Origin of the sequence: Lentzea aerocolonigenes (assembly GCF_000974445.1) — a bacterium.
In the GTDB taxonomy this organism is placed as follows: domain Bacteria; phylum Actinomycetota; class Actinomycetes; order Mycobacteriales; family Pseudonocardiaceae; genus Lentzea; species Lentzea aerocolonigenes.
Window position 1 is genome coordinate 55660 of record NZ_BBOJ01000009.1, and the last position, 57671, is coordinate 113330.

40 protein-coding genes and 1 pseudogene (2 of these 41 only partly in view) are annotated in these 57671 nt (G+C 70.4%); 20 read left to right on the plus strand and 21 right to left on the minus strand.

Annotated features, from left to right (window positions below; genetic code table 11):
• On the plus strand, positions 1 to 3497 hold the 3' portion of the coding sequence (gene cobN / locus AOM45_RS18540; RefSeq protein WP_030466434.1) for a cobaltochelatase subunit CobN. It extends 67 nt beyond the left edge of the window; only the last 3497 of its 3564 coding nucleotides appear in the window; the start codon falls outside the window, past its left edge; it ends in the stop codon at positions 3495 to 3497.
• Positions 3498 to 3581: 84 nt separating this feature from the next.
• Here the strand turns inward: cobN and AOM45_RS18545 are convergent, their stop codons facing one another.
• The gene (locus AOM45_RS18545; protein WP_030466433.1) at positions 3582 to 4232 is read right to left on the minus strand and encodes a helix-turn-helix transcriptional regulator; all 651 of its coding nucleotides are present in this window, start codon (positions 4230 to 4232) and stop codon (positions 3582 to 3584) included.
• A gap of 79 nt (positions 4233 to 4311) precedes the next feature.
• On the opposite strand from AOM45_RS18545, the gene AOM45_RS18550 reads away from it, so the two are divergent.
• Entirely contained in the window at positions 4312 to 4689 is a 378-nt protein-coding gene (locus AOM45_RS18550) for a DoxX family membrane protein (RefSeq protein WP_030466432.1), read from the plus strand.
• Complete coding sequence (gene folE / locus AOM45_RS18555; RefSeq protein ID WP_030466431.1) at positions 4686 to 5243, plus strand: GTP cyclohydrolase I FolE; 558 nt, start codon at positions 4686 to 4688, stop codon at positions 5241 to 5243. The genes AOM45_RS18550 and folE overlap by 4 nt, the downstream gene beginning before the upstream one ends.
• Here the strand turns inward: folE and lgt are convergent.
• The 3 genes from lgt to AOM45_RS18570 are packed head-to-tail and all read right to left on the minus strand — an operon-like array spanning position 5224 to position 9179.
• Entirely contained in the window at positions 5224 to 6096 is an 873-nt protein-coding gene (gene lgt / locus AOM45_RS18560) for a prolipoprotein diacylglyceryl transferase (protein WP_081901940.1), read from the minus strand. The genes folE and lgt overlap by 20 nt on opposite strands.
• A gap of 42 nt (positions 6097 to 6138) precedes the next feature.
• Positions 6139 to 6642, minus strand: coding sequence for an EF-hand domain-containing protein (locus tag AOM45_RS18565; RefSeq protein ID WP_030466429.1), 504 nt, complete (start codon positions 6640 to 6642; stop codon positions 6139 to 6141).
• A 35-nt stretch (positions 6643 to 6677) separates the two neighbouring features.
• Complete coding sequence (locus AOM45_RS18570; RefSeq protein ID WP_162185619.1) at positions 6678 to 9179, minus strand: LuxR C-terminal-related transcriptional regulator; 2502 nt, start codon at positions 9177 to 9179, stop codon at positions 6678 to 6680.
• A 282-nt stretch (positions 9180 to 9461) separates the two neighbouring features.
• On the opposite strand from AOM45_RS18570, the gene AOM45_RS18575 reads away from it, so the two are divergent.
• Positions 9462 to 12086 carry a helix-turn-helix transcriptional regulator gene (locus AOM45_RS18575; protein WP_156093686.1) on the plus strand — a complete coding sequence of 875 codons (2625 nt, stop codon included), beginning with the start codon at positions 9462 to 9464 and terminating at the stop codon, positions 12084 to 12086.
• Here the strand turns inward: AOM45_RS18575 and AOM45_RS18580 are convergent.
• The 3 genes from AOM45_RS18580 to AOM45_RS18590 form a co-directional block, all read right to left on the minus strand.
• Positions 12040 to 12411, minus strand: coding sequence for a LapA family protein (locus tag AOM45_RS18580; RefSeq protein ID WP_051782965.1), 372 nt, complete (start codon positions 12409 to 12411; stop codon positions 12040 to 12042). The genes AOM45_RS18575 and AOM45_RS18580 overlap by 47 nt on opposite strands.
• 49 nt (positions 12412 to 12460) lie before the next feature.
• Positions 12461 to 12817, minus strand: coding sequence for a DUF742 domain-containing protein (locus AOM45_RS18585; protein WP_030466425.1), 357 nt, complete (start codon positions 12815 to 12817; stop codon positions 12461 to 12463).
• Positions 12818 to 13033: 216 nt separating this feature from the next.
• Complete coding sequence (locus AOM45_RS18590) at positions 13034 to 13957, minus strand: anti-sigma factor RsbA family regulatory protein (protein ID WP_030466424.1); 924 nt, start codon at positions 13955 to 13957, stop codon at positions 13034 to 13036.
• A gap of 102 nt (positions 13958 to 14059) precedes the next feature.
• Between AOM45_RS18590 and AOM45_RS18595 the strand changes: the two genes are divergently transcribed.
• Positions 14060 to 14881, plus strand: a complete 822-nt coding sequence (locus AOM45_RS18595; RefSeq protein WP_030466423.1) for a MerR family transcriptional regulator — start codon at positions 14060 to 14062, stop codon at positions 14879 to 14881.
• On the opposite strand, the gene AOM45_RS18600 is transcribed toward AOM45_RS18595, so the two are convergent.
• From AOM45_RS18600 to AOM45_RS18645, 10 genes are all read right to left on the minus strand, one after another.
• Positions 14868 to 15992 carry an MFS transporter gene (locus AOM45_RS18600; protein WP_236703737.1) on the minus strand — a complete coding sequence of 375 codons (1125 nt, stop codon included), beginning with the start codon at positions 15990 to 15992 and terminating at the stop codon, positions 14868 to 14870. The two genes, AOM45_RS18595 and AOM45_RS18600, sit on opposite strands and share 14 nt — an antisense overlap.
• 146 nt (positions 15993 to 16138) lie before the next feature.
• Complete coding sequence (locus AOM45_RS18605; protein WP_030466421.1) at positions 16139 to 16771, minus strand: GTP pyrophosphokinase; 633 nt, start codon at positions 16769 to 16771, stop codon at positions 16139 to 16141.
• Between the two features lie 61 nt (positions 16772 to 16832).
• Entirely contained in the window at positions 16833 to 18794 is a 1962-nt protein-coding gene (locus tag AOM45_RS18610; protein WP_030466420.1) for a DUF4231 domain-containing protein, read from the minus strand.
• Positions 18791 to 19861: a TRAFAC clade GTPase domain-containing protein gene (locus tag AOM45_RS18615; protein ID WP_030466419.1), complete on the minus strand. Its 1071-nt coding sequence runs from the start codon at positions 19859 to 19861 to the stop codon at positions 18791 to 18793. The genes AOM45_RS18610 and AOM45_RS18615 overlap by 4 nt, the downstream gene beginning before the upstream one ends.
• Complete coding sequence (locus AOM45_RS18620; protein ID WP_030466418.1) at positions 19862 to 20812, minus strand: protein kinase family protein; 951 nt, start codon at positions 20810 to 20812, stop codon at positions 19862 to 19864. It abuts the gene before it with no gap.
• Positions 20809 to 22950, minus strand: a complete 2142-nt coding sequence (locus AOM45_RS18625; RefSeq protein ID WP_059362576.1) for a hypothetical protein — start codon at positions 22948 to 22950, stop codon at positions 20809 to 20811. The genes AOM45_RS18620 and AOM45_RS18625 overlap by 4 nt, the downstream gene beginning before the upstream one ends.
• A complete protein-coding gene (locus tag AOM45_RS18630; protein ID WP_030466416.1) occupies positions 22935 to 26090 on the minus strand; it encodes a tubulin-like doman-containing protein in 3156 nt (1051 codons plus the stop codon). Before AOM45_RS18630 ends, AOM45_RS18625 begins: the two co-directional genes overlap by 16 nt.
• A gap of 15 nt (positions 26091 to 26105) precedes the next feature.
• On the minus strand, positions 26106 to 28331 hold the full coding sequence (locus tag AOM45_RS18635; protein WP_051782963.1) for a VWA domain-containing protein: 2226 nt from the start codon (positions 28329 to 28331) through the stop codon (positions 26106 to 26108).
• A gap of 323 nt (positions 28332 to 28654) precedes the next feature.
• Positions 28655 to 29626, minus strand: coding sequence for a D-cysteine desulfhydrase family protein (locus tag AOM45_RS18640; RefSeq protein ID WP_030466414.1), 972 nt, complete (start codon positions 29624 to 29626; stop codon positions 28655 to 28657).
• Between the two features lie 15 nt (positions 29627 to 29641).
• Positions 29642 to 30172 carry an NUDIX domain-containing protein gene (locus tag AOM45_RS18645; RefSeq protein ID WP_051782962.1) on the minus strand — a complete coding sequence of 177 codons (531 nt, stop codon included), beginning with the start codon at positions 30170 to 30172 and terminating at the stop codon, positions 29642 to 29644.
• A gap of 177 nt (positions 30173 to 30349) precedes the next feature.
• On the opposite strand from AOM45_RS18645, the gene AOM45_RS18650 reads away from it, so the two are divergent.
• Entirely contained in the window at positions 30350 to 30697 is a 348-nt protein-coding gene (locus AOM45_RS18650; protein WP_059362579.1) for a hypothetical protein, read from the plus strand.
• Between the two features lie 72 nt (positions 30698 to 30769).
• Complete coding sequence (locus AOM45_RS18655; RefSeq protein WP_030466411.1) at positions 30770 to 31771, plus strand: hypothetical protein; 1002 nt, start codon at positions 30770 to 30772, stop codon at positions 31769 to 31771.
• On the opposite strand, the gene AOM45_RS18660 is transcribed toward AOM45_RS18655, so the two are convergent.
• Positions 31768 to 35832, minus strand: a complete 4065-nt coding sequence (locus tag AOM45_RS18660; protein ID WP_030466410.1) for an nSTAND1 domain-containing NTPase — start codon at positions 35830 to 35832, stop codon at positions 31768 to 31770. The genes AOM45_RS18655 and AOM45_RS18660 overlap by 4 nt on opposite strands.
• On the minus strand, positions 35814 to 37205 hold the full coding sequence (locus AOM45_RS18665; protein ID WP_063756990.1) for an IucA/IucC family protein: 1392 nt from the start codon (positions 37203 to 37205) through the stop codon (positions 35814 to 35816). The genes AOM45_RS18660 and AOM45_RS18665 overlap by 19 nt, the downstream gene beginning before the upstream one ends.
• 23 nt (positions 37206 to 37228) lie before the next feature.
• On the opposite strand from AOM45_RS18665, the gene AOM45_RS18670 reads away from it, so the two are divergent.
• Entirely contained in the window at positions 37229 to 38662 is a 1434-nt protein-coding gene (locus AOM45_RS18670; protein ID WP_201780011.1) for an IucA/IucC family protein, read from the plus strand.
• Here the strand turns inward: AOM45_RS18670 and AOM45_RS18675 are convergent.
• Together AOM45_RS18675 and AOM45_RS18680 are read right to left on the minus strand one after the other, a co-directional pair.
• The gene (locus AOM45_RS18675) at positions 38659 to 39489 is read right to left on the minus strand and encodes a phosphoenolpyruvate hydrolase family protein (protein WP_030466407.1); all 831 of its coding nucleotides are present in this window, start codon (positions 39487 to 39489) and stop codon (positions 38659 to 38661) included. The two genes, AOM45_RS18670 and AOM45_RS18675, sit on opposite strands and share 4 nt — an antisense overlap.
• A 2-nt stretch (positions 39490 to 39491) precedes the next feature.
• A complete protein-coding gene (locus AOM45_RS18680; RefSeq protein WP_030466406.1) occupies positions 39492 to 40328 on the minus strand; it encodes an NAD(P)-dependent oxidoreductase in 837 nt (278 codons plus the stop codon).
• A gap of 319 nt (positions 40329 to 40647) precedes the next feature.
• Between AOM45_RS18680 and AOM45_RS18685 the strand changes: the two genes are divergently transcribed.
• From AOM45_RS18685 to AOM45_RS18740, 12 genes and pseudogenes are all read left to right on the plus strand, one after another.
• Entirely contained in the window at positions 40648 to 42363 is a 1716-nt protein-coding gene (locus AOM45_RS18685; protein WP_236703738.1) for a non-ribosomal peptide synthetase, read from the plus strand.
• Between the two features lie 89 nt (positions 42364 to 42452).
• A complete protein-coding gene (locus AOM45_RS18690) occupies positions 42453 to 46661 on the plus strand; it encodes a non-ribosomal peptide synthetase (protein WP_035909534.1) in 4209 nt (1402 codons plus the stop codon).
• 2 nt (positions 46662 to 46663) lie between these two features.
• Positions 46664 to 46963 (plus strand): phosphopantetheine-binding protein, encoded by a 300-nt coding sequence (locus AOM45_RS18695; RefSeq protein ID WP_063756985.1) that lies wholly within the window; start codon positions 46664 to 46666, stop codon positions 46961 to 46963.
• 2 nt (positions 46964 to 46965) lie between these two features.
• The gene (locus AOM45_RS18700) at positions 46966 to 50304 is read left to right on the plus strand and encodes a thioester reductase domain-containing protein (protein ID WP_030466402.1); all 3339 of its coding nucleotides are present in this window, start codon (positions 46966 to 46968) and stop codon (positions 50302 to 50304) included.
• A 2-nt stretch (positions 50305 to 50306) separates the two neighbouring features.
• Positions 50307 to 51152: a 3-hydroxyacyl-CoA dehydrogenase family protein gene (locus AOM45_RS18705; RefSeq protein ID WP_308202537.1), complete on the plus strand. Its 846-nt coding sequence runs from the start codon at positions 50307 to 50309 to the stop codon at positions 51150 to 51152.
• On the plus strand, positions 51149 to 51406 hold the full coding sequence (locus AOM45_RS18710) for an acyl carrier protein (protein WP_030466400.1): 258 nt from the start codon (positions 51149 to 51151) through the stop codon (positions 51404 to 51406). Before AOM45_RS18705 ends, AOM45_RS18710 begins: the two co-directional genes overlap by 4 nt.
• Positions 51399 to 52499 carry an acyl-CoA dehydrogenase family protein gene (locus tag AOM45_RS18715; protein ID WP_030466399.1) on the plus strand — a complete coding sequence of 367 codons (1101 nt, stop codon included), beginning with the start codon at positions 51399 to 51401 and terminating at the stop codon, positions 52497 to 52499. The genes AOM45_RS18710 and AOM45_RS18715 overlap by 8 nt, the downstream gene beginning before the upstream one ends.
• Positions 52496 to 53449: a 3-oxoacyl-ACP synthase gene (locus AOM45_RS18720; protein WP_030466398.1), complete on the plus strand. Its 954-nt coding sequence runs from the start codon at positions 52496 to 52498 to the stop codon at positions 53447 to 53449. The genes AOM45_RS18715 and AOM45_RS18720 overlap by 4 nt, the downstream gene beginning before the upstream one ends.
• A 2-nt stretch (positions 53450 to 53451) precedes the next feature.
• Positions 53452 to 54498: pseudogene (locus AOM45_RS53800) on the plus strand (HAD-IIIC family phosphatase); the annotation flags it as partial.
• Positions 54475 to 56019, plus strand: a complete 1545-nt coding sequence (locus AOM45_RS53805; RefSeq protein WP_030466397.1) for an amino acid adenylation domain-containing protein — start codon at positions 54475 to 54477, stop codon at positions 56017 to 56019. The pseudogene AOM45_RS53800 and the gene AOM45_RS53805, both read left to right, overlap by 24 nt.
• 4 nt (positions 56020 to 56023) lie before the next feature.
• The gene (locus tag AOM45_RS18735; protein WP_030466396.1) at positions 56024 to 57265 is read left to right on the plus strand and encodes an MFS transporter; all 1242 of its coding nucleotides are present in this window, start codon (positions 56024 to 56026) and stop codon (positions 57263 to 57265) included.
• Positions 57266 to 57278: 13 nt separating this feature from the next.
• On the plus strand, positions 57279 to 57671 hold the beginning of the coding sequence (locus tag AOM45_RS18740) for a phosphoenolpyruvate carboxykinase (ATP) (RefSeq protein WP_030466395.1). Its footprint extends 531 nt past the window's final position; 393 of the gene's 924 nt are visible here — the first part of the coding sequence; the start codon lies at positions 57279 to 57281; its stop codon lies beyond the right edge, outside the window.

Below are 57671 nucleotides of genomic sequence, written 5' to 3' on the forward strand. Positions count from 1 at the left end.
GGCTCGGCAACCCGGCGCGCACCACCGTGGACGACCTTCCCGGGCTGACCCAGGACGTCGAGCTCGTGCTCGTGCGCATCCTCGGCGGGCGCCGGATGTGGGAGGAGGGGCTCGACTGGCTGCTGGCCAGCGGGCTGCCGGTGGTCGTGCTCGGCGGTGAGCAGCAGCCCGACGCGGCACTGATGGAGCTGTCGACGGTGCCCGGCGGCGTGTGTGCCGAGGCGCACCTCTACCTCGCGCACGGCGGTCCGGCGAACCTGGCCGAGCTGCACAAGTTCCTGTCCGACACCGTCCTGCTGACCGGGCACGGCTTCGCGGCGCCCACGGCCACGCCCACGTGGGGTGTGCTGGAGCGGGAGACGACCGGAGAAGGCCCCACGGTCGCGGTGCTCTACTACCGCGCGCACCACGTCGCCGGGAACACCGCGTTCGTGCACGCGTTGTGCGACGCGATCGAGGCCAAGGGCGGCAGGCCGCTGCCCGTCTACTGCTCGTCGCTGCGCACCGCCGAGCCCGAGCTGCTGGACACGCTGCGCCAGGCCGACGCGCTGGTCGTCACGGTGCTCGCGGCCGGTGGCACGAATCCCGCCAAGGCGTCCGCCGGTGGTGACGACGACGCGTGGGACGTCGGCGCGCTGGCCGCGCTGGACGTGCCGATCCTGCAAGGACTTTGCCTCACCTCCAGCCGTGAGTCGTGGGACTCCAACGACGACGGACTGTCTCCTTTGGACACCGCGACCCAGGTCGCGATCCCCGAGTTCGACGGCCGGATCATCACGGTTCCGTTCTCCTTCAAGGAGATCGACCAGGACGGACTCACGGTCTACGTCGCCGATCCGGAACGGGCGCTGCGTGTCGCGGGCATCGCGGTCCGGCACGGGAAGCTGCGCCACATCCCCGTCGGTGAGCGCAAGATCGCCGTGATGCTGTCGGCGTACCCGACGAAGCACTCGCGCATCGGCAACGCGGTCGGGCTCGACACACCCGCGTCCACGGTCCGGCTGCTCAAGGCGATGCAGGAGCACGGTTACGACATCGGCGACGCGCTGCCCGGTGTCGAAGAGCTCGACGGCGATGCGTTGATCCACGCGCTGATCGCCGCCGGTGGCCAGGACGCGGACTGGCTGACGCAGGAGCAGTTCGAGAGCAACCCCGTGCGCATCGCGGCCGCCGACTACCGGGAGTTCTACGAGACGCTGCCGGAGGACTTCCGCGAGTCGATGCAGGAGCACTGGGGCGAGGCGCCCGGTGAGCTCTTCGTCGACCGCAGCAGGTCCAAGGACGGCGAGATCGTGCTGGCCGCGTTGCGGTCCAACAACGTCGTCGTGATCGTGCAGCCGCCGCGCGGGTTCGGCGAGAACCCGATCGCGATCTACCACGACCCCGACCTGCCGCCGTCGCACCACTACCTCGCGGCGTACCGGTGGATCGAGTCCGAGTTCGGCGCGGACGCCGTGGTGCACGTCGGCAAGCACGGCAACCTGGAGTGGTTGCCGGGCAAGACCGTCGGCATGTCGGCGTCCTGCGGCACGGACGCGGCGCTCGGCGACCTGCCGCTGGTCTACCCGTTCCTCGTCAACGACCCCGGAGAGGGCACGCAGGCCAAGCGGCGCGCGCACGCCACGCTGGTCGACCACCTGGTGCCGCCGATGGCGCGCGCCGACAGCTACGGCGACATCGCGCGGCTGGAGCAGCTGCTCGACGAGTACGGCTCGATCTCCGCGATGGACCCGGCGAAGCTGCCGGCGATCCGCGCGCAGATCTGGACGTTGATCCAGGCCGCGAAGCTCGACCACGACCTCGGCCTGGACGACCGGCCGCACGACGCGGAGTTCGACGAGTTCCTGCTGCACGTCGACGGCTGGCTGTGCGAGGTCAAGGACGTCCAGATCCGCGACGGCCTGCACGTCCTGGGTGAGGCGCCGACCGGTTCAGTGCGGGTCAACCTCGTGCTCGCGATGCTCCAGGCGCGGCAGATGTGGGGCGGCCAGGTCGCCGCGCTGCCCGGCCTGCGGGAAGCGCTCGGGCTCGTCGGCACGGCCCGTGAAGACGTTGACGCCGTTGAGGAACAGGCGCGCGCCCTCGTCCAGGCGATGGAGGACGCGGGCTGGGATCCCGACGTCTCGAAGACCCTGCACGAGTCCGTGGACGTGCAGAAGATCCTTGAATTCGCAGCTCTGGAAGTGGTGCCGCGGCTCGCCCGCACCACGGACGAGATGACCAACGTCCTGCACGCGCTGGACGGCGGCTACATCCCGGCCGGGCCGTCCGGTTCGCCGTTGCGCGGCCTGGTGAACGTGCTGCCGACGGGTCGCAACTTCTACTCCGTCGACCCGAAGGCCGTCCCGTCTCGCCTCGCGTGGGAGACCGGCCAGGCGATGGCGGACTCGCTGCTCGCCCGGTACCGCGAGGAGAACGACGGCGAGTGGCCGCCGTCGGTGGGCCTGTCGGTCTGGGGCACGTCCGCGATGCGCACGGCCGGTGACGACATCGCCGAGGTCTTCGCGCTGATGGGCGTGCGGCCGGTGTGGGACGACCAGTCCCGCCGCGTCACCGGGCTCGAGGTCATTGCGCTGGAGGAGCTGGACCGGCCGCGCATCGACGTCACGGTCCGGATCTCGGGCTTCTTCCGGGACGCCTTCCCCCACGTCGTGTCCCTTTTGGACGATGCCGTGCAGCTGGTGGCCGGCCTGGACGAGCCGGCGGAGCAGAACTTCGTGCGGGCGCACATGCTCTCCGACCTCGAAGAGCACGGCGACCAGCGCCGGGCGACCCTGCGGATCTTCGGGTCGAAGCCGGGCGCGTACGGCGCGGGCGTGCTGCCGTTGATCGACAGCCGCAACTGGCGCGACTCGTCGGACATCGCCGAGGTCTACGCGGTGTGGGGCGGGTACGCGTACGGCCGCGGCGTCGAGGGCATCTCCGCGCGTGAGGACATGGAGTCGGCGTACCGGCGGATCGCGGTGGCGGCCAAGAACATCGACACCCGCGAGCACGACATCGCCGACTCGGACGACTACTTCCAGTACCACGGCGGCATGGTCACGATGGTGAAGGCGTTGACCGGCAAGGCCCCCGCGGCGTACGTCGGAGACAGCACGCGGCCGGAAGCGGTCCGGACCCGCACTCTCACCGAGGAGACCTCGCGGATCTTCCGCGCCCGCGTGGTCAACCCGCGCTGGGTCGGAGCGATGCGCAACCACGGGTACAAGGGCGCGTTCGAGCTCCAGGCCACGGTCGAGTACCTGTTCGGCTACGACGCCACGACCGGTGTCGTCGCGGACTGGATGTACGAGAAGCTGACCGAGACCTACGTGCTCGACCCGGAGACCCGCAAGTTCCTCCAGACGTCGAACCCGTGGGCGCTGCACGGCATCGCCGAACGCCTCCTGGAGGCCGCCGACCGCAAGATGTGGGAGCACCCGGAGCCGTCCACTCTCGACGCTCTCCGCGCCGCCTACCTCGAAACCGAGGGCGACCTGGAAGACGGCGCCTAACCAGGTAACCCGTTCGGTCTAACGTTGAAAGACACGCGGGGCCCCCGCGTACCGCCAAAAGGTACGCGGGGGCCCCGCGTGTCGTCAGGAAACACGATCGAGGCGGACGCAGCAGTGGGTTGGTGACGGAGAGAGATGAGGGGTGTGGGTTTGTGAGGCGATCCCGTCCAGCAGGCCGCTGATCAGGCAGAGGTTCATCCCGCACACCAGTTCCGTGTGCCGTTGGGCCAGGCTGTGGAACGGGCAGTTGCCCAGCAGGACCGTCGTGCCGTCCTGCTGCGGCTCGAACCCGAGGCCCTCCAACGCCTGCACGACGTCGCCGCCCGCCTTCGTGGCCAGATCGGACCCCCACTCGTACGCGCGCCGGTTCAGGATCTCGCGCGGCGGCTCGCCCGTGGTCTGGGCTTCGAGCAGCGAGTCCGTCAGCAGGTGGCTCGCCGCCTCGTACCGCCGGTCGGGCAGCGACACCTCGATCTGCTCCTCCGACCGCCGATAGAGCTTCGCCGGCCGTCCCGCACCGGGTCCGGTGCGCCCCGACCGCCGCTCGTGGACCACGTCCAGCAGTCCCATCTCGACCAGCTTGTCGAGGTGGAACGCGGCTGTCGTGCGGGCGAGTCCGACGGCCTCGGAAGCCTCGTCCTTGCTGATGGGCGCGGTCTGGCGCACCACGAAGTCGTAGAGCTTGCGCCGGTTCGGCTCGTCGAGAGCCGCGACGGCGGCGACGTGGTCGGCCATCTCTAAAACCCACTTCTGTTGACTAAATTACTTCGACGGTTCTAACGTTAGCGCAAGTTGTCGTTAGAAGGAGGAAGTCATGGCAGTCCTGACGCGCACGGATCCCGCGACCCAGGCGTTCGTGCTGTTGCGCACGGTGTTCACGGCGGCGCCGATCCTGTTCGGGCTGGACAAGTTCTTCAACGTGCTCGTCGACTGGCCGACCTACCTGGCACCGTGGATCGACTCCGTCGTGCCCGGCAGCCCGCAGACCGCGATGTACCTCGTCGGCGTGATCGAGATCGTGGCCGGCGTGCTCGTGGCGGTGCGGCCGAAGTGGGGTGGCCTGGTCGTCGCGGCGTGGCTGCTCGGGATCATCGTCAACCTGCTGACCCTGCCCGGCTACTACGACGTCGCGTTGCGCGACTTCGGCCTGCTGGTCGGCGCGCTGGCGCTGTCCCGGCTGGCGAGCCGATGACGGGTCCGATCGACGTCGAGGCGGCGCAGCAGGCCGTCACGGACCTGCTGAAGGCGCTGGGCAAGGACCCGTACTCGGTGCACCTGGCCGACACACCGCGCCGCGTCGCCGAGGCGTACGCCGAACTGCTCACACCGAGGCCGTTCAACATGACGACGTTTCCCAACGACGAGGGCTACGACGAGCTCGTACTGGCGCGCGGCATTCCCGTGCAGTCGTTGTGCGAGCACCACATGCTGCCGTTCCACGGTGTCGCGCACGTCGGATACCTGCCGGGCGAACGGATCCTGGGGCTGTCGAAGCTCGCACGGGTCGTCGAGATGTTCGCCCGCGACCTCCAGGTGCAGGAACGGCTCACCAAGCAGGTCGCGGACTGGTTGCAGGAACACCTGCAGCCCAAGGGAGTCGGCGTCGTGATCGAGGCCGAGCACATGTGCATGGCGTTGAGAGGCGTGCGGGTCAACGGATCCAGCACGGTCACGTCGGCGTTGCAGGGTGTGCTGCGCAAGGATCCCGCATCACGTCAGGAGTTCTTCACCCTGGTGCACTCGTGAGCTCTTCACGGCCGGGACGCCGCCGCGCCGACAGCCACGTGAGCACGGCGGCGGTGAGGCCCACGACCAGGGAAGTCCAGATGTTCAGGCGCAGTCCCAAAATGTGGTTCGCCGCGTCGGTCCGCAGCGCCTCGATCCACAACCGGCCCGCGGTGTAGAGCGCCACGTACAGCCCGAAGGCGCGGCCGTGCCCGAGCCGGAAACGGCGGTCAGCCCAGATCACCGCGGCCGCCACCCCGAAGTCCCACACCAGTTCGTAGAGGAAGGCGGGGTGGAACGTGCCCAGGACGACCGGCAGGCCGTCCTGACCGAGGACGGCGTGTCCCGCCGACTGGTCCCACTGGTGGATCACGAGTCCCCAGGGCAGGTCGGTGGGCCCGCCGTACACCTCGTTGTTGAACCAGTTGCCGAGCCGCCCGATTCCTTGTCCCAGCGCGATTCCCGGGGCCGCCGCGTCCGCCATCGCCGGCAGCCGCACCCCGGCGCGCCGGGCACCGATCCAGCCGCCGAGCGCACCGAGGGCGATGGCGCCCCAGACGCCCATGCCGCCGTTCCAGATGTAGAGGGCCTCGATCGGCCGGCCGCCGGGCCCGAAGTACGGCTGCCACGACGTGGCCACGTGGTAGAGCCGCGCGCCGACGACGCCGAACGGGACCGCCCAGTAGGCGATCTGCGCGACGGCACCGCGATCGCCGCCGCGCTCGACCCAGCGGCGCTCGGTGAGCCAGATGGCGACGAGGATGCCCGCGACGATGCAGAAGGCGTAGGCGCGCAACGGGATCGGCCCGAGGTGCCACACGGCCTGCGTGGGACTCGGGATGACAGAGAGGATCGGCCCTTCCCCCAGGAGCATCGCGCCAGGATGGCCCTGTGGCAGTGACGTACCGGTGAAGTCCTAGACCGGTCCGAACACGTGGGTGCCGGGGGCCTCCGCGTCATCGCCGGCCCAGAACTCCAGCCACAGCTGGGCGAACTCCTCGCGCGACAGCCTGCCGTCACCGTCGGAGTCCAGCGCGGCGAAGTCCGTGACGCCGTCGTGCCCGAGCCACGCGGCGATCATCGTCCGGTACTCGCCGGGGGAGATGTAGTCGTCGCGGTCCTCGTCCACGGCGGCGAACATCGCGTCGGCGGTGTCGGTGACCGCCTCCGGTGTCTTCGGCAGCGCGTCCACGATGCCCAGCACGTCGTCGATCGTGACCTGGTCCCTGCCCGACGCCGCCGACAGCGTCGCCCACCAGCCCATCATCACCCCGGACAGCAGCTCCTCGTCGCCGCCGCGCAACGACACCCAGCGCGCGGTGAGGGCGCGGAAGTCGGTCTCGTCCAGGTAGCCGTCACCGTTGGCGTCCATCGCGCCGAAGACCACCGCCACCTTGCGTCTCTGCAAGTCGCTCGCCATGGGCAACGACGATAGGCCGAACGTCGCAACGGAATCTATCGGCCGAACGGGTCCGAACCACCCGGCAGGTGGAGGCGGCTCGACACGCCCAGCTTGCGGCAGGCGCCGGCCAGCACTCCCTCGACGGCCTCGGCGGGCAGGAGCAACGTCGACGCGATCTCCTCGTTGGAACGGCCTCGTGCCGCCAGTTCCGCCACCTGGTGCTCGGTCGGGGTCAGCGCGGTCGGCCCGGTCTGGCGCATCCGCCGGGGTCCGGCACCGGTCGCCACCAGTTCGGAGTACGCCCGCGCGGCCATCGCGGTGGAGCCGCACTTCTGCGAGAGGTCCAACGCTTCACGAAGGCACGCGCGCGCACCGGACGTGTCTCCCTGACGCCGCACCACGACGCCGAGGTCGACCAACGCGCGCGCCAACTCCAAACGGGCCGGAGAACCCCGCAGCAGCCGCACGGCCTCTTCCAGCAACGTCCGGCCCGCCGTTCCCGCGGTGACCCGGCCCGCCGCCCGCAACGCCATGCCCAACGCTCGCGGCGCACCCCACGACCAGGCGAGGCTGACCTCTTCGTCAGCCAGTTCGCGGGCCCGTTCACCGTCGCCCGTCGCCGCGCAGGCCAGCGCCGCACCGGAACGCCACGCCAACACGGCGGGATTGCGGTAAGGCCACAACGCGCAATGGCGTCCAGCGGCCAGGAACGCCTCCAACGCGTCGTGGTCGTCGCCTCGCGCGGTGAGCAACCGTCCGCGAACGGTCAACAGTCCTCCGTACGGCCACACACGCCGTGCCTCCTCGGTGGACGCCTCGGCGATGACGGCGTCGGCCTCGTCCAGGCGACCCTCCTCGAGGAGGATGTCGGCGAGCAGCGCGGCGTGCCAGGTCGTCACCGCGTGCCAGCGGCGGTCCTGGCGCAGCTGGTCGTCCGCCAGCGCGAGGTCGGCGCGGGCCGAGACGAGATCTCCCTTGCGGCGCTGGACGTTCGCGCGCATCACGTACGTCAGCGCGCGCAGAGCCGGCGGCTGCGAGCGGTCCACGTCGTCCAGCACGGCCAGCGCGGCGTCCAGCGAGTCGGCCAGGTTCAAGGTCATCGCGGACGCCAACGACGACAGGACGCCATCAGTCGACACGAGCGCAACGGCTTCGGCGGCACCGATGTCGCCGACCAGCACGTGGTGCAGAACCCCGGCGGGCGTGTCGAGCGGGACTGCCGACGGCACGGCCTCCTGCCACGCCAGGCCGTGCACCGCCAGATGTGCCTGAGCCCACGGCGGACCGCCCGCGAGCACCGCCACCAGTTCGGCCGGTTCGCCCTCGGCGTGCAGGGCGTACGACAGCGCCACGGCGGACTCGGCATCGTCCACATCGGACTGGTGTGCCTCGCGCAACCGTGCCGTGGCACCGGGAAGACCGCCGACCAGCTCGGCGACACCCAGCATCCTGAGCGCCCGCGCCGGGTTCGCCACCGGTTCCCGCAACGCCCGCCACAGCAGCCTCGCGGCGCCGGACGTGTCGCCCTGGTTCACCGCCTCCTGCGCGGCGCGGTCGAGCACCTCGCCCGCCCACGGCTCCAGTCCCGGCGAGGTCTCCAGCAGGTGGTCGGCCACCTCTCGGTCTGTGGCGCCGTGTGTGCGCAACGCTCGTGCGGCCCGCAGGTGCAACGCGGCTCGTGCGGACGCCGGCATGTCGTCGACAACCGCCCGCCCAGCCCCGCCGAGCAGCTCCACCGTGCGCACCGCCTCGGCCAGTTCCGCGGGGCTCAGCCCGGTGAGCTCGGCCAGCACTCCAGGACGCGGGGACGGTCCGAGCACCGCCAGGCACTGCGCGGTGGCCACCACCGCGGCCGGACGGCGGCGCAGTCGTGCCGCCACGATCGCGCCGGACACCTCCGCGCCGCGCTGGGCCACCTGCCACGCGGCCTCGGCCGTCGGCGGCACCCCGTCCTCCTCCAGGGCCTCGACCAGGCGCGTCACCGCCAGCGCGTTCCCGCCGGTCGCGTCGAGACAGGCGGCGACGAACTCCGGTGCCGGCGCGGGTGAGATCAGCGCGGCGACGTCGTCCGCGGACAGCGGGCCGAGCACAACGTGGTGGCACGAAGCCGTGATCTCGCCGTACGACGGGTCGTCACACCGCTCGCCGACGGTCAGCACCACCGCGATGGGCAGGCGCTGGATCCGCAACGTCAGATAGGCGAGCCAGCGCAGTGACGCGGCATCGGCCCAGTGGGCGTCGTCCACGGCGATGAGCAGGCCGGACGTGCCCGCGAGTGACGTGGCCAGCCGGTAGACGCCGTGCAGTGCGGCGAAGTCGGTGGACTGGCCGGGGTCGATGTCGAAGAGCTGGGCCACGATCCCGAACGGCAGGTCGCCCTCCAGCGCACTGCCGCGAGCCCGCACGACGTGTCTGCCGGAGGCTTCCCACAAATCAGCGAGGTCGTCCAGCACGGCGGTCTTGCCCGTGCCGGGCGCGCCTTCCACGACGGTGGTGGTGCCCGGCGTCACCTGGTCGCTGATTCCGGCACACCGCGCTTTCCGCCGGTTTTTCAAGATCTCTCCACAATCCGCGGGTGAATGGATCAGCAGAATTGATGCTAGGAGAAACAGCACCACTTGCCCAGGTAAACGTTCCTGAGCTATGGGGCGTCTCAACAGGGTCCGTGCACGTATGATCCCGCGGGCTACTACCTGAATGGGTAGCGGCAGCCGGACGGTGGCCACGCGTGGTCATCCCAACGGCCTAGATGTGCTGCCTCAGGGCTGGTCGTGGTGCGGGTGGTTGTGGTAGTGCAGCGCTTGTTCTCCGCCGCCGTGGAGCGAAAGGAAAAATGGGTGTCGGGGAATCGGGACGGGGTGTTCCGCGGCCGTGACGGAGAACGGGAGCTCCTGAGCGGTGTGCTGGACGCGGGAACGGGCGTCGTGCTCGTCGACGGCGCGGCGGGAACCGGCAAGACGCGGTTGCTGGCCGAGGTCGCCACAATCGCCGCACGCCGCGGTTTCGCCGTCGCCACGGCACAGGACGAGCTCGACCAGCCGTTCCTGCTGGCCCGCCTCGCCGAACGCGAACCGGATGGTCCCGCGCTCGTCGTGCTCGACGATCTGCACTTGGCCGAGCCCGGCACCCTGGCCGCGTTGCGCGCGCTGCTGCCCGCCTCCTCCCACGAGAAGGTCGTCTGGCTGCTCGCCCGCCGCACCGGAGAGGGCGCCGACCGCCTGTTCGCCGCCGCGCTCGCCCGCGGTGCCGTGCGGATCGAGCTGCGGCCGTTCACCGACGACGTGGTCGCGGACCTCGTCGCCGACCTCTGCGGCGGGGTTCCCGACCACGATCTCCGCGCGCTCGCGTCGACAGCGCAGGGGAATCCGGCCGAGCTGATCGGTCTTGTCGAAGCGCTGAAGGAAGACGGGCAGCTGGCGATCACCGCCGGGCGCGCGTCGTTGCGCACCGACTGCCCTCCGCGGCGCACGGAGGCGTTGCTGCGCGGCCGGGTCAGCGCGTTGAGCGGCAGGGCGAGGCACCTGCTGCAGGTCGCGTCCGTCCTCGGGCCGCGCTTCGAACCCGGTGACGTCGCGGAGATGCTGGCCTCCAGCACCGCGATCCTGTTGCCGGCACTGGACGAGGTCATCGGCGCCGGTGTCGTGACGTCGCTGGAGGACAGGCTGGCGTTCCGGCACGAACTGGTGTGGCGGCTGGTCGCCGACACCGTGCCGCCGCCCGTCCGGCGCGCGCTGCACCGCGAGGCCGGCGAGATGCTGCTGGGGCGCGGGGACTCCGCGGTCGTGGCGGCCCAGCACCTGTTGCACGGCGCTCAGCGCGGTGACGTCCGGTCGATCGACGGGCTGGTCGCGGCATCGAAAGCCGTGCTGTGGAACGCACCGGACGCGGCCGCCGAGCTCGCGGTGCGGGCGCTCGAGCTCACCGACCAGGCGTCCGCGTCGCTGGTGCACCGCACGGTGATCGCGGTGCGCGCGCTGATCGCGGCCGGGAAACTCACGGCGGCGCAAGCGCTCGCGCAGGACGCGTTGTCCCGTCAGGTCTCTCCGGAGCACGCCGCGAAGCTGCGGCACTGCGTGGCCACGACGACGTTGCTCGGCGCCCAGCACGCCGCGTCGGCGGAGATCTCCGAGGCGCTGCTGGCGGAACCGGAGCTGCCACCGGAACTCGCGCCGTGGGTGGAGATCACCAGGATGATGGCGCTGCTCGGGCACGACCGGTCCCGCGCGGAGGAACTGGCGGAAGCGGTCGTGCGCACCCACACGGGCTCGCCGGACGACGTGCTCGCGACGGCGCTGGCGGTGCTCGCCGCGATCGCCCGTGACCGCAGGGAACCCGGCGCCGCACTGGACCTGGCACGGGAGGCCGCGCAGTCTGCCACCTCCCACGACCTCTGCGCCTACCCGCAGCTGTTGCTGGCGACCGTCCTCGCCGGACTGCGCGAGTTCGCCGAGGCCGACGGCGTGGTGCGGCGAGCGCGCAGCGGACCGTCCTCCGTGGTGACCAAGGAGCTCATGGTCTCCGCCGTGCAGGCCCGGATCCTGTTGCAGGCCGGGCGGATCGAGGAGGCGGCGGCCGAGGCGCGCGACGCGGTGGCGGTCGCGGACGACACCGGGCACACCGCGCTGGTCGCGCCACCGTCGGCGGTGCTCGCGATGGTCGCGATCCACACCGGTGATCTGCCCGCCGCGATCGAGCACGTCGAGCAGTACCGCGGCCGCGCCGGAGTCGACGGGATCGTCTTCTCCCGCGCCTACTACCAGTGGGCCGACGTGCTGGTGTCGTACGTCGCCCACGGGCTCGACAAGGCCATGGGGCTGCTCACCGACGAGTACCCGGAGCTCGTGTCCTCGGGGCTGTTCGCCGAGGAACCCCGTGCTGCCGGGTGGTTCGTGCGCCGCGCGCTGGAGGCCGGCAACGTCGGGCTGGCCAAGGCCGTGGTGGACCGCGTCGAACAGCTGGCGGAGGAGAACCCGGGATTCCGCGCGGTGGCGGCTGCCGCGTTGCACGCGCGGGGCCTGCTCGACGGCGACGCCTCGCTGCTGGAGCTGGCGTCGCAGCAGCACCGCGACCTGTGGGCACGGGCCAACGCGGCCGAGGACCTCGGCGTGCTGCTGAGCGCCGCCGCTGATCGCGCGGACTCGGTGAAGGCGCTGGAGAACGCGCTCGGGCTGTACCGGGAGATCGGCGCGTCCCGCGACAGCGCCCGCGTGCTGGGCCGGCTGCGCAAGCTCGGCAGGCGCCGCAGGGCCGCACCCGTCCGTCCCGCGTCCGGATGGTCCAGTTTGGACGACACCGAACGGGCGATCGCCAACCTGGTGGCCAAGGGGCAGACGAACCGGCAGATCTCGACGCAGCTGTTCATGTCACCGCACACGGTGAACTTCCACCTGCGCAAGATCTTCCGCAAGCTCGAGATCAGCTCTCGCGTCGAGCTGGTGATGAGGTCGAGGGACGACCAGTGAGCCGTTTCGCCTGGCGCCGCAACTGAAGGATGCGGGCCGCGCCGACGACCGCGACCAGCACCGCACCGCCGATCGCCGCGAACAGCAGCGCCACGCCGAGCGGAAGACTGGCCTCGCCCCACAGGAAGTAGATGGTGGCGTTGCCGCCGTTCTGCAGGATGAAGACGAGCAGGAAGATCAGCACCACGATCGCGACGAGGACGGCGATCCACGTGCCGCTGATCCGTGTGGGCCGCAGCTTCTTCGGGGCGGCCGTCGCCGGGGGCGCGGTCTGGATCGGCTCGGTGACCGGCGTCTTCGGGGTCTCGTCGCTGGGAGTCGCCACGACGAGAATTATCGGCGACCCAGCGTGATTCCGCCCGCTGGCAAAAGGGTTACAACCTGCGCAGCCCCGAGAGAACCCGTTCGAGCAGCGCCAGGTTCGGCTTGTCACCGGGTTCGTGCACGGCGACCAGGTTCAACGTGATCAGGTCGCTCAGCAGCACCCGCGTGACGCCGAGCGGGATCTTCATGAGCGCGGAGATCTCGGCGACCGACCGCGGTTGCAGGCACAGCCGCATCATCGCCGCCTGGTCGTTGTTCGCGCGGTAAAGCCGATCCTCGTCCGTGGAGAGCAACGTCTCCAGGCGCAGGTCGTGGCGGGCCGAGGTCCGGCCACCGGTGCGGGCGTAGGGGCGAACGAGAGCGCTGTCCCGCGCGGGAGCGGGCGGTAGGTCTTCGTCTTCCTGCATCGGCCACTCCGGGGGAGGTTCCGGTGGGCGCTGGCGCAACGGTTCCTGACGGGGCAGTTGCTGCGTCTCGGCGCCGTGGGAGTCCCCTCTCGCGTCGGCGCGCAGCCGTCGGCGGGTAGCCGGAGACCCGAAACGCGCCCCCGTGTATCCGATTTCCGTCGCTTCCTCGTCGTGCACGTGCTCAAGCTATAACGAACACGCCCAAATGTATGTCGATCACGTTGCCTTTTTGTCACCCAAGTCGAATCTGACCTGGATTGCGGTCCCCGACGACGTCGTTTGGGTGCGCACGAGGTCGGCCAAACGGTTCACCAGCAACAGACCGCGACCGCCTGGTTCGTTTGCGTGAACAGGCGTTCGGCCAGCCAGAACATCGGTGATGTGGCCGTTGTCGTTGACTTGGCAAACAATACTTTCTCTTTCCGTCCAGACCCGGACCGTGCTCTCGCCGCCGCCGTGCCGGACGCTGTTCGTCGCGAGCTCGGTGACCGCGAGCGCGAAGTCGTCGACGCGATCACGGGCCAGGCCGAACTTCACCGCCTGTTCACGCGCGAAGGCCCGCACCGCCGCCATCGCGCCCGCTCCGACCAGCGTGCTCGCCGCGTCGGACGGGGTGGGCAACGGCAGCGAGTGCGCGGCGACGACCACCCGTGCGGGGTGGAAGTGGTCGCTGGGACGGTGGCCGCTCGCGTCGATCACGACCGGGTGAGTCTTCTCGGCGTCGGCCAGGACGTCGTGGGGGAGGGAGGAGGTGTCGTACGGGCACAGAATGCTCAGGTCACGGCCGCTGAACGCGTAGTTGACCAGTGCCTCGTGCAGCGCGCACGCCGGGTACTCGACGTCGGTGCGCAGGTCCCACACCGGCTCGCTGATGATCCGGACGGCTCCGCGGTGCCGGTCGGCGAACGCGCGGAGCTCGGGAATGATCCGGCCGGGGTTGCGGCCGGTGTCCGCCATGTCGATGAAGGTCACGAGGTGGGCGAACCCGCTCAGCGCCTCCTGGAGCAGCGTGAGGTTCCTGCTGGGCACCGCCACGGCGACGGGTTCGGCGTTCGCCAGACCCTCCACCACGAACGGGACCGTGCCGTCGATGTAGGACTCCTCGTCGGAGTAGAACAACGCCGGATGTGCGAACGTCATGTGCCACCTCTCGTCAACGTCCCAGGATGCGCACCCGGCACGTTGCTCAAACCCATCATTTCTTGACCCTCACACCGTGTCAGCCCCTACACAGGAGCAGTCATGTTCACCATCGGAGACTTCGCCCATCTGGGGCGCGTGTCGGTGCGGATGCTGCGCCATTACGACGCGGTCGGCCTGCTCCTGCCGGCCCACGTGGACCCGTCGTCGGGCTACCGCTTCTACACCGCCGCGCAGCTCCAGCGGCTCAACCGGCTCGTCGCGTTGAAGGACCTCGGTCTGACGCTCGAACAAGTCCGTGTCGTGCTCGACGAAAAGCTTTCCGGCGAACAGTTGCACGGAATGTTGTCGTTGCGGCGAGCCGAGCTGCGACAGCAGATCCTCGCGGACGAGTCGCGGTTGCGCCGGGTCGAAGCACGTCTCCGCGCCATTGAAAGAGAAGGCGCCATGCCCACCGACGAGATCGTCGTGAAGCCCGTTCCCGCCGTCCGGATCGCCCGCCTGACCGCCACCGCCGCGTCCTACGAGCCGCAGGACATCGGTCCGGTCATCCAACCGCTGTACTCGCAGCTGATGGAACGGCTCGACCGCGCCGGGGTGCCCATCGCCGGCTACGGCATCGCCACCTACGAGCCCGCCGAGGGCGACGCGGTCGTGGTGCACGCGGGCGTGACCGTGGCCGTCGAACCCTCCTCCGCCTACGACTTCGAGGTCGTCGACCTGCCCCCGGTGGAGTCGGCGGCGACGATCGTGCACCGCGGGCTGATGGACGACGTCGACGCCACCTACCAGGCCGTGGCGGTGTGGGTCGAGGCGAACGGCTTCCAGCAGAACGGGCTCGCCCGCGAGGTCTACCTGAACTACGGCGACGGGGATCCCGCGGACTGGGTCACCGAGCTGCAGCTGGAGATCACCAAGCCGTGAGCGCGATCACCGCGGCCAGCCCGAGCAGACCGACCGGCAGCGAGGCGACCGCGGCGAGCCCGCCCACCAGCAGCGGGCCGCCCGCGTCGCCCAGCTCGCGCCCGACCTCGGCACTGCCCATCGTCTGGCCCATCCGTTCCTCCGGCGTGGTTCTGGCCAGCGCCGCGAACGCGAGCGGGGTGACCGCTCCGGCTCCGGCGCCGATCAGCACGGCCGCGATCAGGGTTCCGGCGAGTCCGGGAATGCCGGCCGCCGCCGCGAACCCCGCCGCGGCGGCGAGCAGGCCGACGCGCGTGCCCGTGCGGGTGGTGAGGCGACCGGCGTCCATCGCCTTGCCGGCGCGGGGCTGGACGACCGCCGCGGTGATCGCGAGGAGCGACACCGCGGCACCGGTGACGACCGAGCCGTGGACGGCGGCTTTCACCGGCAGGAAGCCGACTCCGGTGGCGAGTGCCGCGGTGGACGCCGCGAGTGCGGCGGTCGGCCGGAGGAAGTCGCGGTGGGACAAGCGTTTCGCCAGGTCCCTGACGGTCTGCCGCTCGCGCGGAAGAGGTTCGAGGTTCGGGACGGTCAACGCCCACGCGGCCACGGCGACCGCCATCGCGGCCATCGTCAGGAACAGCACGTCAAAACTGCCGAAGTGGATCAGCACGCCACCGAGCAGCGGCCCGGCCGTGTACCCGATGCCCTTCCACGCCCCGTACCGTCCGAACGCCTTGCCGCGAGCGTTGTCCGGGGTGAGACGGGCGACCATCGCGCTCGCGGCCGGGGAGAACGCGGCCGCGGCGACGCCCTGGCCGAACCGGGCGACGGCGACGTTGTCGATCAGCACGAACGCGCTGCTCGCCACCGCGAAGGCGATGAGGCCGCCCAGCAGGACGGGGCGGGGGCCAATTCTGTCGGCGAGAGACCCGAAGACGGGCTTCAGCACGACCTCGGCGCCGTCGTAGATCGCCAGCAGGAGGCCGAGGGTCAGCAGGTCAGCCTGCAGGAACCCGAGACCGGACGCGACGCCGTGCGCGCCGAACGCCGTCACGAAACCCGCCGCGCACAGCGGTAGGACACTCGGGCCTGTGCCGAAGTGGCGCGCGTTCACCCACACGAACCTCACCGGCCCCATTTTCCGACACGCGGGGAGCTTTCGTACTCCAGGAGCGCACGAAAGGGCCCCGCGTGCGAGCTGGTGGGTGAGATGAGGGGGCGTGTGGTGCTGGGGAGCTGCCTGCCGTCAACGAAGCGATGTCGACGTGTGCACTGCTACGCGTCGTCCTGGTGGATGCGGCGGTGCAGCGACTCCATCCGTTCGTCCAGCTGCGCCGCGATCATCGCCGACGACATCAGCTCGTCCACGAAGTCCGCGGGCGGGCTGTCGTCGTACTTGTAGAACAGCTTGTGCTCCAGCGTGGCCCAGAAGTCCATGGCGATGGTCCGGAGCTGCACCTCGACCTTCACGTGCTCGACCCGGTCCGACAGGAACACCGGGATCCGCACGATGAGGTGCAGGCTCCGGTACCCGTTGGGCTTCGGGAGGGCGATGTAGTCCTTGGTGCGCAGGATCTCCACGTCGTGCTGCCGCGCGAGCATCGCCGACACGCGGTACACGTCGGACACGAACGGGCAGATCACCCGCACGCCGGCGATGTCGTCCAGGACGTCGCCGATGGACTCGACGTCGAGCGGCAAGCCCTTGCGCCGCAGCTTCTCGAGGATTCCCTCCGGTTTCTTCACCCGGTTGGTGATGTGTTCGATCGGGTCGTGCCGGTGGACCGAGTCGAACTCCTCGCTGAGGATGCGGAGCTTCGTCATCAGCTCCTCGATCGCGAACTTGTAGACGAGCAACCGCCGTTCGAGGTCGCGAAGGAGGCTCAGGTCGTCTGCCAGGTCGGTCACGACACCAGGGTACTGATCACGCGGACCCGCCCCGGCAGGCGGTCACGCAGAGCGACGGGGTTCACGGCTGCCTTCCCGAGGTCGTGAGCTGGATCAGCCAGTCCTCGTTCTGCCTGGCGATGACCTGCTCGCAGGCGGTGACGAAGTCGTCCTGCGCGGCGGGGTCCGGGCGTTCGGGCAGAGAGCGGGCGAGCTCCTCCAGGTCGTCGACCGTGCGGCGGTACCGGACGACCAGCCGGTCGTAGCCGCTCTGCGCGATGTGGGCGGTGACGGCACCGGCGATCGTGGTGAGCAGACCCGCCCACACCGCCAGCTGGTAGCCCTGCACGGCACCGACGGCGGCGAGGGCGGCGGCCATGCCCTGGAAGACGTACTCCGCCATCCGCATCCGCTGCAGGTTGCGGCGCAGGCGTTTCGCGGTCGCGCGGTGGTAGGAGATCTGCTCGCGGACGCGGCCGTCCACATAGGAGCGGACGTCGTAGATCAACGGGGTGGCGCTCGCCAGCTCGTGCATCTGCTCGTCGCCCTCGACGCGTTCGACGTTCTCCTTCAGCAACGCCACGGCTCTCGGGTCGCGGTACGGCGCCGCGCCCGCGAGGTACTTGCACACCTCGGCCTTCACCTGTTCCGCGATGATCCGCGTGCTCGCCCAACGGTCGCGTTCCGCGGGTTCCTTCACCGCGCGCACCCAGATGCCGGCGATCACCAGAGCCGCGGTCAGGACGGCGACCGCGATGCTCGTGACGGGCAGCCACCGCGCGTTGAACTGCGCCGCGACGACCGTGAGCACCGCGCTGCCGGCGAGCGTGCCGAGCACGGCCATCCGGTAGCGCAGCGCGCGGTCCTTGTGGTGGTCGGCAGATCTCGACCACGCCTCGTGCTTGCCCCACATCGCGCGGGCGGCGTTCTCGTCGACGGCAGGTCTCCTGGCGAGCCGCGCGGGCTGCGCGGTCTCCGGACGGGAGGTCGCGACGCCCTGCTCGGCCAGCCAGCGCCGGCTGATCGCGGCGTCGAACCCGGTACCGCCCCTGGCTTGCACGAGAGCGGCCACGAACGGGCTCGGCGCGGCGACGCGGTCCTCGATCCACGCGCACAGCTGCTCGTGCCGCACCGCACCGTCGAGCCTGCCCGCGAGCTCGGTGAACCGCGCGAGTCGTTGCGGCAGCGGCTCGTTGCCGTGCACCACCTCCGGGAACGGCCACCCGGACTCCGGCTGGGCGACCTCGATGACGGTCGTCGGCGTGTCGTCCGCGACCACCTCGACGTGGTTCTGCGGAACGAAGAACACCGTGGCCTCCTCCCGTGCGTGCTGAAGGGTGCCGAGCAGCTCGACGGCGCGTTTGGTGGCCCAGTCGTTCGGCCGCGGCTCCTCGCGGACGTCGATCCGCAGCCGCCCCTCCTGCACGACCACCTCCTGCGACGGCCGGCCGGGCAGGAACACCAGGCGCGGCAGGTTCGGCTGGCCCGCGTCGTTCTGCTCGTAGGTCGAGAACGTCCACTCGCGGTCGGGCAACAGGGTCCGCAGCGTCCACAGCGCGGACAGCTCCTTCCCGTCCGGCACGCCGATCACGCTGTACGTGCTGGACGGCCTGGCCAGCGCGCACGCCAGCAGCGGCAGGAGGATCGGGTCGTCCAGTGCTTTCGGCCGCGCGGACGGGTCGAACTCCTCCCGCACCACGTCCGGCAGCCGGTTGCTGATCGGCCGTTCGTCGAGCCACCGCAGCCAGCACGTCGTCATCGCCGGGACCAGCCGCGAGATCGTGCCGCGGTCGCCCACCAGCGCGTGGGCGACGTTGCGCCCGGCGTCACCGGGACGGGCGGAGCGGCGCAGGACGGCCGCGCTGCCGTCGGGGAACGACAGGTGGCCGAACGACGTGCCGGCGCGGCCGAGCAACCGGGTGTGCGGCCGCAGCTTCTCGTTCCAGGCGTCCCACGAGTCGGCGTCGTGGCTGGAGAAGGACGCCGCCACCAGGTCCATGCCCTTGGTCTCGCTGACCGCGAACAGCAACTGCTCCAGGCTCACGTGCCCACCTCCGCGGCCTGCGGGCCGTCGACGAGCCCGCACATGGACAGCAGCGCGAGCAGCGGGCGCAGCACGCGAGCCGGTCGGACACCCCGCGGGAACAGGTCGTTGCCGTCGGCCTGCGACCCCGTGGCCGACACGACGTGCAGCGTGCTGCGGTGGAACCGTTCGAAGACGTCGAGCAACGGCCGTGCTTCGTAGCGGTCCAGGAACGCGTAGAGGTCCCGGCTCTCCTCGCGGAACACGCCCGCGTCCAACGGTTCCTGCAGGTCCTCACGCCGGATCCAGTAGTCGACGGGGTGTTCGTAGCGCAGCTCGTCGGCCTTGGTCAGCACGACGGCGACCGGCAGGTCCTCCACGTCGTCGCGGCGGCCCATCCGTTCCAGGGCACCGGAGAACGCCGGGTTCCTGTTCGGCTGCCCGCCGCCGCGCAACGCGGGGAGCGCGCCCGCCGGGTGGTCGACGAACATCAACGCCGTCGCCCCGAGCACGAACTGGCCGCCGAGCGACTGCGGTCCCGACTGCACGAAGTCCTCGCCCGCCACGTCGAAGAACACGATCGGTCTCGTCGTGCCCGACGCCGTGCGCACCAGGAGGTAGGTGGCGAAGTCCTCCTTGAGGTCCTTGGTGGCGTTGAGCTTGTTGCCGCGCAGGAGCTGGTCGATCTCGCGCTGGAACGCCGCGTGCCGCAGCTCGTCCGCCGGTTCGAAGGCGAGGCCGTGGTGGCGCAGGTCGCCGCGCAACGCCTCGTGGATCATCGTGGTCAGCAGGTGCGTCTTGCCCGACGCGTGCCGGCCGACCAGGCCGATCACCACGGGGTCGCCGTGGTCGCGGTGCGAGACCGGCAGGTAGTGCTCGTGGTTCTCCTTGCCGGGGTTCGGGCACCTGACGTAGCAGCGGGCGCGGCGGTCCCTGCGCAGGACCTGGTTGGTGTGGCCGGAGAGGTCGGCCTTCATCCAGCGGGCACCGTTGTCGTCGACGACCCGCTTGTAGAGCTCGTCCTCGCGCCAGGCGAAGGACTCCAGGCAGATCGGACACTGCACGCGCTTGTCCTCGGGAGTCGTCATCTACAGCACCGCCACCAGGACCGCGATGGTCGCGACCACGAGGAAGACCGCCGCTGCCAACGGGATCAGCGGAACCTGCCGCGGTCCCGGCTTCGGTGCGCGCCTCGGCACGACGGGCTGCGGCACCGGCCGCACCACCGGTTTCGGCGGCCGCAGCTCGTCGAACCTGTCGTAACCCGGTTTCATGGCCGCCGTCACGTCGACCGGCTTCGGCAGGGGATCCCTGTCGTTCAGGCGTTCCAGCACCTGCACGGCTGTCGGCCGCCGCTCCGGGTCCTGGTCGAAGACGCCGTGCAGCAACGACTCCAGCACCTCGGGCTGCGAGGCCAGGTCGGGGACGTCGCCCGGCTGGACGTGCCTGCCCGTGAACAGCTCGTAGACGACCCGGCCCGCCGCGCGCACGTCGTGGCCGGGATGCGCCGCGGAACCGTTGCGGGACGGGCGGGGAGTCTCGCCGATGCCCGTTGTGTGCTCCAGGTTGGCGAGCTGGGTCGTCGCGCCGTCCCAGTACAACGACGGCAGTCCGACCGAGCAGTGCACCAGGCCGACGGCGTGCAGCTGGGCCAGCGCCCGGAAGAGACCGATCATGAACCGGCGGCGTTCGTCGATCAGCAACGTCCGCAGACCGCCGTCGACGCACTTGCCGCGCGGCGGTTCCAGCAGCAGGAACGGTTGCGCGGAGTCGAAGTCGTAGCCGACGATCCGCGGGAGTTCCGGCAGCGGGACCCGGTAGCGGGTGTGCAGCCGGGTCAGCGCACGGATCTCGTTGTCCAGCAACGTCTCCGCGACAGTGAGATCGTCTTGGGCGGGCAGTGACCTGAGCACCAGAGTTCTGCCGTCGTCGGTCCGCACGCGGTCGGGGTCCAGGGCCTGGATCCGCCAGGACGTCGCGCGGCCCGCCGGGTCGCGTCCGGTGAGCGTGTCGAAGTTCGAGGTGGCGGAGTGCTTCACCGCTGATCTCCCTGGGCGTGCACCGCGCGTTCGACGTACCGCGCGAGGATCGGGGTCAGCCGCACCGCGCCCACGGCGTCACCCCTGGTGCGGATGATCTCGTCGCACCCGGCGTCGACGGGCGGCAGATCCATGTCCGCCGACGCGAAGTGCACCATCCTGGCGTTGTCCGCCTGCAGCAGGCGGACGTCCTCCGCCGCGCACAGCTGCGTCATCCTGCTGCGCTCGGTGAGCTGCAGGATGCGCCGCGACGACGCCGAGCCCTGCCACAACGTCTCCGCGAGCCTGCGCCGGGGACCTTCGTCGGTGACGAACGCGGGCAGCTCGCGCAGGCCGGCCTGTTCGAGGTGGTCGTCGTAGGCGGCCACGAGTTCCTTCGCCCGCGCGGAGGAACGCTGTGCGTCGGCGGAGAGCGGCATGCGGGAGGCGATCGCGTCGAACGACGGCCGCAGCACCTCCAGCGTGATCGCCACCAGGTCGTGGTGCAGCACCTCGGCCAGCCCGGCGGAGGAGTCGCCGCCGAACGTGTGCCCGGTGTCCTCGACGCCGGAGATCACGTCGCCGAACACCTCGGCCACGGCGTCGACCCCGGCCGCCACGACGAGCAGCGAGTCCGCGAGGCGGCGGCTGCGGTCGGCGGGTGACCAGCGCTGCTCGATCGTGCGCGACACCTGGTCGGACAGCCGCTTGGTGGCGTTCTGCGCCTGGCGCAACGGCACCGCGTCCCGCCAGCGGCCGGCCACGGCCCGCCACGCGATCCAGGCCGACACCAGCGACACCGCGACCAGCACCACCAGCACGCCGGCGCCGATCAGCACGTCGGACGACAGCCCTCCCGGAAACCTCAGCCCGGCGGCGGCGCCTGCGACGGAGGTGAACACCGTGGCGCCGAAAACGAGCCCGAGGTCGGCACCGGCGGGACAGGGCGCGGACAGCAACGCGACCAGCACCGTCCACAAAGGAACCATCAGCAGCATCGGCCACGCGCCGAACCCCGGCAGCGCGGTGCTCAGCAGAGAGGTCAGGAACATCACCGGCAGCAGGTGCGTGACCGGGATCGGCCACACCTTCACCGGGGGCGGCGCGATCAGCCCGCGCGCCCACGTCTGGAGGTCCGCGGCCGCGTCCTGCTCGGTCACCGCGAGACTGCGCGCCGCACCGAGCCGGTTGCCCAGCCTGCGTGCCTGTTCGGCGATGCCCGGCAACGTGCGGCCGCCGAGCAGTTCGGTCGTCACGGCCTTGCGCACCGCGTCCGCCATCTCCTCGGAGTTGACCGGCGCGGGGGAGGGCAGGCCCTGTTCGAGGAGCTCGGAGGGCGGCGGGTACCCGTCGGCGAGGCTGGAATCAACGTCCTCCAACGCTCTGCGCGCCACCCGGTGGTACCGCAGCAGCGCGTCACCGGCGGCGCTGAGCCGGTCCAGCACCACCCGGTGCGTTTTCCTGAGACCCACCAGCCCACGCCACGACCGCCACCTGCCGATCGCCCGCTCCGCCGCCGTGAGCTCGCGGTGGGCGCGGGCCATCGCCTCGTGCAGGGGTGATCCCTCGCGCACCGACGTCGCGTCGCCCTCGGTCGCGGAGCGCACCACGGACGTCAGCTCGGTCGACTCGCGGTCGTGCAGCCGTGCCGCCACCCCGGTGGCGACGAGCTGCCGCAACGCCCGCAGCTTCAACGCCCGCATCATCCCCGGTTCGACCGTCGCGTAGTCGACGGCCAGCCCGGGACTCGCGGCCTGGTGCGGCATCGCGCCGACCTCCGCGACCACCCGGTCGAACACCTTGGGGAACCGCAGGGCGACCAGCAGGTCGTCCACAGTGGACTCGCCGCCGCCGGCGCCCGGCCGTTGCGAACCACCCTCCCACGGCACACCGGAACCATCGGTGACCCACAACGTCACGCCGACACCGGCCAGCGCCGAGGGCGTGCGCAGGACGGTCTCGATGCCGCCGATCGCCACCAGCACGACACCGGTCACCTGCGGCAGCCGGGCGAGCCGCTCGAAGTGCGCGTGGTGCTCGGCCAGCGCGTCCGTCGTGTCGATCACCAGCACGCGGCTCGACAGGACCGGGCCGTCCGCGCCCTGCGGCGTGCGGAGGTCCAGCGTCATCACCGGGTCCGGGGTCACGGGCGCAGCCATTCCGGGTCGCGCGCGACCCACTCGCGCAGGTCGGACAGGGTGTCCTGCAACGGGTTGTTGACACCGCGGAACGGCAGCCGCAGCGCGCCGGGCAGGGTCTCCTCCCAGAACTCGCGCAACGCGAGCAGCCGGCGCGTGCCGCTGCCACCGGTGCGTTCGCGGAGCTCCGCGTCGATCCGGGCCAGCTCGCTCGCCGCCAGGCCGACGATCCGGTCGAAGAGCTGCGACGGCTTGTCCGGCCGCCGATCCAGACCGCGCGGGGTGGTAGCGATCAGCTTGGCGCAGAAGTCGCGCCGGATCTGCTCGTCGTCGGTCAGCACCCACGCCTCGTACGCGGACAGCAGGCTCGCCCAGCTCGACAGCCGCCCGAACGGTTCCAGCGGCAGCCGCATGCTCGCCTGCGCGCCGTCACCGAGCTTCACGGTGATCGCGGACGGCGAGTCCTCGTCGCCTGCGACCGCGATCTGGTCGTTCCACGCCGCGCACAGCAGGTGGTGCAGGATCCGTTCGCGGTGCTCGGGAACCGTGGCCAGGTAACCGAAGTCGTAGCCCAGACGCTGCCGCCAGCGCAGGAAGTCCTGCTGCTCCTCGTTGCGCAGCGCGTCCGACCAGTGCTTGAGCACCTCGCGGACCTCCGGCACCTCGGTCAGTCCCATGGAGCTGCGGAACAGCACGACGGTGATCGACTCGGCCGCGATCGGCCGGAACTCGACGACCGCGTCCTGCCGCGGCAGCGACACCTCGTGGCGCAGGAACTTCTCCAGCTCGAAGTCCTGGGCGGAGGCGGGATAGCTGAACAGGATCCGCAACCGGCCGGTGCCGCTCGGCGCGAACCCTCCCGGCACGAGCCCGGCGAGCTTCTCCCGGAACTGCGCCAGCTCGTCGTCGCCGACCTGGACGCCCGGCTTGCCCGCGGCGGCCGCCAGCAGGTCCTGCAACGCGGGGAGCAACGGCCGGTGCTGCCCGTCGCGGTAGGAGAAGAGCCGCTTCACGGCCTGCTTCACCCGGTCCTTGACGTGCGCCACGGCCATCGCCGGGCCGCGGCCGTCCAGCACCATGTCGTAGGCGTGCTTCCAGCCCTCCTCGCCGAGGATCTCGGTGACGAGGTCGCCCGGCGTCGCGGTCGGCCGCAGCTTGCCGCCCTGGTGCACGTAGTAGTCCACGAACCGGCGCACCACGGCCTGGTAGAACGGTTCCAGGTCGCCCTGGCGCGGCAGCAGGTACGTGACGCCGACGCGCTGCTGGTACAGCTCGCGGGCGCGGGCGGTGAACCGCCGCTCGCTCTGCCGCGCGTGGTCCTCGAACGCGTTCACCAGCGACAGGACCTGCTGCTGCACGGCCTTGAGCTTGAGGTCCCAGCGCACCGCCTGGTCGTTCCACGCCGCGTGCCAGACCCGCTTGGCGCGCCAGGCGTACCAGTCGTTCTGGCGCGCGATCGCCGCCCGCACGGCGGGGTCGGAGAACTGGAGCTTGCGCAGGAACTTGCCCTTGATCCCCGCGGCGGCCGGAGGGTTCAGCGTCAGCCCCGCGGGCGCGGTGGGTTCACCGCGGCGCAGTTCGAGGATCTTGGCGAACCCGAGCGCGCTGGCCTCGTCGGTGAGCCCGTCGTGGCCGTTCAGCACCCGCCTGAGCCGGAACAGGTCGACCTCGCCGAGCAGCGACTTCACCGCGCGGCCGGCGTCGAACGTCTGCACCATGTCGGGGATCTGCCTGGCCAGCTGCTGGTCGAGCGTGCGCAGGCCGGACTCCATCGTGCGGGCCCGCGTGGCGAGCGCCCGTGCGATCGCCTCGGCACCGGACACCGCGGAGACCTCGTTGATCGGCACCGGAGCGCGCAGCCGCAGCGGGTCCAAATTGGACTCCGTGAAGAACCTCTCGATGAACGGCGAGTTGTTCTCCGCCTGCCCGGTGCCCGGTTCGTCCAGCTCGGTGACCGCGGCGGCGAGCAGGCGCGAGCTGATGATGTCCGCGATGTCGTCCACCGGCACGGTCATCGACGCGACGGAACTCGTGGACACACCGCGGTTCCCGATGCCGGTCGCAGCGGGCACCTCGCGTTCGACCGCGCCGTTGATGAACGAGTCCGCGAAGCTCATGTACGTCTGCGCGACGGCCTGACGCCCGCCGTCGCCGTCGGTGCCGAGGTCCGTGCCGATCAGCGACAGCACCAGCGACACGATCGACCGGTGCAGGTCCTCGCGCTGCACCCCGGGACCCTTGCCGAACAGGAACGCGGTCTGCACGGTCGAGGCGCGCAGCCGGATCTCCTCGCGGTCGGGGTACCGCACCGAGAGCTGGCCGCTGATCCCGGAGTTGTCCAGCTCGGTGCCCGCGACCTGGGCGTTCTGGTCGTCCACCAGCCGGAACAGGTCGAGCAGCGAGCGCCCCGCGTTGAGCCGCGCCGCCCTGCCGCCGCCGAGCCCCTCGTCGAACGCGCTCGGCATGAGCACCAGCGGGAAGATCCTCGCGCGGTAGTCCTGGTGCGCGAAGACGTCGCCGATCAGGTGCAGGAAGTCGAAGAAGATGCCGCTGCCCGTGCCGCCCGCGACGCTGAACGCCACGAACACGTCGCAGGACAACGACCTCTTGCCGCCACCCAGCAGCGCGAGCTCGCCGAGCGAGTTGTTGATCGCGCCGATCGCCTTGCGCAGCGGTGCCTGCGCCGCCGACGTGCCGCCGCGGAACGTCTCGAACAGGGCCGCGCGGCCCACCGTCGGGAGTTGACCGGCACCGCGGGCGAGCGGGCCGATCCGCGGTTCGCCCACCGGCGGTGGCAGCCACGGTTCGACGTACTGCGAGGCGGCGAGACGCAGGCTCCGCGCCACCTCGGGGTAGGTGTCGTGGTGCGGCACGAGTTCCCGCACGAGGTGCATGGTGCGTTCGGCGGCGGGCAGGTACTCGGGATCGGGCACGACCCGGCGTTCCAGGGAGCCGAACTCGTCCTCGCTGAGGTCCGCGTAGACGAACTGGAGGCACGACGGCAGCTGGTACGGCAGGAAGTTCTTGCCCTGCATGCGGTGCTGGAGCTCGGTGCCGTCCGGGCCGCACAGCTCCTCGCGCAGTCTGCGCTCCAGCTCGGCGCCGACGCGACAGCCGGTGCCACCCAGTCCGACGTACAGCATGGGCTGGTAGATCTGCATCGTTGTCCTTCCGGCTCAGAGCAGGTGGTTGTCGGACGGCCGTTGCTGCGGTTCCGCGGCGGTGAACGGGTCCTGGTGGTGTTCTTCGGAGAAGCCGACGGGGGAGTGCTCGTCCTCCACCTCGATCGACAGGCTCGGGCTCACGTCGACGCGCTCGCCGAGGTGCAACGACTGCGTGTCGCCGAAAGGAGTGCGCAGCTGCAGGCGGCCGCCGACCCTGCTGAGCTCGTAGCTGTCCTCGCCGCCGGCCGAGTGCGCCAGGTGCGGCACCCCGGCCGCCGCCTCGCCGAGGTGGAAGCGGAACACGGACGACGGCTGCTCCGGTGCGGCCAGGTCACCGCGCGACCGGTGGCCGTCGTAGAGGTGGACGACCAGCCCGCGCACGTCGCGGCGCCTGCGCCGGTGCAGGAACAGGACCAGCGCGGTGGTGACGACCGCCGCGATCGTGATGCCGATCGCGATCTGCGTCAGCGGCGGCGGTTCCTCGACGGTCGCCGTGAGCCGCCACTCGTAGATCACGTCGTCCGGGTTCTCGTCGTCCACGACCCGCAGCGTCACCGCGTTGGCGCCCTTGACCGTGTCGTCGGCGAAGGCGAGGTCGAAGTCGAACGTGCTGGTGCCCGACGGCGGCACGTCGAGCACGGTCTGCTCGCCGGGGATGCTCGCGACCGTGCCGGGGGCGGCGTCGGCGACGACGATCCTGGCCTTGCGGGCGCGGCCGGAGTTGTTGGTGACCGTGACCGTGCCGCGGACCGTGTCGCCCGGTGCGACGTTCCAGTCGGTGTTGCCGAACGTGGTGGTCGCGACCAGCGGGCGCGGGCCCGTGACGAGGGCCGCGTCGACGATCCTGGTGTCGCTGCTGATGCCGATGCCCGCGACCGTGCCGGTGAACTTGACCGCGCCCTTCGCCCCGCCCGGGATGACGATCTTGCCCGAGTAGACGCCGTCCTGGTCGCGGCTGTCGCCGTTCTGGGCGTCGTCGTTGAGCGGGATCAGGGTGGTGAAGCCCTCTCCCCTCACGTCGGCGGTGAACGACAGGTCCTTCAGCGCGCTCGGGTCCGTGATCGACCGGCTCCTGGTGTGCAGGCTCAGCGCGACCGTGACCTCCTGACCCGCCTGGGGCGCCGGAGGGTTCACGGTCATGCTCGACCGCACCGCGCCCTGGTACATGACGACCGTGCTGACGTCGAGCGGCGGTACACCGGGCGCGGACGTGATCTTCACGGTCCACTCGCCGGGCAACGGGTTCACGATCCGCAGCCCCTCGACCGTGCCGTTCTCACCGCTGACCTGGAACGTGGAGTCGCCCTGGGTGCCGGACTTCGGCACAGTCTTGCCTTCGGGGTCCACATAGGACACCGCGATGCGCGAGTCGTGCTTGGTCACGAGGATCGAACCGTCGGTGGCGATCACCGGGATGGTGACCTTGGCCTCGGCGGTGCCGCCACTGCTGACCGGGGTGCGCTGGATGTCGCTCGCGCCGGCGCACCTGGCCGCCTGGAAGGCCTTGATGAGCGCCTGGGCGACGTCGGCCGAACTGCTCACGACGGTCGCGGCAGGTGTCGGGGACTTCACGCCGCACTGGCCCTGGAACGAGCCCTTCGCGAACCTGTCGAGCTGCGCCTGGTCGACGTTGCCGAAGCCCAGCGGCCAGATCTGAGTCTTCTCCCGGTTGGCCTGCTGCAGCAGCGTCCCGATCAGCTCGGAGGCGGTGCGGTTGCGCTGGTCGCCGACGTTGTCCGGGCCGTAGCGCGGGCTGTCGGAGACGTCGAGCTTGCCGTCGGTGAGCAGGAAGATCAGTTTCGGGCCGCTCTTGTCGCCCTCGAGGTAGCTCAGCGCCTGCTGGAGCGCGGCCGCGTGGTCGGTCCCCTCGCCCTCACCGGCCTTGCGGCTCTTCAGCCCGCGGGTGCAGTCGCTGAGGCGCTGGCGGTCCTGAGCGGTCGCGACCGTGCTGGGCGGGCACACCACGTCGACCGGCGACTGGCCGCCGTTGTCGCTGCCGAACCCGACGACCGCGATGGTGCTCGACGGCGCGAACTCCCCGAGTGCGATCAGCGCGGCGGCGTCCCGTTCCCGGTCCACGTCCTGCGAACTGATGCTGCTCGACTCGTCGACCAGCACCACGATGTTCGCGGGCGTGATGACGGGTTCCGGTTGCTGTTGTTGCGGTGCCGCGCCTGTTGGTGAGGACGTGGACAGCAGTAACGCGGCCGCTGTCGAGGCGAGCACGGAGAGACGCATGAGTCAATTCACCCACTGACGCTGGTGGAATGTGGCGGGCGGTATTTCGATCGAACGCGCGCGCTGGCTCGTTACTGCCCTAATGACCGCAATCGTGCGGCCTATAAGTGCAGGTCACCGTGATTCCACCGCGCATGGATTCAATCTGCTTGCGCCGGGTGAGTGAAATTTTGACGATGCTGAAACATTGGCGTGCATGGGCGCGATTATGCTCGGTCATTTGGGTGGGAATCATGGACAAAACCTGGTCAATAGATGACCGATGGAGATGTCAGGTGCACACCGGAAACGCGTCGATAGGACGCGGTTATGAGAATCTGTCGTCAGAACTGGGCGACGGCTTCGGGCGCATAGCCGTAAAAGCCGGGAAGACCACCCGTGTGGAGGAACACGACGGGCACGTCGCTGAGCGGTGCCAGCTCGCGGAACTTCACGGCGGCCTTGCCGGTGTAGACCGGATCCAGGAGCACGCCCTCGGTCTCCGCGAACAGCTTCAGCACGTTCCACATGTCCTGCGTCGGCACGCCGTAACCCGGCCCGATGGTGTCGTCGGTGACGGTGACGTGGCCGAGCTCCGGCTTTCCGGTCCCGAGCAGCGCGGCGGCGTCGGTTGCGAGGCTGCGCAGTTCCCGCTCGGCGTCCTGGGCGGTGTGCGAGACGCTCGCCGCGTGGACGGTGCCGCCCCAGCCCAGGAGCTCGGTGCCGAGCGCGATGCCGGCCGCCGTGGCGCCGCTGCCGTCCGGGACGACGATGGTGGCGTTGTCGATGCCGCGGTCGTTCAGCTGCGCCACGAGCTCGACGGCGGCCGCGACGTACCCGAGCGCGCCGAGGCCGTTCGAGCCGCCGACGGGCAGCGTGACGGCCTTGTCGTGGTTGACCTTCTCGTAGGCCTGCACGGTCTCGTCGGCGTCCGCGCAGACGTGCACGTTCGCGCCGAACATGTGGTCCAGCACGACGTTGCCGGACTTCTCGTAGGCGTCGCCCTTCATCGGCACCTTGGCCGTGAGGACGAGCTCGCACCGCAGCCCGAGCTTCGCGCACGCGGCAGCGGTCTGCCGGCCGTGGTTGGTCTGCAGCGCGCCGAACGTGATGATCGTGTCCGCGCCGTCCTCGATCGCCTGGCCCAGCAGGAACTCGAGCTTGCGCAGCTTGTTGCCGCCCGCGCCGAGACCGTTGACGTCGTCGCGCTTGATCAGGACCGGCGGGCTGCCGAGCGCGGCGGCGAGCCTCGGAGCGTCGTCGAGCGGGGTCGGCCAGCTGCCCAGTGCGACTCGGGGGAACGCGCTCAGGTCCATGCCGGCGAGCTTAATTCAGACTTCGCGGCCGAACTCCGCGTAGCGCGTGGAACCGCTCTCCAGGGCTTCCAGCGCGAGCGTGAGCCTGCGGTGCAGCGACGGGTAGATCCGCGGCCTGGCCTCGTCGAGCGTCAGGTACACCACGGCTTCGAGCTCGTCGTCGTGCACGGAGGCGTCGTCGACGATCCCGCCGTCGAACACGAACTGGTGGCAGTCGCGCCAGACCCCGTTGCGCGGCGTCCAGTCCACCACGAGCAACCGGCCGAGCTCGATGGTGAGCCCGAGCTCCTCCCGGATCTCGCGGACCGCCGTGGCCTTCGGGGACTCGTTGTCGTCGGTCATGCCGCCGGGGATGTCCAGCACGGGCTTGTACGTCGGCACCACGAACAGGACCCGTCCGGCGGAGTCGCGGATCAGCGCGCCACCGGCACACGTCTTGGTGGGCCTGCGCGAGGCGATGCCCGGCTCGTACTCGAGCTCGGCTGGGCCCTCGTCCAGGACGTCGGTGGCGAAGGCGGCGGGGTCACCCGCGTGCAGAGCAGACACGAGTAGATGATCACACCACAGGGTGAATCGCGCACGGGGCGTGCCGGGGTTCACGCCTGGTGGGTGAATGTGCCGCGATGACGGAACGCAACCAAACGACCGGAGAGTACGCTTGGCCCTGTAACTCCGTGCGATCAATCGCCGATGTCCACGGCAACATCGGTGGAGGTGACGCCAATGGGGGCAACCGGTGCCGCCAAGCGCAGACGCGACGGTAGATCGGCCCCGTGGTCGGTGGTCGGGCTGACGGTCGTCTTCGTCGTGGTGGCCCAGGTCCAGTTCGCCATCGCGATCTCGGAAAAGGTCTGGTGGCCTGCCGCGGTCGGGATGTTGCTGCTGGCAGCGGCGGTCGCGTTCGTCAAGACGGCGCGCAGGCTGCGGTGGGAGGACGACGACCTGTACGAGACGCCGCCCGAGGTGGCCAAGCCGCTTCCCGCCCACTACGAGGCCCACATCGACCCCGACGGAAGCCTCGCCCGCGCGGTCGGAGAGGTGGTTCACGCCTCCCGCCGCTGGAGGGCCTGACAGCGCTCACACGGCGGAAGACCGGGCCGCGGTGGTCCGGTCATGTCGCCACGTCCTCGCCGAGATGGAGCCATGACGACGTCCGCCGAGTGGCTCGAAGTCCGCGCGCACCTGCTGGAGCACCGCCACGCCCTGGCCCTGAAGGCGGTGTCGGAGTACCCGTCGCTGCCCAAGGTCGCGGGCACACCGTTGCTCACGTCCCCCGGCTGGATGCCGTCCTCGCCCGTTCCGCTGGCCGACCTCTCCCTGGAACTGAGCCGCTCGCCTGCCTTCTCACCGGACCGCGGGGCGTTGCTCCCCGACGGCTTCGGCAGCTACTCCGAGGCGATGGCCGCGCTCGCCGCACCGGCCGTGTTCCAGAACCGCGAGACCTACCGCCTGCTCGGCTTCACCGGCCGGCACCTCACGTTCGGCCTCGGCACCTACTTCGACGGCATCGACGTGGGCGAGGCCTGCGCCCACGAGTACGCGGCCCTGTCGGCGGGCCGGATCTCCTCGCTGCCGCTGCGGTCGTCCATCGGCGATCCCTGCGATCTGGGTGCACGCCCGGTCAACGTCGCCATCAGCACGCTGACCATCCGCCACGATTCCTCCGGCTCGACGTTCTTCCTGCACTGGCGCGACCCGAAGCGCGTCGGCCACGCGGGAGGGATGTACCAGGTGCTGCCCGTCGGAGTCTTCCAGGGCGCGCAGGACAGCGACTTCTCGTTGTGGCACTGCATGATCCGCGAGTTCGCCGAGGAACTGCTGGGCGTCCCGGAGATCCACACGCCGGACTACGACACCTGGCCTTTTGCTTGTGAGCTGACTGCGGCAGCACGGGTGTACTACCTCGGCATGGGCGTGGACCCGCTGACGTTCGCCACCGACATGCTCACCGTCGCGGTGTTCGAGGCATCGAGGTTCGACGCGCTGTTCGGGGATCTGGTGTCGCACAACGACGAAGGCCGTGTGCTGGAAGGACTTCCGTTCACCGCCTCGAACGTCGAGCGGTTCGTGCACCACGAACCTACTCAGGCGGCGGGGGCGGCGCTGCTGTCGCTGGCGTGGCAGCACCGCGATGTGTTGCTTTAGGCCACCGCACAGATCTGCCGCCGGTCGAAGTTGGGACCGACGTGCCGCGTCCACTCCTCCTCGTTGAGCTCACGCCGTGCGCGGGCACACGCCTCGTCGGTGAGGTGCTCGCGCAGGTGGTGCAGCCGCGACAGGTCCCACAACACCACCTCCCCGGACTTCGAGCCGGTGGCCAGCATCCGGCCGTTCCTGCTCAGTGCGACGGCGGTCGGTTTGTCCGTGGTCAGCGGCGTGCCGATGCGGTAGGGGTGGGCGGGATCCTCGACGTTCCACAGCGTCACGCCGTCCTGGGCGTCGGCCACGACGAGCGTCTTGCCGTCGCCGCTGAGGGCCATGGACACCACGTCGAGTCCGGCGCCCAGCTGGGAGCCGTACCGGCGGGGCTGCCACGCGCTGGACACGTCCCAGATCAACACGTCGTCCCCGCCGGTGAACAGCGTCCTGCCGTCAGGGCTGAAGATCATGACTTGCGCGAAGTGGTCGTTCATCGGGTGTTCGAGCAGCCGGACGTTGTCCGGGGAGGAGATGTCGCGGATCACCACGCCGCCACGGCCGTGGCTCGCGATCGCGCGCTGGTCCGGGCGGAACGCCACCATGCTCTGGTGGTCGGAGCGGTCCGTCAGGGCATGACCGGTCTTGCGCGGTCGAGCCGTGTCGCTGACGTCCCACCGGGTCAGGGAGACGTTCCGGTCGGCACTCCACAACGTCTTGCCGTCCGCGGAGAAGCTGAGACCGACCACCTGCTCCTGCCCCTCGGCCAGTGGCGTGCCGAGGCGTTTCGGAACGACGGAATCGCTCATGTCCCACAGCGTCACCTTGCCGACCTTGGGGCCGAAGGCGTCCGGGCTGCCGCCACTCGCGGCCAGCACGAAGCCGTCCGGCCTGAAGGCGATCGACGTGATCACCGGGCCGACGTCGAGCTGTCCCGGACCGCGTGGCCGGTCGGGCGCGGAGATGTCCCACACCCGGCCGATGCCGATTTCCGGTGACGACACCAGGGTTCTGCCGCCCGGTCCGAAGGCGAGGGTTCGGACCGCGGCGTCGTGGTTGAGCTGCGGCAGGTTCCAGTGGACCGGCACGGAGGGGTTGTGCGGAGTCCACAGGACGATCGTGTTGTCCGCGCTCGCCGACGCCATCGTGCCGTTCTTGGCGAACGCCACTGCGTGCACGTCGTTGGTGTGGTCGGTCATCAGGTCGCTCGAACGGCGTGGCGCCGCCGGGTTCGTCATGTCCCAGACCGCCACCGTTTGGTCGAAACTCGCCGTGGCCATCGTGCGCCCGTCCTGACTGAACGCGACGTCGCGCAGCCCGGCCGTGTGTCCAGTCGGCGGTGAGCTGATCTGCGCCGGCCGGGACGGATCCGTGAAGTCCCACAGGTCGAGCCTGCTCGCGCTGCTCCCGATGTCGCCGTGCGCCAGAGCGAGAATCGGCCGGTCGGGAGCGAAGGCCAGCGCCGCGACCGTGTCGGTGCTGGACGCGGTGTACACCACCCGAGGAGTGGACGGCGTGCTGATGTCCCACACGTTTCTCGTGCTCGCCCGGCCACCAGTGCCCGCGAGGAGCTTGCCGTCGTGGCTGAACGCCACGTCGCCGTAGGTGCCGTTGTGCTCGAGCAGAAGGCCGCCGAGCTGTGCGGGGTGGTCGGGGTCGGTGACGTCCCACAACGTGATCGCGCTGCCGTGGGTGCTGGCGAGCAGCTTCCCGTCCGGGCTGAACGCCACGCCCAGCGAGTCCGTGATCGTGTGGCGGGTCGAGGGTGCGGGGATCGTGCTCCGCTTGCGCGGGTGGCCCAGGTCGTCCACCTGCCAGAGGATCACCTCCTTCTGGCTGGCGGTGGCCAGGAGGTGCCCGTCCCGGGAGAACTCCGCGCCCTGCACCCACGTGGTGTGCTCGGTGATCGGCTGGCCCAACGCTCTGGGGTGCAGAGGGTCGGACGCGTCCCACAGGCGAACCGTGTGGTCCTCGCCGTCGCCCGACACGAGGGTGCGGCCGTCCGGGCTGAAGGCGACGGTGAAGACCGAGCTGGTGTGGCCGGTGATGATCGTGGCGTAGTTGTTCATGGTCAGGGTGTGCAGCAGATCCGCTTCCGTTTCCCGGGAAGGCGCGATGCTGTGCGCGGCCAGGGTGAGGCGGAGCGCGAGCTGCGGGTCGGCGGAACGGACACCGTCGGCGCGGGCGATCAGCTCCCGCACGATGGCGGCGTCGCGTTCGCTCTGGGCGGTTCTCGCGTTCACCACGGCGATGACCGCGGCGACGAGCGCCATCACCGAGAAGGCCGTGAGCACGGAGACGGTCCGCCTGCGCCTGCGCCGGTCCCGCCGCCGGCGGTGATCTCGCCGGTCCCTGGTGGCGTCGAGGAACTCGCGGCCGTTCGCGTCGACCAGATCGTCCTCAGCGGACAGGTCGAGGACCGTCGCGGTGTAGCGCTCGTCGTCCCACAGGTAGCGCTCGGCGCGGTCCGCCGCGATCCACTCCTGGGCGGCCTGCTCGACGGACTGGACCGTGCGCAACGCCTTGCTGTGCCGGGCGATCGAGTCCGCCAGCGGACGCCACGCCGTGAGCAGCGCCTCGTGCGTGAACCTGACCAGGAGGCCCTGGTCGTCCGTCGTGAGCAGACGGCGCCTGGCGAACACGTCGACGACCGTCTGCATCTGCCATCCCAGGCCGGTGAGCGGCACCGAACGGCGCACCAGCCGGCCGCTCGCGTCCATGCTCGCCAGTCGCACCAGACCTGTCAGCACGTCTTCCTCGGAGAGGGCGGCGAGCACCTGGGCCTCCCGCAGCGCTCTGTCCGCGTGCGCCGCGAGCACGGCGTGCAGGCCGGAGAGCTCCTGGTAGCCGTTCTTCGCACCCAGCTCGTCGTAGGCCTCGATGGTGAGGCCGGCACCGCGCGGCTTCTTGTCGGCCAGCTGGTGCAGAGCGAAAGCGAGCAGCGGCAACGCCTCGCTGGTGTCCGTGTCGGCGATCAGCCGTGCGGAGAGCTCGGGTTCGAGGCGCAAGCCCGCGATCCGCGCGGGTTCCTCGATGGCGATCCGCAGCATGTCCTTGGCCAGCGGGCCGAGCAGCTCGTGCCCGATCGCCTCGGCGGACAGCCCCGGCAGCGCGGCGAGGTCGTCGAGGTACTCGGAACGCACGGTCACGACGACGCGGACCGGTCCCGCGATCGCTTCCGTCAGCAGTTCCGCCAGAGCGGTGCGGTCCTCGACGTCCGCGGAGGGCGCGAACAGCTCCTCCGCCTGGTCGATCGCGACCAGCACGCGACTGCCGGTGCCCTGGGCGATCAGCAGCGCGTCCGCGAGCTCGCGCAGACCCCGGAGCTGTGCGAGCTTCTCCCGCACGTCCCAGGGAAACCAGGTGAGCCCGTGACGTTTCGCCGTCTCGCTGAGCGCCTTCGCGAGCGAGTACCTGGCATCGCCCTCCGGCGACCACGGTTCCACGACCAGCCAGCCGGGATCAGTCCCCATGGCGGGGAGAAGTCCCGCTCGCAGCAACGACGACTTCCCGCACCCCGATGAACCGGTGATCGCGAGGACGGCGCGGCCGTCGTCCGCCCGCACCTGCGCCGCGAGCTTGCGCACCTCGGCGGCACGCCCGAAGAAGAGGCTGCTCCGTGCCGCCGTGAACGGGGCCATGCCGGGATAGGGGTTGTCGCCGTCACGCCACTCCGGCAGTCCGCGCGAGTCGAGCCGTCGCACCCTAGTGAGCACCTGCTCACGTGCGAGTGCCGGATCGTCGCTGGTGTACTGCTGCCGCTCGATCAGCTGGTGGGTGACGCCCTTCTCGGCGAGCAACGGGATCAGCAGGCAGCCGCGCGAGTCCGCGATCGCGACCTCTGCCGTGCACCACGTCGAGCGGACGTAGGCGCCGGACAGCACGCAGATGACGGCGTCCACGCGGTTCAGCTCGTGGTACAGCTTCAGCTTCCAGTCCTCGCCGACCGGAATCCCGTCACGCACGTCCCGGTCGAAGAACACCTCGTGGCCGTCTTCGGTCAGCCAGTCGAACACCGAGCTCGCAAGCTCGAAGTCAGGGGTCGCGTAGCTCAGGAAAAGCCGGGCCATGGCGTCGGGCTCTCTCCAATGAACGGGTTGGGCGTGTGCGCCCACTCCGTTGTCTTCGGATCAAGCCGCATCAGCGTTAGCGGTTTGGCTGGAAACGGGTCGTGCAGCAGCGCGTGCCGGTCCGGCGTGTCCGGCACGGTCTTCGCCACCACGTCCCAGAGTTCGGCGGCGGGCGCGTCGAGCGCAGAGACCAACCCGGTCAGCGCCGTCGCGAAGAACGTGGCGAACGTCTTGGCGCGCAAGGCTTCCCGGTCGGCGTGCAGTCGTGCTGGAAGGTCCGCGCGAGGACTGACGCGGATATCCGCCAGGTCGCGGTAGATCAGCCGGCGCGGTCTGCCGTTCACCAGGCCCACCAGCAGGTTCTGCTCGTGCGCCTCCAACGCCACGCCGCGGGCGAGCAGGGTCATCAGCGGTGGCACGGCCAGTTCCGCGAACTCCGCCAGCCACGTCACCGGGTCGCCCAGCGAGCGGATCGGCGGAGGGTCGCCAGCGGTCAACGCGGCCAGTGGAAGCAGGGTTTCGCCGTCGAGCGGCACGGGCTTGTCGCGCAGGATCACGCCCAGCGCGCGGTTCGGTTCGCCGTCGGTGAGAACCGCCGCCGAGGCCCTGTTGTGCTGGAGTTCAAGGCCCTCGACGACGTCGGAGAGGAAGTCGGAGACCGTCACGGCGGTGGCGATCGAGTTGCCGGAGATGTCCCGCACGGCCGAGGTGATCTGTGCGCTCAGCGTCGTCTTGACGTGCCAGGCGCCTGCCGACAGCGTTCGCAGGGCCATCAGCGGGTGTGCGGGCAAGGTCCCCGCGCCGGTCACGTTCAGGCGGTCGGCCTGCCACGGGTGCACCGGGAGGAGGATCGACGGGCCGTCGCGCAGTTCTGCCGGCCAGTCGCCGAAGACCACGTGGTCGCGGGTCGGGTGCAGGCGCAGCGCGACCACCGGGCGGTGTTCCGGGCCGTACGCGAGGTGGTCGTGGGCGGTGAAGCCGGTGCGGTTGCGGCAGCACGGGTGCAGCGGATGGCCGTCGACCACGCTCTGCTCGTGCTCCTCGAGCGACCTTTCGAGGAATGGAGTCGTGAGCGGGCTCGTTGTGCGGGACAGCGCCAGTCCGGCCACGCTGTGGGCCACTTCGGCGATGAGGTTCGCGGAGTGCGGCCAGCGTTGTGCGGTGAGGAGGTCGACCGGGTGGAGGTGCTCGTCCGGATCGGCGTTGACCTGCGGCAACGGCTCGATCGCGAACGCCCGGCGCAGGCGCGCCGAAATCGCCGCGCGGGCTTCCGGCAGTGCCGCGAGAAATCGTTCGGCACGGTCGGCTGGAAGTGCGGCGGCGAATTCGGACTCGACCCGCGTTTGCGTCAGAATGACCAGATCCTGACACATCGCCCTCAGGGAAGCGGACACCGGTGGAAGCGATCACTGACCCCGACGGCATCACCTCGACCGCCCTGCTCAACTGCCTGCGGCGCGAGGTGGGGGAGCCGGGGCCCGGCGGCACGATCCGGTTGCCCCGCGCCGGCGTTCTGCTGCGGGCGCGGGAGGGGCGCTGGCTCTCGGACCCCGAGGTGTTCTCCGGGACGTGGCAACCGGTGTCGTGGCACGAGCTCGCGGTGTTGGTGACCAAGGAGCTCGGTGACCCGCCGGTCGGGTTCCTCGACGAGATCGCTGGGTCGCGGTCGGCGATCGCCGCCGTCCTCGACGCCCGGCCCGCGCCGCCCGACGACCTCTACCAGCGCTCCGAGCAGGCGTTGATCGCCGGTCACCGCTACCACCCGGCGCCGAAGGGGCGCGGGGGCGTGCCCGCCTCCGAGTGGCTCCCGTACGCGCCCGAGGTGCACGCGCGGTTCTCGCTGGCGCAGTTGGAAGGGGAGTTCGCCGACGACGGCGAGGTGCCGCTGCCCGCGGGGATCCTGCCCGCGCACCCGTGGCAGCTCTCGTTGCTGGGAACGACCGGGACCTCGACCGGTCCCGAGGTCTGGCCGACGTCCTCGGTGCGCACGGTGTACGACCCGGCGGCGGACCTGTTCTACAAGTTCAGCCTCGACGTGCAGATCACCAACGACGTGCGCCGGCTCTGGACGCACGACCTGCGCTGGATCCCGCCGCTCGCGCGCCTGCTGAGACCGGTGTTCGACGACATCGCCTCGGCGTACCCCGGCACCGCGTTCCTGATCGACCGCGGTTATCGGACGTCACCGGATTCCTTTGAGGGACTTGCCGTCGTGGTGCGGGACGGCATCAGGCAGCACGTGCTGCCCGGCGTGACCCCGTTGCTGGCGGCCGGAATCAGCGAAGGGTTCGACGGGAACCCGTTGGACGGCCTGGATCGCGACGACGCGCTGCGGTGGTTCCGGCAGTACGTCTCCGTTGTCGTCCCTCCTGTGCTGCACGCGTTCTTCGCGCACGGCGTCGTGATGGAGTGCCACCTGCAGAACGTTCTTGTCGGAGTGGACGCCGAGGGGATGCCGGTCCAGGCGATCTTCCGCGACCCGGAGGGAATGCGGTTGCTGCCGCGCCACGCCCGGTTGCTGTCCGAAGTGGACGGAGAGGGCGGCTCGCGCGGGGTGTCCGAGGCGAAGGGCTGGGAGCGGCTCCAGTACTGCCTCGTCGTCAACCACCTCATCGAGATCGCGGGCGCCGTGCTGGACCGGCACCCCGGTCTGGACGTGTGGGCGGAAGCGCGGAGCGTCTTCCGCTCGTACGGATCGTTCACCCTGCTGAACTCGTTGCTGGAGAGCCCGTCGGTGCCCGCGAAGGCGAACCTCCTGCTGCGCTGGACCCGTGCGGAGGGTGCGGCGGGCGTCTACGTCGACTGCCCGAACCCGTTGTACAGGCGCTAGTTCGCCTCGATCGAGGTGAACCTCCGCGTCTGGCCGGTGATCGCGGTCTCGACCGGGGTGCGTTCGAGCGACGAGGCCCCGTAGAACCCGTGCACGCCGGTCGTGTGCTTGAGGACGTGGGCGACGTCCTCCGGCTCGGCGAGCGGGCCGCCGTGGCACAGCACCAGAACGTCGTCGCGGACCGCGTGTGCCGCGCCGGCCCACTCCTGCAGGAGCGCCACGCTCTCGTCCAGCGTCGGACCGCCGACGGCGCCGATCGTGCCGCCGACCGTGAGACCGAGGTGGCAGACGACGACGTCGGCGCCCGCCTCGGCCATCGCCGCGGCGTCCTGCGCGGAGAACACGTACGGGGCGGTGACGAGGTCGAGGCGGCGGGCCGTCGCGATCATCTCCACCTCCACGCCGTAGCCCATGCCGGTGGCTTCGAGGTTGGCGCGGAAGTTCCCGTCGATCAGCCCGACCGTGGGGAAGTTCTGCACACCGGCGAAACCGAGCCGTGCGAGCTCCGGCAGGAAGACCTCCGGCGAGTAGAACGGGTCGGTGGCGTTCACACCGGCCAGGACCGGCGTGCGCGTCACGACCGGCAGGATCTCCCTGGCCATGTCGACCACGACCTCGTTGGCGTTCCCGTACGCCAGCAGGCCCGCGAGCGATCCGCGGCCCGCCGTCCGGTAGCGCCCGGAGTTGAAGACGGTGAGCAGGTCGATGCCCCCGGTCTCCTGCGACTTGGCCGACAGGCCGCTGCCCGCACCGCCGCCGATGATCGCCGCACCGCGCGATGCCTTGGCGCGCAGGCGTTCCAGCACCTGCGCGCGAGTGAAGCCCACTGTCACTTCCCGCGGACGTGGTTGAGCACGGCGCTGATGTCGTTCTCCGCCAGGCCGTCCGCTGCGGCCGCGGCCAGCTTCTCCTGGGCGCCGGCGGCCACGCCGTTCGCGACACCGCCCGCGTCGAGCACGAGCCGGAGGTCCTTCTCCGCGAGGCCCAGGGAGAACTGCGTGGAACCGGGGTTCTCGAGCTTCGCGCGCACGCGCGGGATGAGGGAGCCGACGGCGGTGCCCTCCAGCGCGGTGAGGGCGGCGTCGGTCTCGACGCCGAGGGAGTCGGCGAGCGCCAGCGCCTCGGCCACCATGACGAACGACGACCCGAGCACCAGGTTCACCAGCAGCTTCACCGACGCGCCCGCGCCGGTGGGGCCGACGTGCTTGACCTTGCCCAGCACGGCGAGCACGTCCGCGGCGTCCGCGAGGTCGGCGTCGGCCGCGCCCGCGTAGATGCCGAGCTCACCGGAGCTCGCGGCGGGCAGGCTGCCCTTCACCGGTGCGTCGATCAGGCGGACGCCGTCGGGGAGGGTCTCCTTGAGCTCCGCGACGGCTTGCGGGCCGATCGTGGACATCTCGACGACGATCGTGCCGGGCTTCAACGCCTCCACCGCGTTCGCGTACACCTCGCGCACGGCGTCGGGGCCGAACAGCATGGAGATGACGAGCTCCGCGCCCGCCACGGCCTCCGCGGGCGTGCCGGCCGCGGTTGCACCCGCTTCGACGAGCGGCGCGGTCTTGTCCGCGGTGCGGTTCCACACGGTGAGGTCATGTCCGGCTGCCACCAGTCGGGTCGCCATGAGTGCGCCCATGCGGCCGAGTCCCAGAAACGCGATGCGAGTCACGTGGCCGGACAGTACAGCAGGGGCCCTGCCGTGCTGTTGGTTTTTGCGAACCTCATATGTCGCAACGACTTCACGTTCCGTTCACTGGAATGTAGGAAGCACGTGCTCACTCCGTCACCGGCAGTCCGTGGTGGACCGGTTCTGCCGACCTATTTGTTTCCTTAATTGCCACGAACGGTCTATTGGTCGTTCACCGTCCGTTCACTAGCGTCTCTTGTCACGTGACGGTGGGGGGTCGCGCCGAGGAGGGGTGCTCGGGCCTGGGAGGGGCCGAGCGTGGGTGGTGCAACCGTCATAACTGGGCTTTCAGGGGAGAATCGTGGCGTTTCCGGACGCGCGCAGTGGCTGCTGCGTGCCCGCACTCGTCCGCGCCTGGGTTGATCAACTTCCATCCGCTGAGGCGGTGGTCGACCCGGTGTCCGGCGAATCCATTACCTATCAACAACTTTGGCACCTCTCCGGAGGGGTGGCCGCCGAGCTGGCTGAACTGGGAGTCGCTCGGGGAGAGATCGTCGCCGTCGGTGGTGGACGGTCCGTCGGCATGGTCGTGGCGATGCTGGGAATCGCTCGCGCTGGTGCCGCGTACCTCCCGTTGGACGCGCACGCGCCCGCTGAACGGCTGAGCGCGCTGCTCGAAGAGGCGGGCACGCGGTTCCTGGTCGGCGGTGGCCCGGACCTGCCGGGCGTGCGCAGGGTGGTCGTTGGCGAGGGGAAACCGTTCAACGACAACGAAATCGATCAGGACGACCCGTTCTACGTGAACTACACGTCCGGTTCGACCGGGCGTCCCAAGGGCGTCGTGGTACCGCACCGCGCGGTCGTGCGGCTCGTGTCGAACCCGGTGTTCTGCACGATCGAGCCTGGTGACCGCGTGGCGAACCAGTCCAACCCCGCCTTCGACGCGACGACGTTCGAGCTGTGGAACACGCTGACGTCGGGCGGCACCGTCGTGGTGCTGCCGTCGATCACCGAACTGCGCATCGACGACTGGATCGCGCTGGTCAGGGACTCGGGCATCGCCACGATGTTCCTGACCACGTCGTTGTTCCACCTGGTCGCGCGGGAACGGCCCGCCGCGCTGCGGGCGTTGAAGACGGTGATCGCGGGCGGCGAGCAGATGGACCTCGCCGCCACCAGGCGAGTGCTGGAGTCGGGACCGCCCGCGAGGCTCGTCAACGGGTACGGCCCGACCGAGACCACCACGTTCGCCACGTATTACGACTGCACGCTGGACTCGCTGGCGGGCCTCGACCGGGTGCCGGTCGGCTTCCCGTTGCAGGACACGACGTTGCACCTGGTCGAGGGCGAGCTGTGCATCGGCGGTCCCGGTGTCGCGCTGGGCTACCTGCACCGGCCGGAGCTCACCGCCGAACGGTTCGTGCCCGACCCGGTGTCGGGAAAGCCCATGTACCGCACCGGAGATCTCGCCAGAGAGCTGCCGAACGGTGCGCTGGAGCTGCTCGGCAGGCGGGACCGGCAGGTGAAGCTGCGCGGGTTCCGCATCGAGCTGGAGGAGATCGAGCAGGCCGTCCTCGCGACAGGGCTCGCCGACAGCGCGTTCGTGGAGAAGGTGGGGGAGGGACCGGCGGCGTCGCTCGTCGGGTTCGTCCTGCCCAGGTCCACGGTGGACGGTGCGATGATCAGCGATGCCTTGCGCGCCAAGCTTCCCGCGTACATGGTGCCCGCGCGCTGGGTCCTGCTGACCGAGCTCCCGTACGGCCCGACCGGCAAGGTCGACAGAACGAGACTTCTTTCTCAAATCTCTGCGGACTCAGTGGTATCAGAGACCGATGAAGCCGCTCCTACTGATGTGACGGAACACGTAGGGCTGATCTGGCGGGAGGTGCTGGGGGTTCCCGGCGCCGATCCGGCGGACAACTTCATCGACTCAGGCGGGAACTCGATCCTCGCGATCCAGCTGGCCTCGCGCCTGCGGGAACGACTCGCGATCGACCTCGGCCCCACCGACGTCCTGCTGGCCGACTCGCTCGCCGAACTGGCCGAGCGCGTCCGCGATGAAGTAGCCGCTCGGTAACCAACGGCTTTTCCCTTCAGCACACACCGTTCTCTCGGTCGTGTGCGGTTTCCACGCACTCTTTTTCCGACTATCACGGAGTTTCGCGAGTGACTGAGACGCATCCGCTGTCGTTCGCGCAGGAACGGCTGTGGTTCATCGACGCCGCCGCGCCTGCCGCGCCGACGTACAACGTGCCGCTGCTGCTGAGGTGGCGGCAGAAGGTCGACGTGCCCCGGCTGACCGCCGCGCTGCACGCGGTCGCCGCCAAGCACGAGGTGCTGCGGACCCGCTACGAGCTGCGTGACGGCCGTCCGGTCCAGGTCGTCGGCGAACCGGACGTGCCGCTCGAGGTCGTGTCCGATGTGGACGACGTGCGGGCCGACGCGCTGCGCAGGGCTCGTATCGGGTTCGATCTTGCTGCGGCAGCGCCGATCCGCTGCACGCTGTGGCCGGGCGACCAGGACTTGTTGCTGGTCAACGTGCACCACATCGCCATCGACGGCTGGTCGCTCGCCGCGTTCTTCGACGACCTCGCCGCGGCCTACGCCGGTGCCGCACTGCTGCCGCTCCGGTTGCAGTACAAGGACTTCGCGCGGCAGGACCGGGCCTCGTTCGACACCGCGGCGATGAAGGACCTCGTCGTGCGCAGGGTCGAGGAGCTCAGCGAGTTCCCGACCGACCTCACCCTCGGCTCGCCGCGCCCGGCCACCGGCCCGGTTCGGCCGGGTGAGCAGCACGTCTTCGCGATCCCGGACGAGCTCTGGAACCGCGTGGGCGACCTGGCGAAGTCGTTGCGCGCCACGCCGTTCGTCGTGCTGTTCGCCGCCTACCAGGCGGTGGTGCAGCGCTGGTCCGGCCGCGACGAGTTCGTCCTCGGCACGGTCACCGCGAACCGGCCGCACGCCGACGCCGAGTCGCTCGTCGGGTTCTTCGTCAACACCGTGCCGCTGCGCTGCCTGCCGCAGCCGGACCAGACGTTCGCGGCGCTGTGCAAGCAGTCCCGCGTCGAGGCGTTCAAGTCGCTGACGTACCAGGGCATCCCGTTCGACCAGCTCACGGCGAACGGTGCGCGGGGTGTGGTCGACGTCGGCTTCGCGCTGCAGAACATGCACCCGCCCAAGGCCGGCACGCCGTGGAGCACGCCGGAACTGCTGCCCACCGGAACGGCGAAGTTCGACCTGATCCTCATCGTGGAGGACGACGCCGAGGGCAGGCGCGGGCGGATCGAGTTCGCGACGGACCAGTACACGGCCGAGATGGCCGCGTGTCTGGGCGACAACTTCCTCACGCTGCTGCGGGCCGCCGTCGACGCGCCTGACACCCCGCTCGCGAAACTGCCGTTGACAACTGATGGTTCCGTTGTTCTCGGTGCGCCGCAGGATCTTGGTGGCGCCACCTCGGTGCTCGACGTCGTGGGCCGTGGGTACACATCGGACACTCCGGCGGTGAGCGTCGCGGGCGACAGCGTGTCGTGGCGCGAGCTGGACGAGTGGTCGTGGGCTCTGGCGGACCAGGTCGCCGGCGAGTTCGTGCCGGTGCTGTCCGCCCGCAGTCCCGCGCTCGTCGCCGCGTGGCTCGGCGTCCTGCGTTCCGGCGCCGCCTACGCACCGTTGAGCCTCGACACCCCCGCCGACCGCCTGGACCACGTCCTGGCCGAGCTGGGCGCCCGGATCGTGCTCGCCGACCAGGCAGGCGCGGACCTGATCGCCCGCCACGGCACGGACGTCGAGGTGGTGCGGATCGAGGACTTCCGCGGTGTTCCCGGAACTCCGCGCACGGTCGACCTGATCGGTCAGGAACCGGCCGTCGTGATCTACACGTCCGGCACGACCGGCCGCCCCAAGGGAGTGCTGGTCCCGCACAGCGGCATGCTCAACACCTGCGTGTGGTGGGCGCGCGACATCGACCTCGGCCCCGGCGACCGGGTGCTGTGCACGTGGTCGACGTCGTTCGACGGCGCGACGCACGAGGTCTTCCGCGCATTGATCGCCGGCGCGGAACTGGTGTTCGCCGACGACGTCGAACGCCGCGACCCACCGGCGCTCACCCGGTTGCTGCGCGAGGTCACCGTGACGTCGATGACGCCGAGCCTGCTGCGCGCGATCCTCGACGCCGATGAGGGCGGCCCGACTTCCCTGCGCACGCTGTACGTGGGCGGTGAAGGACTGCCGACCACGCTCGCCGAGGAGTGCACGCGCCGCTGGGGCGTGCCGATGCGCAACATCTACGGCCCCACCGAGGCCAGCTGCATCAGCACGTTCGCCCCGGTCTCGCTCGACGGCCGCCCGCCCGCCATCGGTGTGCCGGTGCCGAACACCCGCGCGTACGTTCTGGGGCCGCGGCAGGAGGAACTGCCTGTCGGCGTGCCCGGCGAGCTGTGCGTCGCGGGCGCCGGGGTGGCGCTGGGCTACCTCGGTCAGCCGGAACGGACTGAGGCCGCGTTCCTCCTCGACCCCGCCGGTGGCCGGATGTACCGCACGGGTGACCGCGTTGTGTTGCGGGACGGGCAGATCGAGTACCTCGGTCGGGTCGACGACCAGGTGAAGGTGCTCGGCAACCGGATCGAGCTGGGTGAGGTCCGCAAGCTCCTGGAGGACCAGCCGTCGGTGAAGACGGCGGCGGTGAAGGCGGAGGGGACGCCGCTGAGGTTGGTGGCGTGGGTGGAGCTGAACGGCGAACTCCCGAACCGGGACGAGCTGCTCAAGCCCCTTCTCCGCTGGGTTCCCGCCGCCGTCCTCCCTTCCGAGGTCTACGTGGTCGACGCCATCCCCATGACCGGCAACGACAAGATGGACTTCACCGCGCTCGACGAGATGCGCGGCACCAAGCTGCCGGACGCCGTCCGCGGCACCGTCGAGCTCACCCCGGACCAGCGCCGCGCGGCCGAGCTGTTCGCGCAGGCTCTGGAGCGGGACGCCGACGAGCTCCCACCGGACGGCGACTTCTTCACCCTCGGCGGCCACTCGCTGCTCGCCGTGAAGATGCTCGCCGACACCCCGGTGGCGTTGCGGGACTTCCTGGCCGACCCGACCGTGGCCGGCCTCGGCGCGTTGCTGGGCAACGAAGCCGGCGACGACGTCGAGGTCGTCGGTGACGAGCACCCGGCGACCTCGGTGCAGCAACGGTTCTGGTTCATCGACAAGGTGTCGGCGTTGCGCACCGCCTACCTGGCACCGGTCCTGGCCGAGTTCACCGGCGTGGTCGACGTCGAACGCCTGCGCAAGGCCACCGAACTGGTGCTCGGCCGGCATCCCGCGCTCCGCTCGCGGTTCACGTTGAACGCCAAGCAGCGCAAGGTGTTCTACCGCACCGACGGCAGCGCGCCGGAGGTGCACGTGACCGACGCGGGAGACTGGCCGGAAGCCGACCTGGCCGAGCACCTCGCCCAGGTGTGCTGGACGCCGTTCGACCTCGCCACCGAGGCCCCGGCCTACGGCGAGATCGTCACGACGAAGGACCGCACGCTGCTCGTCCTCGTCACCCACCACATCGTCGCCGACGGGTGGTCGCACCAGGTGCTGGCCGAGCAGATCTCCCAGGCCTACCAGGGCGAAGATCTCGCCGAACCAGTCCACCCTGCGGCCGTCACGACGGCCGAGACGAGCGCGGACGAGATCATCGCGAGCCTCAGGAACGCCCCGACGGACATCGAGCTGCCGCACGACCGTTCGCGCGGCGCGGTGCAGGAGACCGCGGGGCGGACCCGCACCACCACGTTGCCCGCGGACGTCACCGCGACGCTGCGGGACCTGGGCAGCACGACGTTCATGACGGTGGCCGCGGTGCTGGCGGTCGCACTCGCCCGGCGCGGCACGCAGCGGGACTTCCTGTTCGCGTTCCCGTGGGCGGGCAGGGACAAGGCGCAGGACGCCGTCGGCATGTTCGTGAACACGCTGGTGCTGCGCGTCGACCTGCGCGACGAGCCGACGTGGCGCCAGCTGCTGGACCGGGTGCGTGAGCACAGCACCACCTGCTACCGCAACGCCGACGTGCCGTTCGACGCGATCGCCGCGGCGCTGCACCCCGGACGCGACCTCAGCAGGCCCGCCGTCACGCCCGTGTACGTGACCGCGCTGCCCGGCCACGCGGCCCCGCCGGACCTCGGCGTGCCCGCGCGGTACCTGACACCGGAACCGTTGCACATCAAGTACGAGGTCGAACTCACGGCCACAGACGCAGACGAACTGGAACTGTCGCTGGCCTACGCGACGGCGCTGTTCGAGCAATCCACTGTGGACGATCTACTCGCGTCGCTGGTCACCGCCGCGACCGACCTGGCCATCGATCCCGATGCGCCCGCACTGAAGGAGATCTGAGAGTGAACACAGCGACGCGCGACCAGGTGCGCCTGGCGTGGGCCGAGGTGCTGGACGTCGAGTCCGTACCGGACGACGTCAACTTCTTCGAGCTCGGCGGCGACTCGCTGCTGCTCATCGTCCTGCTCGAACGCCTCAACGGGATGACCGAACGTGATCTGGAGGCGGCCGACCTGTTCCAGCACAGCACCGTCACCGCGCAGGTCGAGCTGCTGACCTCGCCGGAGACGAAGCGCGAGCTCGTGGAACTGGGCGCGACGAACCGGCGTGGCCTGATCGGCCGCGCCCGACAGGGGAACTGAACGTGAGCGACACCGACATCGCGGTGGTGGGCGTCGGGTGCCGGTTCCCGGACGCCTGGACGCCGCAGGAGTTCTGGCACAACATCGGCAACGGCGTGGTGTCGACGCGTGAACTGCCGGAGGAGGCGTTGCGCGCGGCCGGGGTGTCCGACGCGCTGCTGACCGACCCCGGTTTCGTCCGCGTCGGCGCGACCCTGCCCGGCGTCGCCGACTTCGCCGCGGAGTTCTTCTCCTACCCGCCCACCGAGGCCGAGCTGATCGACCCGCAGCAGCGGGTCTTCCTCGAGGCCGCGTGGGAGGCGCTGGAGACCGCAGGGCACCCGCCGCGCCTCGACGGACCCGTCGTGGGCGTGTTCGCGGGTGGCGCGTCGAGCACCTACACGTCGATGTTGTTCGCCGCCAAGGCACAGGCGGAGGGCCTGGCCGCGGCGATCGACGACGTCGACCTGCACCTCGGCGGACTCGGCGACTTCCTGACCTCGCGGGTGGCCTACAAGCTCGGCCTGCGCGGACCGACCGTCGGCGTGCAGACCGCGTGCTCGTCCTCGCTCTACGCCGTGCACTACGCGACGCTGAGCCTGCTGTCCGGGGAGTGCGACATCGCGCTCGCCGGTGGCGCGACCGTGCTGGAACCCCTGGCGGGTTACCGGTACCAGGTCGGCGGCCTCATGTCCGCGGACGGCCTGTGCCGCGCGTTCGACGCGAAGTCCACCGGCACGTCGTTCAGCTCGGGCGTCGGAGTCGTTGCCCTGCGCAGGCTTTCGGACGCGCTGGCGGACGGCGACCGGATCCTCGCGGTGGTCAAGGGCAGCGCGGTCGGCAACGACGGCTCGGACCGCTCCGGCTTCACCGCGCCCAACCCGTCCGGCGTGGCCGAGGTCGTGGCCGGTGCGCTGCGGATCTCCGGTGTCAGCGCGGACGAGTTGCGGTACGTCGAGGCGCACGGCTCCGGCACGTCGCTCGGTGACCACATCGAGCTGCGCGGCCTCACCGAGGGCCTGCGGGCGAGCTCGAAGGGCACGAACTTCGTCGGCCTGGGCAGCGTGAAGGTCAACATCGGCCACACCGGTCCCGCCGCCGGCATCGCGGGCTTCATCAAGGCTGTCAACGTGGTCGCGACCGGCGACCTGCCCGCGCACCCGCTGTTCGAACGCCCGCGCGACCCCGGTGTGCTCGCCGAGAGCCCGTTCTTCCTGTCCTCGCAGGCAGGTCGCACGGACGACCGCGACCGGCACGTATTGATCAACTCTATGGGACTGGGCGGCACGAACGTCGCCGCCGTCATCGCCCCCGCACCGGCACCGGCGCGGCCGAGCGCCGAGGCGTCCGACGTCGTGCGGCTGGTGCTGTCCGCCCGCACCCGCACCGAGCTGGACGCCATGTCCAAGCGGCTGGCGGAGGCGATCGACCCGGCCGAGGCGGCCGACGTCGCGCACACGTTGCGGGTGGGGCGCAAGTCCTTCCCGGAACGTCGCGTGATCACCGCACCCGCCGAGAAGCTCGCCGCCGCGCTGAAGCTGCCGCGCCCGCCGTTCGCGAAGACGGTCAAGGCCGTGCCGCGCAAGGCCGTCGTGGTCGGCGCGGAGAACCTCGACCGGTTCCGGCTCGCGTTCGGTGCGAACGTCGAGGTGCGCGCGGAGGAAGGCGTGCTGCCGGAGGGCGTGCACGTCGTGTCCACTTCGGACGACTTCGACGAGGCCGTCACCACGGCGTGGCTCAACGGCGTCGAGGTGAACTGGGAGGCCCTCGCGGGCGACGCCGGACGGCGCGTGCCGCTGCCCGCGTACCCGTTGCCGCGCAAGCGGTACTGGGCGCTGGACCGCCTGCCCGCACTGGGGCAGGCCACCGCGGCTCCCGCGTGTGCCGTGGCGGCCTCGCCGGTAGCGGCGTCCGACGACGTCGAGGCGCAGCTGCTGGACGTGTGGCGCGACCTGTTCGGTGCCGACTCCATCGGTGTCGACGACGAGTTCGGCATGCTCGGCGGATCGTCGCTGCTGTCCGTCCGGATGGCCCTGGAGGTGCAGCAACGCACCGGCGTGCTGGTGAACGTCCACCGCGCCGGCGGCAGCAAGGCCACCGTGCGGCGCATCGCGGAGATCGTGCGCGGGGTGCAGGCCGGTGCCGAACGCGGTGCCGCCGACATCGACCCGATCGCGGACGGCGACGGCGACCTCGTCGACCTCGACATGGCGCTGCCGCTGGGAGACCTCGCCGTGCACGAGGCGGCGGGCAAGGACGTGCTGCTCACCGGCGCGACCGGGTTCCTCGGCACGTTCCTGCTGCACGAGCTGCTCGCCGCGACCGAGGGCCGGGTCTACTGCACCGTCCGCGCGGACGACGAGGAACACGCCCGCAAGCGGTTGCGCGAGGCGTCGGAGAAGCTCCTGCTGCCGGAACCGGACCGCGAGCGCGTCCGGATCGTGCTGGGTGACCTCAAGGACGGCGTGCTGGAGTCCTACCAGGACGGTGAGCTGTCCCGGCGGATCGGGTACGTCCTGCACTGCGCGGCGAAGGTCGTGTTCACCGAGCCGTACCGGGTGCTGCGCGAGGACAACGTGCTCGCCATGGTCGACCTGCTGCGGTGGATGCGCGGCCACGGCATCCGCGACTTCAGCTTCGTGTCGACGGTCGCCGCCACGCACTACGCGCTGGGCACCGACAACAGGATCCTGGAGACCCGGCAGCAGCCGCTCGACCCGCAGCAGGGCGGGTACGGCGTCAGCAAGTGGGTCGCCGAACGGATCCTGGAACGCGCCGAGGAGGACGGCATGCGGGTGCGGATCTTCCGCCCCGGCTTCATCCTCGGGTCGACCAAGACCGGTGCCTGCAACGACAAGGACCTCATCTGGAACGTGCTGACCAGCGGCCTGGCCGTCGGCGCGCACCCGCTCGACGACCGCGCGATGCCGATGGCACCCGTGGACGTCGTCGCTCGCGCCATGGCCGAGCTGACGGTGTCGCCGGGCTCGGTCGGCCGGGTCTACCACCTCGTGGACCGGCTCGCGTACAGCCCGCGCCGGATGTTCTCGCTGCTCGACGAGGCCGGCCTCACGACGGAGGCCGTCACGCCGAAGACGTGGCAGCAACGCATCGCGGACAAGGCACTCGACAGCGGTAGCGCGCTGCTCTCCACCATGGCGCTCTACGAGTTGGAAGGCCACGAGCTGGCCGACGACGGACTCGAAGCCGTCGCCTGGCGTCCGTGGCTGGAACGCGCGGAGCTGTCCAGCGCGCCGACGGGTGAGCTGCTGCGCCGTTGCCTGACTTTCCTCGCCGAACGGCACGACAAGTTCGGCGAGCTCATCACCGGCGTTCTCGGCGCCGACCTCGTGGAGGCATGAACATGAACCACCGCATCGGTGTGCTCGGCGCGGGCGTCATGGGCGCCGCGATCGCCACGCTCGCCATCGGTCACGGCGTCCCCGTCGTGCTGGTCGACGTCGACGACGAGACGCTCGCCAAGGCGCGCAAGGAAGTCCGTCAGCAGCTCAAGCTGGCCCGGTTGATGGGCAAGCTGCCCCGCACCGGCGAGGCCGAGCTGGTCACCACGACGGACTACGCCGACCTCGCGGACGTGACGTCGGTGATCGAGGCCGTCACGGAGAAGCCCGAGCTCAAGGCGAAGGTCCTCGCCGAGGTCTCCGGCGTCGTCAAGCCCGGCACGGTGATCGTGTCCAACACCTCGGCCATCCCCGTCGACGAGATGGCCGACTCGGTGGCGCGCCCGGAAGATCTGTGCGCCATCCACTTCATGAACCCGCCCTACCTGATCCGCGCCGTGGAGGTGATCCGCGGGCCGCGCACCGGTGACGAGACGATGAGCAAGGTCACCGACCTGCTCGCGGCACTCGACCGCGACGGTGTCGTCGTCGGCGACGGGCCCGGGTTCGTGATCAACCGCATCCTGCAGCGCTCGATCAACGAGGCCGCCCGCATCGTCGAGGAGGGCAGGGCGACGCCGGAAGCGGTCGACGCCGCCTTCGAGGGATGCCTCGGGCACCGCACCGGGCCGCTCGCGACGGCCGACCTGATCGGTCTGGACAACGTCGTGGACTCGTTGCGGGTGCTGCACGAACGCACGGGGGACCGGGGCTACGAGCCCTGCGACCTGCTGGTGGCGAAGGTCGCCGCCGGAGATTTCGGCCGCAAGACCGGCCGCGGATTCTACGAGCACGGAGGAGCACTGTGACCACGTCCGTCAACCACGCAGCCGAGATCGAGCGGCAGCTTCTGGGGTTCGTCGAGAAGCACACGAAGAAGACGTGGACGCCGGACGACGACTTCTTCGCGGCCGGTGCCGTGTCGTCCATGTTCGCGATGCAGCTCGTCGTCTTCATCGAGAGCACCTTCGACGTGGAGGTGTCCGGCGACGACCTGGTGATCGACAACTTCCGGACCGTCGGCGCGATGACCTCGCTGGTGTCGAGGTTGCGCGGTGAGTGACGAACTACGTGCGCTGGTCACCGAGCTGGTCGGTGACCGCGCGGACGAGTGGGACCGCGCCGGGGTGATCCCCGCCGACGTGGTCCGGAAGCTGGGGCGCGCGGGTGCGCTGTGCCCCGAGGTGCCGGTGAAGTTCGGCGGGCTCGGCCTGTCGAGCCTCGACAACGGCGAGTTCACCGCGCACGTCGGTGCGCTGTGCAGCTCGTTGCGCAGCCTGATGACCTCGCAGGGCATGGCGGCGTGGGCGATCCAGCGGTTCGGTTCGGCCGAGCAGCGGGCGCACTACCTCGCCAGGCTCACGTCGGGTGAGCTGGTCGGCATCGCGTTCAGCGAACGCGGTGCCGGCAGCGACCTCGCCGCGATGGGCACCACGATCCGGGCCGAGGGCGACGAGGTCGTCGTCGACGGCGCCAAGATCTGGGTCACCGGCGCGGGTTACGCCGACATGATCGTGGTGATCGGCCGGTTCGGTGACGGCGCCGCCGCGGTCGTCGTGCCGGTCGACGCACCGGGTGTGCAGATCAGCAGGGTCGCGAACCCGATGGGTTGCCGGGCCGCCGGACACTCCAATGTGGAGCTTCACGACGTGCGGCTGCCGGCGGAGGCGTTGCTGCGCGGCGCGGGTCAGCCGTTGCAGATGCTGGTCACTTCGGCGCTCACGTACGGCCGGGTGTCGGTGGCGTGGGGCTGTGTCGGCATTCTGCGGGCCTGCCTGGGCGCCGCCGCACGGCACGCCAAGGCGCGTCAGCAGTTCGGCAAGCCGCTCGCCGAGCACCAGCTCGTCGGCCGGCACCTGGCCGAGCTGCTGGTGGCGGAGCAGATCGCGACCCGTGCCTGCGAGCACGCGTCGCGGTGCTGGGACGACAACTCACCGGAGATGATCACCGCCGCCGTGGTGGCCAAGCACGTCAGCGCCGGCCACGCCGCGCGCGGCGCGTCCAGCGCGGTGCAGGTGCTCGCGTCGTCCGGTGCGAACGACGGCCACGTGGTCGCCCGCGCGTACCGGGACGCGAAGCTCATGGAGATCATCGAGGGCAGCAACGAGATCTGCCAGCTGGTGCTGGCGGAGCACGCCCTGGCGGTGGCGTCGTGACCATCGGCATCGGTGCGATCCACTGCTTGCTGCCCGAGGAGCGGGCCAAGGTCGTCGACCTGCCCGAGTTCGGGTTGCTGGGCCACGACGAGCAGGAGTTCGCGCGAGCGTCCGGAGTGGACACCGTCTCGGTGTTCGAGGACGCGGCGACCACCGACCTCGCTGCCCGCGCGATCACCGGGCTCGGGCCGGTCGACCCGGACGTGCTGATGGTCGTCGGCGCTCGTTCACCCGAGGTGCTGCTCGGATCGGACTCCGGTTCGGTGGAACACCAGGCAGGACTGAAGAAGGCGTTCTCGTTCACCGTGGACGGCCTGGGCTGCGCGGGTTCCAGCGCCGCGTGGGCACTCGCGGCGGACCTGCTCAAGGCCGATTCGAGCCGTGAGTCCGTGGTGATCACGCACGCCAGCCGGCCCACCGGCGCGGACCGGATCCGGTTCCCCGTCACGGTGATCGGCGACGGCGCGTACGCGATGACGATGGTGCGCGGCGGACGCCCGGTGCTGCGCGCACACCGGCAGGAGACCGACGGGTCGTTCCACGACCTGTTCCGCGTCGACTACAAGCAGGCGCCCTGGTACGAGTGGCGCGAGGAGTGCGACTCGGCGGACCGGTACCGCTTCGAACTGGCCATGCACAGCCAGAAGAGGCTCGGCCGGCTGGTGCGCGAGGTGCTCGCTGATGCGGGCGTGACGATCCCCCAGGTCGCCGCGACCATCATGCAGAACGTCACGGCCAGCGCGTACGGCTTCTACGAGACGTTGCTGGGCACGCCGATCCACCCGGTCTGCGGGCAGCACCTGAGCGAGCTCGGCCACCTCGGCGCGATGGACGTCGTGCTGAACCTGGACGCGCTGCTGCGTTCCGGTGAGCTGAACCCGGGAGATCTGGTGCTGGTGCTGAACAACAGCCCGGTCGCCGCGTGGGCGGTGACCCTGTGGGAGGTGTAGGGGTGAGCGAGACCGTCAAGTGCCTGGTGTGGGACCTCGACCACACGCTGTGGCAGGGAATTCTGCTCGAGGACGGCGATGTCGTGCTGGCCGACGAGATGCGCGCCGTGGTGATCGAGCTCGACTCGCGCGGCATCCTGCAGTCGGTCGCGAGCCGCAACGACCACGACAACGCGTGGGCCAAGCTGGAAGCACTGGGCCTCGCCGAGTACTTCGTGCACCCGCAGATCGGGTGGGGCCGCAAGTCCGACTCGGTCAAGGCGATCGCGGACTCGCTGAACTTCGCGCTGCGCACCATCGCGTTCATCGACGACACGCCGACCGAACGCGCCGAGGTCGAGTTCCACCACCCCGAAGTTCGGTGCTACGAGGCCGAACGGGCGCTGGAACTGCCGAGCCTGCCCGAGTTCAGCCCCGCCGTCGTCACGGTCGACGCACGCCGCCGCCGGGAGATGTACCAGGCGGGCTTCCAGCGCGAGGCCGCGCGGACCGAGCACGACGGGCCCGACGAGGAGTTCCTGCGCTCGCTCGGCCTGGAGCTGCGCATCCACCGGGCCGGCGACGAGGAGATCTCGCGCGTCGAGGAACTCACGTTGCGCACCAGCCAGATGAACGCGACCGGCGTGCACTACTCGGACGCGGACCTGCGCGCGCTGCTCGCCGACCCGCGCCACGAGGTGCTGGTCACCACGCTGACGGACCGCTTCGGCCCGCACGGCGCGGTGGGCGTCATGCTCATCGAGAAGCACCGCGACGTCTGGAACCTCAAGCTGCTCGCGACGTCGTGCCGCGTGGTGTCGTTCGGCACCGGCGCGGTGATCCTGCGGTGGCTCACCGACCAGGCCGCCCGCGCGGGCGTGCACCTGGTGGCCGACTTCCGCAAGACCGACCGCAACCGCATGATGGAGGTCGCGTACCGGTTCGCGGGCTTCACCACGGCGGACTGCTCCTGCCGGGCGACGCTCGCGGAGACCGACGTCGAGCGGCTGCACCTCGTGCCGACGCGCCAGGTCGAGTCGACGACGATGACCGTGCACGCACCGGAACTGGGCGGCCGCACGCTCTACGAGTGGTTCACCGGGTCCGTGCGGCGGTTCCCGGACGAGCCCGCGCTGGAGGTGCGCGGCGAGTCGATCACGTACGCCGAGCTGCACCGGCGCGTGGTCTCGCTGGCCGACCGCGTGCTGCGCGAGCACGGCAAGCCGCCGCAGCGCCTCGGCCTGCTCGCGGCCCGCAGCCTGGTCGCGTTCACCGGCTACCTCGCGGCACTGCGGCTGGGAGCGACGGTCACGCCGCTCAACCCGGGCTATCCCGGGCAGCGCAACCGGATGGTGGCCGAACTGGCCGGCATCGACGTGCTGCTGGTCGACGAGTCCGGTCTCGCGCAACGCACCGCGGAGCTGGACGAGCTGGTGCCGACCGTGCTCCCGTTGGCGGAGAACGACATCGTCGACACGGGTGTGGACGAGGACGTGCTGCCGCCGTACGACGTGTCGCTTGACGACGTGGCGTACGTGCTCTTCACGTCCGGCTCGACGGGCAGGCCCAAGGGCGTGCCGATCAAGCACCGCAACCTCTCGCCGTACGTCGCGCACAACATCGAGCGGTACGAGGTCACGCCGGGCTGCCGGATGTCGCACACGTTCGACCTGACCTTCGACCCGTCGGTGTTCGACCTGTTCGTCACCTGGGGCGGTGGCGCCACTCTCGTCGCACCGCAACGCAACGAGCTGCTCAAGCCGGTCGACTACGTGGTGAACCACGGCATCACGCACTGGTTCTCCGTGCCGTCGGTGGTCTCGGTCAGCGCGGAGCTGGGCAACCTGCCCATGGGCCGCGTGAGCACGTTGCGCTACAGCATCTTCATCGGCGAGCAGCTGACCATGCGGCAGGCCGGGCTGTGGCACGGCGTCGCGCCGGACGCGATCATCGAGAACGTCTACGGCCCGACCGAGCTGACCGTGGCGTGCACCGAGTACCGGCTGCCGCAGGACCCCGGCGACTGGCCGCGGACGTCGAACGACACGGTCCCGATCGGTCCGGTCTACGACTTCCTCGAGTACCAGGTCATCGACGAGGAGGGCAAGCCGGCGCAGGAGGGCGAGCTCGTCGTCCGCGGCTCGCAGCGGTTCGACGGCTACCTCGACCCCGGTGACAACCAGGGCAGGTTCGTCGCCCTGGCCGACGAGCTCACGCCGGAGCACTTCTACCGCACGGGTGACCGCGTGCGCGTGGAGGACGGCGAGTGGGTCCATCTCGGACGGTTGGACAACCAGGTGAAGGTGCGGGGCTACCGCATCGAGCTCGGTGAGGTCGAGGCCGCCATGCGCAAGCACCCCGACGTGTCGCAGGCGATCGTGGTCGCGGTGCGCGAGGGGGACGAGACCGAGCTGGTCGGGTTCTACACCGGCGCGCAGGTCGAGGCGACGAAGTTCCTGCTGTGGCTGCGCAAGCAGATCCCGGTGCACATGGTGCCGCGCAAGTACCGGCACCTGGAGGCGTTGCCGTTGAACGCCAACGGCAAGGTCGATCGGCCCGAGCTCCGCGACATGATCGCGGCGGAGAGGTAAGAAGATGTCGTTCCTCCGTCATCTGGTCCCGCCACCGGGACCGATCCGGATCCTCGCCGCCAGCAGCCTGGGCCGCAGCGTCGGCAACGGCATGCTGCTGTCGGTCAGCGTGCTGTTCTTCACCAGATCGGTGGGGCTGCCCGCGACCCAGGTCGGCCTGGGGCTCACCATCGCCGCCGTCGTCGGGATGCTCACCAGCATCCCGGCCGGGCACGCGGCGGACGTGCTGGGCGCGCGCAACACGGCGACGTTCTTCGTGGCGCTGCAAGGCGTTCTGATCTGCGGGTACGCACTGGTGGGCGGGTTCGTGGGGTTCCTGATCGCGGCGAGCCTCGTCGTGATGGCGGAGGCCGGCTCGGACGCCTCCCGCGGCGCGCTGGTCGCAGGGGTCGTGCCGAAGGAGGAACGCGTGCAGGCACGCGCGTTCATCCGCTCGGTCAACAACATCGGCATCTCGCTCGGCGCGGTGAGCGGTGGTGTCGCGCTGCACTTCGACACCAGGGCCGTGTACATCGGTCTGCTCATCACGTGCGGCCTGATCTACGTCGCGGCCGGGCTGGCCTACCTGATCCTGCCGCAGGTCGAGGCCGCGGCGAAGAAGAAGGAAGACTCCGACGGCCCGCGCTGGGTCGTTCTGCGCGACCACCCGTTCGTCGTGGTGGCGCTCATCAACGCGGTGCTGGTGATGAACGGCGGCATCCTCACCGTGGCCGTGCCGATCTGGATCGCCCAGCGCACGAACGCCCCGACGTGGGTCTACGCGGCGCTGCTCGTGCTCAACACGGTGACGGTCGTGCTGTTCCAGGTGCGGGTCAGCCAGGGCACCGACACCGCCGCGGGTGGCGCGAAAGCGTTGCGGCGAGCCGGGATCGCGTTGGCGGTGTGCTGTGCGTTGTTCGCGCTCGCCGCCGGTCAGCCCGCCTGGGTCGCGGTCGTCGCGCTGGTGGCCGGAGCGCTCGTGCACGTGCTCGGCGAACTGCTGGCCGCCGCCGGTGGCTGGGCGCTGGCCTACGAACTGGCGCCGGAGCACGCGATGGGTCAGTACCAGGGCCTCTTCGGCACGACGGACCAGCTCGCGGGGGCGGTCACCCCGGTGGCCGCGACCGTGCTGATCATCGGTATCGGCTGGCCGGGCTGGCTCGTGTTCGGCGCGTTGATGCTCGCCGCCGGTGCCGTCGCGCCGATCGCCCAGGGCTGGGCGTCGCGCACCCGCGAGCGCTACGGGGTGGTTGTCCAAAGTGGATGAAAAGGGGAGAGAGTTGAACCGGAGCTGCTACGGCTTCCCGGTGGAGTGTTCGGCCCACCCGGACGCGACGCACGTGATCGACGGGTTCTTCGGTCCTGAGGCGGGTCCCGTCGTGGCCGGCGCGCCGGTCGTGCACGTCCACGTGGACGTCGTCGAGCAGGACGGGGACCAGAAGGAGCCGCCGTACTTCCCGGAGAACTGGGAGGACGCCGACGAGATCACGATCGACGTCGGCAGGACCACGGCGCTCGTCGACCCGGCGGCCTGGACCGTGCGGATCTCGTTGTCGCGCCACGACCTGCACGACCAGATCGTGTGGGGACGCTGGATCCTGGAGCGCGCCTTCATCTACCTGGTCTGCCGGTCGCAGCGGCACTACCCGCTGCACGCCGGCGCGGTGGCGGTC

What these genes read in the sequence shown, in the direction of transcription:
- AOM45_RS18545 (WP_030466433.1), bottom strand. Translation starts at nt 4,232, where the DNA reads ATGGCCGACCACGTCGCCGCCGTCGCGGCTCTCGACGAGCCGAACCGG.
- AOM45_RS18550 (WP_030466432.1), top strand. Translation starts at nt 4,312, where the DNA reads ATGGCAGTCCTGACGCGCACGGATCCCGCGACCCAGGCGTTCGTGCTG.
- folE (WP_030466431.1), top strand. Translation starts at nt 4,686, where the DNA reads ATGACGGGTCCGATCGACGTCGAGGCGGCGCAGCAGGCCGTCACGGAC.
- lgt (WP_081901940.1), bottom strand. Translation starts at nt 6,096, where the DNA reads ATGCTCCTGGGGGAAGGGCCGATCCTCTCTGTCATCCCGAGTCCCACG.
- AOM45_RS18565 (WP_030466429.1), bottom strand. Translation starts at nt 6,642, where the DNA reads ATGGCGAGCGACTTGCAGAGACGCAAGGTGGCGGTGGTCTTCGGCGCG.
- AOM45_RS18585 (WP_030466425.1), bottom strand. Translation starts at nt 12,817, where the DNA reads ATGCAGGAAGACGAAGACCTACCGCCCGCTCCCGCGCGGGACAGCGCT.
- AOM45_RS18590 (WP_030466424.1), bottom strand. Translation starts at nt 13,957, where the DNA reads ATGACGTTCGCACATCCGGCGTTGTTCTACTCCGACGAGGAGTCCTAC.
- AOM45_RS18595 (WP_030466423.1), top strand. Translation starts at nt 14,060, where the DNA reads ATGTTCACCATCGGAGACTTCGCCCATCTGGGGCGCGTGTCGGTGCGG.
- AOM45_RS18615 (WP_030466419.1), bottom strand. Translation starts at nt 19,861, where the DNA reads ATGACGACTCCCGAGGACAAGCGCGTGCAGTGTCCGATCTGCCTGGAG.
- AOM45_RS18625 (WP_059362576.1), bottom strand. Translation starts at nt 22,950, where the DNA reads ATGGCTGCGCCCGTGACCCCGGACCCGGTGATGACGCTGGACCTCCGC.
- AOM45_RS18630 (WP_030466416.1), bottom strand. Translation starts at nt 26,090, where the DNA reads ATGCAGATCTACCAGCCCATGCTGTACGTCGGACTGGGTGGCACCGGC.
- AOM45_RS18635 (WP_051782963.1), bottom strand. Translation starts at nt 28,331, where the DNA reads ATGCGTCTCTCCGTGCTCGCCTCGACAGCGGCCGCGTTACTGCTGTCC.
- AOM45_RS18640 (WP_030466414.1), bottom strand. Translation starts at nt 29,626, where the DNA reads ATGGACCTGAGCGCGTTCCCCCGAGTCGCACTGGGCAGCTGGCCGACC.
- AOM45_RS18650 (WP_059362579.1), top strand. Translation starts at nt 30,350, where the DNA reads ATGGGGGCAACCGGTGCCGCCAAGCGCAGACGCGACGGTAGATCGGCC.
- AOM45_RS18655 (WP_030466411.1), top strand. Translation starts at nt 30,770, where the DNA reads ATGACGACGTCCGCCGAGTGGCTCGAAGTCCGCGCGCACCTGCTGGAG.
- AOM45_RS18660 (WP_030466410.1), bottom strand. Translation starts at nt 35,832, where the DNA reads ATGGCCCGGCTTTTCCTGAGCTACGCGACCCCTGACTTCGAGCTTGCG.
- AOM45_RS18665 (WP_063756990.1), bottom strand. Translation starts at nt 37,205, where the DNA reads ATGTGTCAGGATCTGGTCATTCTGACGCAAACGCGGGTCGAGTCCGAA.
- AOM45_RS18705 (WP_308202537.1), top strand. Translation starts at nt 50,307, where the DNA reads ATGAACCACCGCATCGGTGTGCTCGGCGCGGGCGTCATGGGCGCCGCG.
- AOM45_RS53805 (WP_030466397.1), top strand. Translation starts at nt 54,475, where the DNA reads ATGACCGTGCACGCACCGGAACTGGGCGGCCGCACGCTCTACGAGTGG.
- AOM45_RS18735 (WP_030466396.1), top strand. Translation starts at nt 56,024, where the DNA reads ATGTCGTTCCTCCGTCATCTGGTCCCGCCACCGGGACCGATCCGGATC.